Origin of the sequence: Maribacter sp. 2-571 (genome assembly GCF_050589625.1) — a bacterium.
In the GTDB taxonomy this organism is placed as follows: Bacteria; Bacteroidota; Bacteroidia; order Flavobacteriales; family Flavobacteriaceae; genus Pelagihabitans.
The window spans coordinates 1-57,671 of sequence record NZ_JBNGOP010000010.1; the positions used below are offsets into that span (position 1 = coordinate 1).

A 57,671-nucleotide genomic window follows, 5' to 3' on the forward strand; every position below is an offset into this window, starting at 1 on the left:
ACAAACTCGACGTCATGTTCACGGCCTTTATCTATATCGCCCTGATTTTCGATGCAATTAGTGTTAACACGCCCTAGAAAACATATTGTTTATGCCGCTTCTTCCAGTAAGGGTCCGGATTCTTTGGAGGTATCCGGATTTCGAAGGTTTCGTAAACCGGTTTTTATGCGGTAGGTAATGTTAAAGAGTACGGGCACCACGATTAAGGTTAAAAAAGTAGCCACGATCAGGCCGAAGATTACCGTCCAGGCCAGGGGTCCCCAGAAAATTACATTATCCCCACCCATATAAACTTTAGGGTTTCCGGTAGCGAACAACGAAAAGAAATCGATGTTCAAACCTATCGCCAAAGGAATCAGTCCCAAGACCGTGGTAATGGCGGTCAAGATTACCGGGCGAAGTCTTGCCTTCCCGGCCTTGGTAATTACTTTGGTTACCTGCTCCATGTTCAAAAGGTCCTTGTCGTCCATACCCAGCTTTACTTTTTTACGGTCGATCAATATTTGCGTATAATCGAGTAGCACCACCCCGTTGTTCACCACGATTCCTGCCAAGGAAATAATGCCCATCATAGTCATCATGATCACAAACGACCAACCGGTCAGCATTAGGCCGCCAAAAACACCGATAAAACTTAGAAAGATGGCGATCATAATGATCAATGGTTTTGAAATGCCACCGAACTGGAAGATCAAAATCAACATGATCAATCCCAATCCGGAGAAGAACGCTCCCACCAAAAATTGCTGTTGCTTGTTCTGTTCCTCGATCTGACCGGTAAAGTCTATTTTAACGTTCTCGGGCAGGCCTTTGAAATCATTCATTTCTTCTTCGATTTCGGCAACGATGGCACCCGCATCACTAAAACCGGGTTTCAGCTGGGAGTAGACCGTTACGATCCGTTTTTTGTCCTTGTGCTTGATCGCACTAAAGCCGGATGAATTTCGCTGTTTGGCGACCGCCGATACCGGAACCTCTTTTATTTGCCCGGAAGCCTGGTCCCTAAAAATGATGTTTTGGTTGAAAAGGGCGTTACGATTGTAGCGCAGGTCTTCGTTAAAGCGCACATTGATATCGTAATCTTCCCCATCGACCTTATATACTCCGGCTTTTTCCCCAAATAGCGACCGCCGTAACTGCTGTCCTACCTGGCCTACGGAAACGCCTAGTTCCCCAGCCTTTTCGCGGTCGACCACAACTTGCATGGAAGGTTTGCTCTTATTGACATCTATCTTCAATTCTTCGATGCCGGCAATGTTTTTGGTATTGATGAAATTTCGGATATCCTCGGCGGTATTGATCAACTCCGTATAGTCTTTCCCCTCCAATTCGATGTTGATGGGATATCCTGCGGGCGGACCGTTATAGTCCTTTTCAACGGAAATGGCCACACCGGGATATACGCCCGTGAGTTCCTCTTGTATTTCCTTCCGTAGTTCCTCGGTATCTCGGCCGTCGCGGTATTTGAATTCCCGCATCGACACGGTAACCTTGCCCCGATGGGGCATTTCAGCAGATGAACCACCGTCCGTTTGAGGGTTCCCGGCACCTTCCCCTACTTGGGAAACGGCCGACTCTACCAGATAGTTAAAATCCCCATCCATGTATTTGGGCCTGCGCGTTACGGCATACACCCTTTCTTCGATTTCCTTGGTCAAGGCATCGGTTTTCTCGATGGAGGTTCCCTGAGGGTATTCGATGTATGCATAAATTTCGTTCGGGGTATTGTCCGGAAAGAATTCTATTTTGGTCCGCCCACTGCCGACCGACATGCCGAAAAGCATAAACACCGCGATCAGCATAATAAACGTGATGCCAAAATACCAATAGACATTACCGCCCCTCAGCGCATGTTTGATCCTGCGTTCGTACCAGTTTTCGAAACGGACCATTGTTTTACTTTGAAAACGGATCGCCCATTTTTTAAGTGCATACTTGTAGACCCAGAACAGGATCGCCGTAATGATCATTACACTTCCCAAAGCCCTCATGCTGCCACCAAAAATGAGAATGAACAGCCCAAAACCCCCCAAAATGGAACTAATACGGATCAGCTGTTTTACGGAAAGTTCTTTTTCCCCGATTTCCATATATTGGGAAACCAACATGGAGTTCATGAAAATGGCTACAAATAGGGAGGAGCCCAAAACTACGGATAACGTAATCGGAAAATAGATCATAAACTGGCCAAATATGCCCGGCCAAAGCCCTAAGGGTACAAATGCAGCTACGGTCGTTAAGGTAGATATGATAATGGGAAATGCAATTTCGCCGATACCCTTTTTGGCGGCCTCCGTACGGCTCATGCCCTCGCTCATCAATCGGTAAACGTTTTCGACCACCACAATACCGTTATCCACCATCATACCGAGGCCCATGATCATTCCAAAAAGGATCATGGTGTTCAAGGTGTAGCCCAAATTGTTCAATATCATAAATGACATGAACATCGACATGGGTATGGCGAAGCCTACAAACAGGGCATTTCGAAATCCTAAAAAGAACATTAACACGGTAACCACCAGAATGATCCCGAAAATAATGTTGTTTACCAGATCGTCTACCTGGTTCAAGGTCCTGCCGGAAGAGTCATTGGCGATGGTGATGTTTAAACTCGCCGGATAATAGTTTTCTTGTGCCTCCTTCACCAATTCCCGAACCTTGGTAGTGGCCTCGATCATGTTTTTTCCCGAGCGTTTTTTGATATCTAGCATCACCACGCTCTTCCCAAATTCCCGGGCATAGGTGGTTTTTTCTTCCTCATCAAAGGATATTTGGGCAATATCCTTTAAATATACCGCTCCGTTTTCCGATTTTACCACAAAGTCGTTCAGCTGCCTGGGATCTTTGATCTCTCCCAATATCCGAATGGTACGGCGTTGCCCTCCCGACTGGATGTTACCGGCCGACATGGTGGTATTTCCATTGCTGATTGCCCCGATAACATCTTGAAAGCTGATTTTTGCAGCCATCATTTTATAAACGTCCACAGCAATTTCAACTTCTTTTTCCTGGGCGCCGCGAATGCTGACTTCCTTTATTTGAGGAAGGTCTTCCACCTCGTCTTGCATGTATTCCGCAAACTCCTTCAATTTTTCCACCGGATAATCTCCGGTAAAATTGACGTTCATTATCGGGAATGATTCGGAGAGGTTCAGGTCGAAAACATTTGGTTCTACCTTTGCGTTATTGAAGGTAGGCCAATCCTCGCTGGCCTTTTCTCCGTCCACTTCGTCCTTGATTTTTTGCTTGGCCTGCTCCACCGTCAGCTCTTCATCGAACTCAATGGTGATTATGGAATAATCTTCCTGAGAAGTAGAAGTTACCTTTACCACATTGCTAACGTTCTTTAAGCGATCTTCTAGGGGATCGGTAATCAAACGTTCCACATCTTCGGCGGTATTTCCGGGATAAGGCGTGCTTACGTAGATTTTGGTTTCTACGATTTCCGGAAAATCTTCCCGGGGCATCGCAAAGTACGACTTGAGACCGAACCATAGGAATAGGGCGATCATTACATAGATTACCGACGGATTGTCTATTGCCCAGGACGATAAACGAAATTCCTTATCGGCGTTTTTCTTTTGCTTACTACTGCTCATAAGACCTCATCTTTTTTGATTTCCACTTTTTGGCCGTCCTTTACGCTCCTCGCACCTTCCTTCACTAGCTGATCCCCATCGGCAATACCGGAAAGTACCTCCACCATACTTCCCTGATTTCTACCAGTGGTAATGATCGATTTGTTCACGACCGCTTTGTTGTCCTCGCCGGAAGTATCGGCAACGTATACGTATTGCTGTCCTTCGGCGTTCTCGGAAATAATGCTTTGGGGGACTACCACGGCTTTCTCATTGGTATAGTCGTTAATGTTCACCTTTGCGGTCAGGTTCGGTTTAATGGTGCCGTTTTTGTTCGGTACCGGAATTTCCACGGTAAACGCACGATTGCTAGGGTTGATGAAATTTCCGGTCTGTCTTATTTTCGTTACTACCGTATCGCCCAATACCGGAAAGTACACTTGTGCTTCCTTGCCTTTTTTGATATCGCCAAGATAACTTTCGGGCACATCTACTTCAATGTACATATCGGAAAGGTTGACGATGCGGAACACCTCGGAACTGGGACCGGGCGATACTACCGTTCCTTGATCTTTGATCACATCGTCTATAATTCCGGAAAAGGGTGCCCGTATGGCAGATTTTCCCAATTGGCTCTGTACCTGTTTTACCGAGTTTTCATTTGCCTCATAGGTGGCCTTGGCCTGAAGGTATTGAATCTCGGAACCTATTTTCTGTTCCCATAGCCGTTTCTGGCGCTCGTAGGTGGTTTTGGCAAGTTCGGCCTGGGTCTTTAATTGTGCCAATTGGCTTCCCATACCTCCATCGTCAATGGATGCCAATAATTGCCCCTTGCTCACACGCTGTCCCTCTTTTACGTATACCCGCTGTAGGGTCCCTGACATTTCGGGATAGATCAACACGTTCTGCTTGGTTTTTACATCGCCCTGAAGTTCCAAAAAGTGATCGAACTGTTGCTCTTTTACGGGAAATGTGGTTACCAAGGGTAATTTTTCATTTCCGGCAAAGGTGGCAATGGCCGAGTCTAGCTGCTGTAGCTGATCGTCCAATTTTTTCTGTTGTTCGGAAAGTTCCGTCTTTTTGGTTCTGATCGCCTCCAAGTTTCCTTGCGCGATCAAATCTTCTATCGAAACGGCATTTTGTTCGCCGCAAGAAGAGAGCAGTAGAACGGCCGAGAGTGCGTAAAGTATTTTTCTCATGGTAACTTCTTTTTATTGTTCGTTGGGTGTTGTTTATGAATTATTCGTTTAGGATTACTTCCAGTGCGGTCTTTTTATTGATGACGTCCACCATAGCCGTTAGATAGCCCTGTTGCGCATCGTAAAGTTGTGTTTGGGCCTGTCGGAGCTCAAAACTGGTTGCGATACCTTCACTGTATTTTAATTGATTTTTTCTTTCGATACGTTCCGCGAGGCCCAAATTTTCCTTTGAGGTATTGTACTGTTCAATGGCCAACGTAAAATCACTTTCGGCCCGGGCCAGCTGCAACCGTATTTGTGCTTCGGCTTCTTGTAACTGTGTCTTGGCCTTCTCCAAGGCGATTTTGGCACGTTGGGTGGTTGCACTCCTACCCAAAGAGCTAAAGATCGGGATGTTCAGGTCGACACCAAAAGTGGAAAAATCGAACCATGGTTGACCGCTATCGAAAAAATTGAACTGTTCCCCAAAAGAAGAACTTCCATAATTTACAAAAGCGTCCAAACTGGGCAATGCACGGCTCTTGGCCTGTTTCCACTCGAAATACCGTTGTTCGTTCAGGTTAATGGCCAACTTATAGTCCACGTTGTTTTCAATGTTGAACACGTCGGCGGCCATTTCCGAGGCCATTTGTTTTTGCGCGAGGTCATCAAGTTGTTCCTCCAACGTAGTGGGTGCGTCTATCGCGATACCCATTATCAGGTTCAGCATCTGGAGGGTAATGTCCTGCAGACGTATGGCGTTCTTCAACTGGTTGTCGATGTTTGAGAGGGTAATCTGTAATTGCTCTACACTCTCCTCATCTCCCAATCCGTTTTCATAAATTTTCGTTGTCTCGAACAAGTTCTTTTCGAGGTTGGCCTTGTTCTTTTCCAGAATGGCGACGCTTTCCCTTGCCAAGAGTACGTTGCCATAGGCTTCGGTAACCGCTTTCCGTACCTCCAGTTGGGTCTTCTCCTTATTGTTGGTACTGTAACTCAAAAACGACTTGGTGGCCTGAACACCTACAATATAGGTGCCATCAAATATTTTTTGCCGTAACGTGCCGGTGGCGGTCAATGTTTGGGGTACACCAAAAACAACTTCAATGAACTCTCCCGGTGCACCTCCCGCAAGTTCGGCGGGAATCAGGGATATGGGCTGCTTCAATTGGTTCTGGTAATTTACGCCGGCCGATATCTGCGGTAGACCGGATGCGATGACCTCCCATTTCTGTTTTTGGGCGTCTATAATATCCCTGTCCGCGTTTATGGCGCTGTAGTTGTTTTCCAAAGCGAACGCAATGGCTTCCTCCAAGGTAAAACTATTGGTATTCTCTTGCGAATAGCCTATAGTCAATAAAAACAGTGCTATGATTTTTATACAATAACTGCGCATTATTCTTGATTTGAATTGATGATTCCGTTTAATATCTGTCTTCCTTTAGGCGTTACGATACCCCGTAAATGGTACTCTAAAAAATAGTCTTCCAAATCGGCGGCCTTAAACTTGCTCGAGGGAAATATTTTGTGGTCTTTTATGGCAAAGGCTCCGGAATAGTAAATTCGCGATACAAAATCTACATCAATATTGCTTCGGTAAATCCCTAGTTCCAACCCCCGTTTAATGTTCTCGACCACACTATCGAACATCAGATCGTATTCCTTTTCCCTTAGATCATCATAGATTTTGGGATAGTATTTTTGTAATTGATATTGTGGGGACGACTTTTCATCCTTAAGATGGAGCATTACAAATTTTTTAATCTCGTATAGTTCTTCGATCGGATTTTTTTGAACCGCTATGATATCGTTTATGCCCGATGATATTACTAAAAACAGGTTGGAGGTGCTTTCTTCCACCAAGTGCGTTTTGTTTTCATAATGGGCATAAATCGTTTTTTTTGATATTCCCATTTCGTTGGCGATATCGTCCATCGTTACGCTCTTAAACCCTAAGTTTAGGAACATGTCGGTGGCTTTGACCAAAATTTTTTCTTTCATAACGAGGGCAAATATAGCTAGGGAAACTTAAAACACAGTAAAAGTTTCCTGAGTTTTACTTTTTTTTAACGTTTTGTTAAAACCGCTCCTTGCCTATTTAAATCCCTTTTTTATTCGAAAATAGTGTCGATATCGCTTCCTCACAATGCAAAACTTTTGAACTGTCGGTTTTGGTGGATGAGGTGTGCCAACCAAAGCTGAACCGATTTCGTATAATTTTCCTTTTAGTGCTTTCAAACATTTTCATCTTCCTCATTTTTTGGTCCTTGCATTCTACCGACATAGGCTTCGTACGCTTTCTCCCCCTCTTCTGCCCAAAAGCGATCGTACATTTCCCATTTCCCATATTCGCTGTTACATCTTTTTCCCCAACGATTCCTTTTCCGTTCGTTCCTATGCTTGCCATTCGGTTTTTTTGGGCCACGGTCAAATCCTCCAAAAAGCAACTTTGCCATGATCAATATTCCCAATGCTTGCCAGTAGGTCAGTTGTTGAAGGGCAAAAATGTCGGGCATGAGCCAGTTCCACAAGCGCATAAAAATATAGGCGAAAAGCATAATGAATGCGAAGGCCGCCAGCACATAGAAAAATACCCGAACGGCTTTCTTAACTGTGCGTTCCACCTTTCCCTTTACTTGATGTTCGATATGTTCTTTCATGTCATTACTAATTTAAATTTTTTGTCTGTAACGTTTTATATAAAATGGATAGGGCCCTATGTCTTCTGGACATCAATGTCCCCGTGGAAATGCTCGTTTCCTGCGAAAGGGCCGTATAGGTATATCCTTCAAAATCGATGGCAATAACAACATCCCTATAATGCGGCTTCAAGTTCGCAATGGCCGATTTCAAGTTCTTTTGCATTTCCCCGGAATACGAATTGGCGGAAACCCCATAGAGCACTTCGGTAAACGCCACTAATTTCATTTCCATTTCGTCCTCGAAACCCACATGTTTTTTTCGTGTTCGCATCAAGTCTACCACGGCATTGCGAATGGCATTGTATACGTAACCTGCAACATTGTCGATCGGGGAAAGGCTATCGGCCCTTGAAAAAAGTTTAAACGCGACGTCCTGTACCACATCTCCCGCATCGCGGTGGGCGGCATCTTCTATTTTTGACGTCACATACTTTTTTAAGGAATGGTACTCCTCCTTAAAAAAAGCGTTTAACCTATTATGATTTTCGTTTTTAGAAACCATTCCCGTAATTTATTCGGCCGCCTCATTTATAGAGACGAAGGTTTTTCATTGTATTGCATCTTTTTTAAAAAAAGTGCTGAAAAAATAGCCCTTTTCCGTTTATACTTCAAAACAAAAAACGACCGTAGCTACTGCTATACTTGATTTTCCTTTTTCGTCCAAGGAAAAAATGATGGCTTTTTATTTGGGTAATTATAAAGCAAAAATGGTATAACCATTTTTTGACTCCTTCCATCTCGTTTTCACCTCAGGCGCATCAAAGACGTACCGTAAATTGTGGAAGATCCGTGCATTGACCGATTCCAAAAAAAGTTCCTTGCGCTGCGGTTGGAATTAAATGGGAATCCGACACTTCGGAATTTTAAAATAGGGCGTATTTTTGAAAAAAATGCGATTATGCACGTTATTGACCAATACCGAACCACCTTTACCGACTATTTGTCCCAAAAAACGCAAACGAAAGAACCGGTTAACCTATATGAACCGATTTCCTATATTTTAGAACTGGGCGGAAAGCGGCTACGTCCTATTTTAACCTTAATGGCCGCAGCACTTTTTGGTGCCGATCATCGTAAAGCTTTGGATGCCGCTTTGGGTATTGAGGTCTTTCACAATTTTTCGTTGGTACATGACGATATTATGGATGATGCACCCTTACGCAGGGGGAAGGCCACCGTGCATGAAAAATGGGATGTCAATCGGGGCATTCTTTCCGGTGATGCGATGCTTATTAATGCTTACCAATTGTTCGAAAGTTACGATGGCCCACTTTTTAAAAATCTGGTAGCCTTGTTCAGCAAAACGGCAATAGAAGTATGTGAAGGGCAACAATATGATGTCGATTTTGAGACCCGCGACGATGTTACCATTCCGGAATACCTTAAAATGATCGAGTACAAAACTGCCGTTTTGGTGGCTGCCGCCCTTCAAATGGGTGCCATGATCGCCGAGGCCGATACTAAAGCGCAGCGGTCGATCTATCAGTTTGGACGCAATTTGGGCATTGCCTTTCAGCTCATGGACGATTATCTCGATGCTTTCGGAGATCCCAAAACCTTTGGAAAACAGGTAGGGGGGGATATTATCGAAAACAAAAAGACCTATTTGTATTTAAAAGCACTGGAATTGGGTACCGCTGTCCACCGCAAGGAACTGGTCGATCTGTTTTCCATACAACCACAGGATCCGACCGATAAAATTGCCTCGATCAAAGAGATTTTTGAAACAAGCGGCGCGGCCGATGCCACTAAAAAAGCAATAAGCGACTACACAGAGGAAGCTTTCGCCGTTTTGGAGCAATTGCAACTGTCAGAAGATAAAAAAAGTATTTTAAAAACCTTTGGCGAAAACCTGATGCGACGGAAGGTGTGAGTTTTAGCGGAAAACAAGTACAAGTTCAAGCGTCAAGTTCAAGTTCATTTCGCTTACTACTTTGCACCGAATACTTCGTACTGCCTAAAAAAACGGATTGCTTCGCTGAAAGAACAGAGAGAACAGAACAAAGAAAATAGAACAAAGGCAAGTTTAAATTCATTCCCCTTTATACTGAATACTTCGTACTACTTGAGAAAAGGACCGTTCGTTTAGCTGAAAAAACAAAGAGAACAGAATAAAGACAAGTTAAATGTAAATTCATTGCTCTCAGTACTAACTACTTCGTACTAGATACTTTTTACCTACCCCCCAACCGTTCCTTAAAAAAGTCTTCTGATTATCGCTTTTATAAACGGTCCGCTCTTTACGGAGGTCATGTACCGAACGTCTTCAAAAAAGTTGGTTTCTTCATCCAAAAACTTAAAAATGAACTGTGGAGATCGGTTTTTAAAAAGGGTTTCAAAAACGGACTGCCCAATACTGTTGTCATGGCTCAATACATCGAGCAACAGCAGATCGTAATACCAAAATTTATTGCGGTACCGTAACTTTCTTAGGTCCGCCCCGCTCTTGATATATTCGAGCAAACGGGGAATTTTTTTCGCGGTACTCAAAAAGGTATATCCGGTGCTGGGCTTTGCCCAACCCCCGGCGGTGCCGATGTAGCGCATGTTTTTGGTGTGGTGTTCGCGAAATTCGTAGGCCGTCATCGGGATACTCCCCTTTTCAACATCGGTAATTTCATATTCCCCGCTGCCCAAGTTATTTTTCAAATACGCTTGTAATGCCGTTTCATAGGCATTCAAGGGCAATCGTTTTTCCGAAAACAAGGTATACTCTACCAAGGCCTCATTTTCCGAAAATGGCAGTATGTACATAAATCGGGTATTCCCTTTTTGCGGGATGGCGAAATCCATGTAGGTTGCGGTATCCGTTCGAAAAATGGGATTTTCCGTTTTTACGTACCACCCCACAAAATGCTGTTGCAACACGGGATACTTTTGCTGGGCCGTGATCATCTTATAATCGAAAATACTATTGAATACCTTTTTTGCACTGTAGGTGCCATCTACGGTAGTAACGGTTACTTTGGTCCCGTGATCTTCCGCCCGAAGTACCTCCTCTTGTTCAAAAACAATGTTGGAATACCCCTGTAGCCGTTCCTTGTAGGTTTTATAAAAGGTGATGCCCTTTATCATTTTATAGGAATAAGGGGCAATATCATACGTTTTGGAATGTGTTTTTCCACCAAAAAAAACTTTTGGCCATATCCGGTCTACAATGGGGTCGAAAGCACCGTTGCCTTTTTCCCAGAAACACCAGGTCCTGTCGTTGGTGTTTTTGGGGTCCTTATCCAACAACAAAATGGACTTATTGGAGAAGAAAACATCTTTCCCCATGGCGTCGGCAAGCATCAACCCTGCCGCACCGGCACCAATAATGATATAATCGAACATTTTTGAGTTGGACAAGGGCCTGCTATTGGGGTGTTAAAACTGGATTAAAAATAAGGATTTCAGCCATTAGAAATCAGTGTATCCCTAACTATTACTTTAGTTAATACGATAGCGCACTCCTAAAAAGGCGCGTATGCCCTGATTTGGTCCATATACATAGGAAGGATCGAAGGTCAACGCGTTAGGGTTATCCGCGGTAGCCACTGCGGCACCGTTGTTGTCAAAAACCACATTATTGTCGAAAGGATCGTTCGCGCGGGCAATGATAAACGGATTTCCGCGGTTGGGGGTCCAATCCAACAGATTTTTAACTCCTCCATAAATCTCCAAATTTTCAAGGCCTTTGTAGGTAAACTGCACGTTCTGTATGCTCCAAACAGGCGAATAATCGCTCCTTGGGTCGGTTTCCCCCAAGGTGGGCAAACGCATGGGACCGTAAAGATTTCCGGTGTAATCGACACTCAGATCCATACTCTTGAAAGTATACCCTACATTCCACGTTCCGGTATAGCTTTCGGTCAGTATTTGACGCCTTCGAATACCGTTTTCGGTCTGGCTCACGTCTTGAAAGGTAGCTCCCAAAAGGAATTTTAAGCCCGATGGAAACACCACATCAATATTAGCGCTTACCCCTTGGGAAACCGAAGTGCCGTCCAGATTGTCGTAAATGATCTGGTTGGGATCGGTATCGTAGTCCGGTAAAATGGCGTTGCTGAAATTGGTATAAAAAACGGAGGCGTCGATATTCGCAAAAGTGCCGTTGTCCCCATAAATTTTTTTTAGAAAGTTGAGGTTAAAGTTAAAGGACCGCTCCGGCTCCAAAGCCTCGGTAACGATAACATCGCGGGCCCCGGTCAGTGCGGCATGATCTTCCGTAAATAGGTTCACTACCCGAAAACCGGTACCGGCATTGAGCCGCAAAATGGCATTATCGCTTACTTTCCAACGATAGGCCGTTCGTGGCGTGTAAATATTTCCATGGCGTTTGTCATAATCGTAGCGTAGGCCCAAAAGCAATGAATGCCTATCGGCAAGTTGAATTTCATCTTGCATGAACAAACTGGGTATCGCTACCTCGTCGGCAGCTACGGTAGCGGTGGTATTATCATCATAAAAGTTGTACCGCAAGGCACTTCCGAAAAGCAGATCGTGCCGCCCCCATTTTTTGTCCCAGGTCAATTGTCCGAAACCGATACGCTGATCTGCCAAATATGGAACATTCCCATAAACCGAATTTTGATCGTGATCGTTATACGAAAAGGAGAACAGCACCTTTTCGGTTACGGGCAATTGATAGGTGCCGAGCACCTCCCATCGGCGGGTGTAAATACTTTCGCCATATATTTCGTCACCTCCCCGAAACTCGGGTGTCCATTGCAGTTCCCCGCCCCATCGATCTTCATAAAAAAAACGACCGGCCAAGGAAAAAACACGATTTTCGGACCGTTCAAAATTCCATTTTTGAAAAACGGAAATACGGTCTTGCAGGGTGAGGTCGGTAAAATTGTCCCCATTATTGTCGATTAACTCGTCATAGTTGAAATAGTTGACCCCAAGCAGCATGTTGGCTTTTTCGCCCACTTTGATTTTTGCCCCAACATCCAGGTTGTACTCTCCCCAACCGGTGAGGAAGGTGTCCGCAAAAAAATCCGGTGCTTCAAGGGCATTTTTGGTAATAATGTTGATCAATCCGCCTACGGCTTCACTACCGTATAAACTGGAAGCGGGACCTTTTACGATCTCGATCTGTTCGATAAGGGAATTGGGTATTCCCGATAGGCCATAAACGGTGCCCAATCCACTAACTATGGGCATACCGTCGATCAGCACCAGGGTATAGGGTCCCTCTAATCCGTTAATATGAATATCCCCAGTGTTGCAAACGTTACAATTGATCTGTGGTCGCACACCATTCACGTTCTGTAGGGCTTCAAAAATGCTGGCCGTCGGGTTCTGTTTTAAAAAGGTAGGACTGTACACTTCCACCGGAACAGGACTATCGGAACGGCGTACCGCCTTTAAGGTTCCGGTAACCACCGTTTCCTCCAAAAGTTCCGCAGCTGCCGAAAGCGAAATCGAAACGTTGAGCGATTCGTTTTCCAAAATGGAAACTGTTTTTGAAAATGGACGATATCCGATTACGGTTACCTTTAGTTCATATTGCCCTACCGGCACATTTGGGAGAAGAAAGGCTCCATCCTCTTCGGTGGCGGTACCCAAAGCGGTTCCTTTTAAGTGCACATTGGCAAAAGGTACCGGCCCCTGATCATCCACGACCAAACCGCGCAAGGCTCCTTTTTGTGCGCTCAATGAAAAAGATACAAGCAATAACAATAATAAAATGCCCAAGTTATGGCGGCATCTTCTTTTTTCGAACATTAAAAATAATTTTTAGGCAAATCTAAATATTTGTTTTTACATATAAAAATGTATTTTTGTCAAAAGTAAAATTACATGACCCTTTCGGAGGAGGATTATATTAAGGCCATTTATCATTTGGGCAAAGGCGAAAATACCGCGGTATCGACCAATGCGATAGCCGAACAAATGGCCACCAAACCGTCGTCGGTAACCGATATGATCAAAAAGTTATCGGAAAAGGGCGTGGCCAATTATCGGAAGTATAAGGGGGTAAGCCTAACGGAATACGGCCAGAAAATTGCACTTACCCTAGTGCGCAAACACCGGCTTTGGGAAGTGTTTTTAGTGAACGAACTCGATTTTTCTTGGGATGAGGTCCACGAAGTGGCCGAACAACTGGAGCATATTAAAAGTGAGAAACTGGTCGATCGTTTGGACAAGCTTCTCGGTTACCCGCAAGTAGATCCCCACGGCGATCCTATCCCTTCCAAGGAAGGGGAATTTAAAAAGGCGGTCAAAAAACTATTGAACGATATCCCCATAGGTACCAGTGGTATTTGTGTCGGGGTTAAAGATTCGTCCGCACCCTTTCTCAAATTTTTGGACAAGAACAATATTGCCTTGGGGGATACCATTTCCATAGTGGACAAAGAGGAATTCGACGGCTCTTTTATGATCCGCATCAAGGACCATGATTTGCACATATCACATCAAATTGCCAATAACCTTTACCTTAAAATAACCGAATGACCATGGAAGCGATCATTTCCTATTTTGAATCCATCGACCCTATTTTAGCGGCCTTTTATGCTACTTTGTTTACCTGGGGACTTACCGCGGCAGGTGCCGCATTGGTTTTTTTGTTCAAAGGCATGAACAGGGCCTTGTTGGACGGTATGCTCGGTTTTACCGGAGGTGTTATGGTCGCGGCCAGCTTTTGGAGCCTGCTCGCTCCCGGAATTGAAATGAGTTCCGGTGAGGGTTTTGTAAAAGTGATTCCCGCGGCAGTCGGTTTTTTGTTGGGTGCCGCTTTTATTTTCGGATTGGATAAGGTACTGCCCCACTTGCACATCAATTTTAAGGAAAGTGAAAGCGAGGGGATTAAAACCCCTTGGCACCGAACAACGCTATTAACGCTCGCGATCACGCTCCACAACATTCCGGAAGGCCTTGCGGTAGGGGTGCTTTTCGGTGGCGTTGCGGCCGGGTTCGAAGGCGCCAGTATCGGGGGTGCCGTAGCGCTGGCATTGGGTATCGGTCTTCAGAATTTTCCAGAGGGTTTTGCAGTGGCCATGCCCTTGCGCAGACAGGGATTGAGCCGGACGAAAAGTTTTCTATACGGGCAAGCCTCCGCTTTGGTGGAGCCGATCGCCGCCGTTTTAGGGGCGTGGGCCGTGCTTACCTTTGAACCCATACTTCCGTACGCCCTATCTTTTGCCGCTGGGGCAATGATCTTTGTGGTAGTGGAGGAGGTCATTCCCGAAACCCAACAGGACAAATACACCGATATCGCCACCATGGGCTTTATTGCCGGCTTTATAATTATGATGATGCTGGATGTAGGACTGGGGTAGTTAACTTTACAAGTTCAAGGGACAAATTCAAACTCAAACTCAAACTCAAATATCAAATTCAAACACAGGCTCAAGAGCCAAATTCAAGCCTCTTGGTACTAACTACTTTGTACTAAATACTACTTATTTGAAAAAAGACCGCTGCGCTTAAAAAAAAAGAACAAGGACAAAGGAACCTTTCCGCCAATCCAAAAAATGGATGTCATGTCGAGCCTGTCGAGACACCTGTACCAAATTCAAACTCAAATATCACAAACACAAGCTCAAGCTCAAGAGTCAAGTTCAAGCCTCTTAATACTAACTACTTTGTACTAAATATTTATTTGAAAAAAGACCGCTGCGCTGAGAGATAAAAGAGCACAGAAAAAAGAGAATAGAAAAGAGAGGAAACACAAGTTCAAACGATACTTTTTACTAACCACTAACCACTAACCACTAACCACTAACCACTAACCACTAACCACTACCAGCAGCCAACTTCCAATTAAAACAACACTTAGTCCAATACAAACTGAATGCCCAAGGTGGCGATATACGATCCAAAGGCCGTATCGCGGTCATACATGAAGTAGTTGATGTCTATTGCTTTAAGTCCAAATTTCCACAGCTGCAGTTTGGTAAAGATATCGGTGTACGAAACCCCTAGACCATACTGATTGGCAATGTATTCCGAAAGGTCAAAATCGGAGGTGTAAAATCGATCGGTACTCATATGTTCATCATAGGGCGCAAAATAGTCGGCTGCCGTTTGTTGGTAAAAACGATAGGAGGGCCGAACGGTAAACGCATCGGAGAGCATTATCGGCAACTCCAATCTGGCCGTGTGCGATGTAATGCCCCAATCATCAAAATAGTAGCGGTAGTAGGTCCGTAGGGCAATCGTTTCCGAGGCGAACCAGTTCAGACGCCCACCAAAGGCCACTTTAAAACGGTTCTCGGGAAGTTTTTCTATGTCGTCCGCCAAATGAAAACCTTCTAAAAACGTATCGGCAACATCCGAAAAGTATACCCGCTGAAATGGGGTGGACAGTAGACCTTCCTGTCGTACCAGATCCACCGTTAGCCCTCCTTGAACCTTTTGGTGCAAGATCTGCGAAAAACCAAGTTCTAGCGCATAGGTATTTCGTTTTTCATTGTCGAATTGGGCAAATTGTGGCGCATAATCGGTATTTCCGGTAAGTTCACTTTGGCGAAACGATCCAAAACCTCCCGTTGCGAAAGGCCTCAGTTCAGAGGGATAAATAGCGTCCCAAGCATCCAAAAATACCTTGGCATTTACGCTAATACTGGTATTTTTTTGATGGAACTGTTGTACGTATCCGCCTCCGAAACCAATGGAAAAATAGTCGTATTCCGAAGATACCGATGCCATACCCGACCATACCTTGTTCCGGTCTGCCGAAGTGTGGCTGTAACTACCCGTGAAATTCGCCCAGGTATCGGCCCTGGAAGCTCCCGAACTGGCAACGAACGCGTCGGCAGGTAGGCTTCCATCGAACGGATTTACGTTACTTGAGGAAGCAGAGGTATAGGCCGATACCCCGGCATCAATGGTCAATACATCATTGTCGTTCAAAGGAATGGAAACAACGATGCTTCCCGCGGCGTCCGTCAGTTCTTCGGTGCCGATACCCCCGGACACTGCCGCGTTTTCTCCCTCTTGGGCGTAGTAGCTCGATATCAGGTCGACTTCCGTACTTTCTAAAACCCGTTTGGTATAGGTCGGCTTGTCGGCATTGGTTCCCGTTTGGGCAAGGCACCCAAAACTTCCCGACCAAAACGATAGCGTCAGCACAATGGCCAGTTGGAACGGCGATACTATTTTTGGTTTAGTTGCACCCACAGCCGCCTCCTGTTTTACCTCCATTGGCACCTACCGCACCTTCACGGTACGATTGGGCGACCAAAACATGTCGGTTGCATTTTTTATCGGTCAGTTCCATCTCGGAATCGTTCAGGTAGGCTTTTTCATATTCCTTTACTACCAAGCAACTATTTAAAAAGGCCGCTGCGCAAACCGCCAAAAGGAGTCGTTTCATCATAGTTTTGCGATTTCTATTTCTTCGGATGCAAAAAGGGTTCCCTTGTCATCGATAATAATGCAGGATACCCCGGGAATTTGGGCGATTCGATTTAGCCCTACGGTTTTGCCCATTACAAAAATCGAAGTTGCCAAGGCATCCGCCAACTCCGCCTTTGGGGCGAACACCGTTACGCTCACCAGTCCGTTCGAAGGATATCCGGTGCGGGGATCGATAATATGGGAGTAGCGTTTTCCGTTAAAAACAACGTATTTCTCATAGTTTCCAGAGGTTACCACGGCACCTTCTGTTACCGGTAAGGTTCCGTACGCCTTTTGTTTGTCCATGGGGTTGGTAATGGCTACTTTCCAAGGCGCACCGTTAGGTTGCAGGCCCCAGGCGGTAATATCGCCCGAAGCGTTGATAATGCCCGAGGAAACGCCCATATCCCGCAATAATTTTTTGGCCCTGTCGGCGGCATATCCCTTTCCGATGGCGCCAAAACCGATCTTCATCCCGGACCGCTTTAAATATACCGCACTGTTTATTTTATCCAATTCCACGTTCTTGTAGCCTACCTTGGCTACGGAAGCCTTTACTTCTTCGCTGTTGGGCATCTTTTGCATACTTCCGTCGAACTGCCAAATGTGATCCATGGAGGCGTAGGTAATGTCAAAAGCACCATCGGTAAGTTGCGAAAGTCCCAAGGCCCGCTCGATGAGTTCGAACAGTTCTCGGTCCACCAGTACCGCTTTTTTTCCGGCATTTCTATTAATTTCCGAGGTTTGCGAATCGGGGTCCCATGAGGAAATCAATTTTTCGATCCGTTCCATTTCGTTAACCGCATTGGTAATATGTTTATCGGCAGCGGCGGAATCGGGAGCGACCACCGTAATCTCAAAATCGCTCCCCATCAACATAAGGGAGCGCTTAAACGTATTTTGCGACCAGCCGTAGGTGGTGATCAACATCGAAAAAATGACAACGAGGCGTTTCAATTGCGGTATTTATACGGTTCTGCCAAAAGCACTTTAGACTAATAACGAAGATTTCCATAAAGTAATATAAACCTAGGGATTTATCGCCACAAAAGATAGGGACACCGGCCAAAACGACCTGAAAACCTGCTAGCAAAGGTGTTCCGTAGACAAGAAATCGCGTTTGGCCATTATCGCAATTATAAGGGCACATGCTATTAGTTGTTCAAAAAAACCATACTTTTCACAAAATTTAGTTTCCCCCGAAGATACCTCCTACGATTATGATCAGAGTACCCATAGTCCATTTTTTAATGATGCTGGCCCTCATCGCTACCGGTTGCGGCCGCCATAAAGGCAAAATGGCCCAAACGGTTAATGAAGACGTTACCCCCGAACAAAGGAACTACCGCAATGACATGCGTGGTTTTATAAGGCAGATCAGCGCATACGCCAAGGCAAGGGATTCCAGTTTTTACGTGATACCCCAAAATGGGATCGAATTGGTCACCGATACCGGATATGCCGACGGAAGTCCCATTCTGCACTATCTCAATGCAATCGATGGAAACGGCCAGGAAAACCTGCATTACGGATATCATTCGGACAATAGCAAAACCCCAAAACGCAGTAAGGAATATATGAAGGGATTGCTTGCGGTTTCGCAGCGCGCGGGAAATACCATTTTGGTCATCGATTACTGTAGTTCGGAAAAAAAGATAGCGGATGCCTTCGACCAATCCTATAGTGAAGGCTATGTCCCTTTTGTGGCGACGGAACGAAATTTAACGGTCATTCCCAAGTTTGGCGAACGGCGTTATCGGGAAAATACAAGAAACATCCGTTCGTTGGCCGATGCGGAGAATTTTCTGTTTTTTTTGAACTACGAACGTTTCGAAAGCAAACCGGAGGTGCTTAACGCCATAGCAAGATCGAACTATGATATTGTTTTTATCGATCTTTTTTTTCACGATGGCACCACCTTTTCAGCAGAAGAAGTACAACGGTTGAAAACCAAGGCCAACGGCTCGGAGCGCTTGGTATGCTGCTATATGTCCATAGGCGAGGCGGAGGATTATCGCTATTATTGGAAAAAAGGATGGGCTACTAACAGGCCATCATGGTTGGAAAAAGAAAACAAAAGATGGGCGGGAAACTATAAGGTCCGGTATTGGGAGAAAGACTGGCAAGGCATCATAATGGGTAGCCAAAATGCCTACTTGGACAAAATAATCGATACCGGTTTTGACGGGGTCTACTTGGATATTGTCGATGCCTTTGAGTATTTTGAATCAAAATAAGGTTTTTTATAGTTCTTACGTTTATTATCCGAAAATTCGTATTAGGCATCTTGTAGATGAAACGAACACTTACACCTAAAAAACTTTAGCATTTTAGTGCTAATGGTTTTATTTACCATTGAATCAAAGAGAAATCAAGAGGTAAACAATTACACTGACCATTGAAACCTAAAATAAAAGTCCTTCTGATTGCAGAAGGTACGTATCCGTTCAATACTGGCGGTGTCTCCACATGGGCACACGATTTATGCAATAGGGTACGCAATAGCGAATACTACCTTTATTCGATCAACGCGGAGGTAGAGCTCGAACCGAAATATACGCTCAGCGATTCGGTCCGGAAGGTTATTCAGGTACCTATGTGGTCTCCCGAAGAGCCCTTCGATTGCGTGGATTACGATATTAAGTACTCCGAAATTTTAAGGGCCCGCGAATTCACTTCCGAAGCGGTCATTGCAGCATCTTTTGTTCCAAATTTCAAAACCTTTATTACCCATATCTATTCGGAAAAACATTCACCCGTTACATTGAACGAGTGCTTTTACAAAATGTGGCTGTTTTTTCAGACCCATGATTACAAAGTGGCCATGACCAGTGAAGCGGTCTGGAACGTTTTCTGTGAAACCTTGAAAACCGCGCTGCCAGAAGCGGAATTGCGCGATATGACTTTGGAGGACGTGACCACGGCAATGCGTTGGATCTATCGTTTTCTTATACCGATCGCCATCGATGTTCCCAAGGCCGACATTTCCCATGTGACCATTTCGGGTATTGCCGTACTTCCCGCGTTATCCTTAAAATACAAGTACGATACCCCCATTTTAGTAACGGAACACGGGGTGTTCATACGCGAACGACTTATCGCCATAAGCACTGCGGATTACTCGTACTTCCTTAAAAAAATGCTGATCCGTTTTTCGGAGTGCATCACCCGTTTGGTTTACTACCACGCCTCTAAAATTACTACGGTCAGTAAATTCAACATGGCTTGGGAGCGTTTTTATGGGGCCGATACCGCTAAAATAAGCGTTATCTATAACGGTGTGGACCATACCTTTTTTAAACCGGTGCCCAAACCGGAAGCGCTCAACGGAATTCCCACCGTAGTTGCCGCTGCACGGATTTTCGACCTCAAGGATATTTTTACGATGATCCGCACGTGCGCGGAAGTAAAAAAACAGCTCCCTACAGTACGTTTTTTAGTGTACGGAAACAAAGATGCCGTTCCGGAATATACGCTGGAATGCGAGGCGTTGATCGACGAATTGGGTCTTGAGGAACACTTTTTTCTCAAAGGATTTCACAGTAGTCCGGAAAAGTTATACGCCGAGGGCGACATATCGATACTTACGTCCATATCGGAAGGTTTTCCCTATACCGTAATCGAGTCGATGAGCTGTGGAATACCTGTGGTGGCCACCGATGTAGGGGGCGTTTCCGAAGCATTGGACGATACCTGCGGTTTTATTTGTAAACCGAAAGACGTAACGGAGATCGCCGAAAAGGTGGTACAGCTCCTTAAAAACAAAAGCCTCCGTAATTGGATGGGGGAAAATGCAAGAAACAAGATCATAGCGAATTTTACCATCGAAAGTTTTACCAGCGCTTTCGAAAAAACATACCAAGACCTTCATACGGACCAAAACAAAATCCCTAAAAAATATGCCTAACACAGCACGCTGAACTCGGTCTAGCTCCCCCATGCGAGAAATTAAAGAAAATATAGCCCGTACTACCGATCAATTGATCTCAAAGATCGGAAACCCCGTAAGCCCAATGGTCGTTTTGGCCGCCTTGGAGTCATTTGGCATTCGCGAAAAAGATGTTTTTAAGGATTTTGGTTTTGTCACCCTAATGGATCTTTCCAAGCATCTTTATCAGGAACTAAAGAACAAAGATCCAAAAACACTTCAAAACGATAACGAACGGGCCAAAAAACGGCGCAAAGAAAAACAATTGCCCGTTTCAAGTTACCTCTGGGTGAAGACACGTCTTTTTGCGCAGTTTTATCCCTTGGGCATATTTCACCTGTTGCCAATTTTTTTACAGGTGGCTGCCATCATTATTTTTGGGTACTCGTTGTGGACCTTTATCGGATTTAACATTGTGCAATCCACAGCAGTGGTAGCTGGCGTTATTTTAGGGTTGATCATTTCGGGGGGGTACGTGCAGGTTATGGGAAGGCAGGCCTCCTTTTATTGGCATCATCGGGAATATGTGAAAGCGAAAATGGTCATCGATAAAATTATCGGTTCAGGTATCAAGGGCATTTTATATACCTTTTTTGCACTGGCGTTGATCAATTTTTTTCTCTCTCTTTATCCCTCCTCTTTTGTGCTCATAACACTGTTTTATGCGCTTTTGATCGGGATGCTCTTACTTGTAATGGCGCCTTTTCATACCATAAAGAAACGGTGGGCCATATCGTTGGCCGTAATGCTGGCCACGGGTATTGCCTTGGCCCTCCATTTTTATACTAGCTTAAACGTTTACGTGACCCACTGGATCGGAATAGCATCGGCAATATTGCTGTCAAAGGCCCTTCTGGAGTATTTTTTCATGGGTAAAAAAGCCCGAACGGTATCCAATACCACAGCGCCCAAACAGCTCATGGTCATCTATCAAAACTACCCGTACTTTTTTTATGGAATGTTGATTTACATTTTTGTTTTTATCGATCGCATTTTGGCCTGGTCGGCCGACATGATGCTTACGCGACAATTTCTATTGCTATACGAGAAAGACTATGAAATTGGGATGGACTTGGCAATTCTCATGTTTTTTATGCTTGCCGGAGTTATGGAGTACGCCATTGCGGCCTTTAGCAAGTTTATGGACGTTTACCAGTCCAACACCCCGTTCTCGGAAAGAAACAATTTCAATCGTCGTTTTCGGTCGATGTATCGGGGCCATATTGCCATCCTTTTCATCACTGCCCTTGGTACCGCCGGACTGATCTATTTGGTAATAACACAACCTTGGGGATATGAAGCGCAATTCGGGGAAACCCTGAACCAGCTGAGTGTTAAGGTCTGTATTTTGGGCGGTATCGGATATTTTTTTCTGACTTGGGGGATGTTGAACAGCCTGTACCTCTTTACGCTTAACAGGCCAAAGAACGCCTTGAACGCCTTGGGTATTGCCTGTCTGGTAAATTTTGGAGTGGGTTTTTTGTTGAGCAGGTTCGTTTCCTATGAATATAGTGTATGGGGAATGTTGGTAGGCGCTCTTGTTTTTGCGGGCCTTACCATAAAGGAAACGGCCCATTTTTTTAAACGTTTGGATTATCATTATTATGCGGCTTACTAGTCTTTTTTACATCCTCCTTCCCCTATTGGCCCCTGCCCGGTCAAGCGCCGATGTGCCCGAGGATAAAGGACTTTTTATCGCTTATGGAAAATTAGATCCGGAGGAAATAAAGGGATATGATCTTCTTATAGTGGAACCACAGCACTATACCGAGGCGGCCATTCGGGACTTTAAAAAGTACAACAAGCGCGTTCTGGGATATCTAAGCCTTACGGAAGTGCACCCGAGCTCGGAAAGCTTTCAAGCGCTCCGCCCATTTTTGATCGAAGAAAATGTACACTGGGGGAGTCGGTATATCAATATTTCGGATAGCAACGCACAACAAATACTGTTACAAAGGGCCGCTTCCATATTGGAGCAAGGTTTTGATGGGCTGTTCTTGGACAACCTCGACAACGTATCGGTCTGGGGGCGTTTAACGGATAAAAAAGGGGTACTACTGCAAATGGTACAAAGCCTGAACGAAAACCACCCGAATGCCTTTCTCGCGCAAAATTCCGGGTTGTTTTTGGCGGACGAGCTGCGGGAACGGACCGATGCAATCATTATGGAATCGGTAGTGACCGAATACCGCTTCGACACCAAAGCATACGGGTTTCGAAAAGCGGCCGAAAAAAAACGGTTGGTGGCCGCTATCAAAAAAGCGGTTTCCAAAGGAGATCGGCCGGTTTACCTTATAGAATATGCCGACACGGCCCAAATGCGGAACAAGGTCGAAAGGGAGTTGCAGCGGATAGGTTTTCCCTTTTTTATTGCCAATATAAGCCTACAAGATGTTCCCCAGTTTAAAAAAATAAAACGATAAATGTTGTTGTTCGATAAAATCCTTTTGGGACCCTTTAGAATTTTCCTGCTTTTTGCCGGAGTTCTTTTGGCACACCAGATTATTATAAGGCAACCCCTAACGCGTTACGGTCTTGATTATATCATGAAACGGACCATCTTTTTTGGAAGTCTTTTGATGTTGACCATTTTTAGCTTGGTACAGCTGAACATGTACGATATTTTCTCCATTCTGTCAGTATTCCTGATCGGCCTTATCGTTTGGTACTTCGGTTTTGGATCGATGAAACGGATCCCGGACGGCCTGCAAGCCAAAAAACGCCGTTTTTTATTGTCCTTCTTCCGGTTCATGGAGAAAAAAGTACGGCTCCGGACCCTGATACGGCGCAATAGAAACTTTTTCTTCACCAGGAAAGTGAGTTTTGTCCTCTTGGTCGCCACCATTACATCGCTATGTACCTTTGCATCGCGGTATCTGTTCCTAAAAAACGACCTGTATACGCTATCGAGCCTTTGGATAAAGAATTTGGAACTCGTCAAAAGTTTTAACTCCAACAGCTGGTTCGGTACTACAAACGGTCTCGTAGGCGAGCTGGCCTTGATCAATTTTTATGCGAAAATTACGGGTATCAGTGAAGAAATGGCCATGCATTCCTTTGGCCTTCTGGAAGGTTTCGGCCTGTCGATCGTACTGTATTGGATCATTTTGAAATTGACGAAAGACGCGTTCATCGCCCCTATGATCAGTGTACTTTTCTTTGCCCTATTTTACAGGTACATGCCCATAAACGTCAACCTTTTGTTAGAGCATAACTCGCTCTATCTGGCGCTGGGTTTCGCGTTGCCGGTTCTTTTGTTTTCCGCATTGCCCGAACAGGTAAAAAGCAAAAGAATGCCCTATATACTGCTTTTGACCATTGGCTATATTGCGGTGGCCTTTACCAATTTGTTCGTTGCGTTGATCTTGGTGCCGCTGTTTTTGGGCGTTGCTTTGGTGTTCAGTTCAAAAGTATTGTTGCCATACCGTTTTAAGAGCCTGATCGCATATGCCATCGGAACCGGCTTTGTGCTAGGGGTATACGGGATCGGCTGTTATGTAAACGAAAGGTCTTTTCTCGATTTTTTACGATCGTCGCTTATTTTGGTCAACTCCTATACCTATTTCCCGCAGTTGATCGTGGTACCGGAAAAACTGGTACTCTGCTATCTGGCGTTCTGTTTTGTGGTCCTCGCCATGGTCATTCCCCTATGGAACCGAAAGCGGGAACGTTGGGGGGCCGCGCAGGTGTTCCTGATTTTTACCATGCTGTTCCTTACGCTTCGGTATTTTCAGTTTACCTGGGTCGATATCGATATGTATTACGAATCGTTAAGTCCGCTGATGGTAATCGTTCTCGGAATTTTTTTGGGAGCGGGACAGCAATACTGGAATCTTAAAATACCGGAGGACAATTATCTGAAAGGGATAACCTTAGCTTTCATCTTTCTGGCGACCGTAGGCTTTGGTTATGCTACCAATGGTTTTTTTCAATACGATTATCGCGAAATAGATGAACTAAAGGCGGACATTCTTAAGGTGTACGATGATCTGTCCAGTAAAAACATGCCGTATTCCTATGCCATAGTCAACCAGCAATACGGACAGTTTTTGAGTACTAACGAGCACCATTTTATCAACTATAACGTGTTTTTGAACAATTATCCGGAACGCGACTCGGTGTATCAGATAAAAAAAGAGGACAAACGTTTTTTAGCGGAAAACCCCGATTACATTCTACCGCAGAGTGTTTTTGTTTTCATTACAAAAACAGATCCATCAGAAAGTAAATATCATTTGGCAACGCCCACAAAAACGGCTTTTAACGTGAAACGCCAATTGGACCTTTTGGAAGAAAAAGGGCGTGAGATAGCTATTTTTTATGAAGACGAATACTTGGCGGTATACGAAATCGTAAACAAAAAAAACGCCTCCAACTTAAACGACCTGATCTTTAACTTATGAGTTTAAAGCATGCCATATCGCTTCTGTTGCTCGTTCTCGGCCTGGTCGGATGCCAAAGGGATATCTATAATTTTACCCAGCAATTCAACACTCCGGAAGTGAGTCGGGAACCGGCCATTATCCAATTTATAGTTGACGAAACGTCCCCAGAAAACAGGGACGAAATGGCCAATGTGCGAAAATTGGCCGATTATACGAAACTTCCGTTCGGGACCGTTCCTCTGAAAACGTTTGCAAAGGAATTTCAGGTGGGCGGTACCACACGGGTGCTATGCGTATCGCAAACCTTGGGAATGGAGGACAAGGTGATCGACTCCCTCCAAAATTTTGTCGCAAAGGGCGGTACCCTGTTCTTTACCAAAACGATAAAGGACGAGCGCTTGGCCTTTTTGTTGGGGCTCGACCCGGCATCCAATTTTGAGACCGACAGTACCGCCTTCGGCTTCCGTTTCAACAGACCGATGCTTCCCGGCCTTCAAAATTTTAACTACGAGGGCGATAAAAGTCCACACCTCGGACTTTCACGCTACAATTTCACGGACGATACCACGGTGTTCGCCGGGGGAAGTGACAATGCTGAATACCCCTTGATCATCGAACGTCAACTGGGTAAGGGCAAAGTGGTCCAGTACAATTCCACATTGCGAATGGATAAGGCCATGCGCGGACTGTTGTTCGCCCAAGTATTGCTCGGCCTGGAAGGCGTACCGTATCCGGTAGCCAATACCGCTACCATTTTTTTGGACGATTTTCCCTCTCCGCTGTACAACATTTACAAGGAGCCCATTGCATTGGAAATGAAAAAAACGGTGGCCCAATATGTTACCGACATATGGTGGCCCGACATGAAACAGTACGCCAAGGAACAAGATATTGCGTATACGGCCTATGTGACTTTTGATTACAATACCCTGGTGACCCCTCCCTTTACCTTTAAGGAGTGGGACAAAAACAGTTTTGAAAAACAAGGGATGCTTCAGGAGAAAAGCAGTTGGCTGGGGCGCGATGTGTATGCCAGCGGGCATGAACTGGGTTTTCACGGCTATAACCATGTATCGCTGTTGGCCTCGGACTGGGAGGAACCACAGTATATGGTAACGGGGCTCCATGCCGCGGCAAAAAAGTGGAAAACCTTGGACTTTAAGGAACTTCCCGTTTCTTATGTTCCACCGTCCAATTATATCGACAGCGTCGGTTTGGCCAAACTCAAAGCGGGCATGCCGAGCATTAAATATATCCAAAGCATATACTTTGGAGAAATCGAGGAAGGAGGGGGGCGCGAGTTCGATCCCGATCCCCTGAACGATCAATTTTTTGATTTCCCACGAATCACCAGCGGTTACGAAATAGACAAAAACGGCCTATGGGCCATGGAATCCCTTTATCTTTTTACCGGAATCTGGACACATTTCGTACACCCCGATGATGTTTTCCAGATACCGGACGAATCGAACGAAGCTACCAGTGGCCATTTTGCGTATAGAAACCCCAATAGCCTCAATTGGCGTTCGAGAAATGGAACTAAGGGACTTTTCGATCGTTTTAAGGAGCATATCGCCGATTTTAAAGAACGGCATCCGCTGGTCCGCTTTCAAAATGCCACAACATCGTCGGACATGGTACGCAATTGGCGGTATGCCTATTTTACCCATACTCGGGAAAATGGGGAATACGTGGTTTCCGGGGAAAATCTTACCGGTCAAAAGGATGGCCATTATTGGTTCATGTATGGCGATCGGGAAAATGAAAACCTTATCGATAATAGCCTTGCCGAGGTATCCCATGTCGGTAAAACGCCCTTTTTGAACGGTTTTTTGTATACCATAGAAACTCCGGAGGCCTTTTTAAAAGTACCCGATCTACAGGCCAAGAAGCGTAAGCCGGGTATTTCCGATGAAAACATGGTTTTGGAGACGTGGCGCGCCAAAAAGCAGTTCGACCTGGACCGGAGCATACTTGCGCCCTTTAACCAAGAACTAACGCACCTAATCGCGGAAAACAAATTGAAGGAGGCAACGAACCTGATCGCGGTAAAACTCAACAGCGGAATCCGGCTGAACACCCGACAATGGCTGGACTATGTGCAATACCTTAGTTGGCAGGAACAGGGAAATTTGATATGGGAAATGCTGGAAAAGGCCTACCAAAAAAACGGGTCGGAGCGTTTGGCGGATATCTCATGGAAAGTATCGAAAACCGTAGACTACCCCGACGCTGTTACGCGTGAAAAATGGCTTACCCGACAGGTCATGGCGGATACCGAAAACCAAGAGGTACTCGATTCCTACGTTGCGTATTTCAATACACCGGAGCGCAAAAAGCTGGTGTTAAAAGCGTTGCGAAAATTAAAAAAGATCGCCCCGAACCAAAACAATACCAAAAACTATATCGAGCATTTAATGGGCAACGACTTTGAGCAGTTATTGCCGGAGCTGAATACCATTTCGCCCTGCGACCCTTTGTATTCGGAAATGGCCACCGCCATTGCTTGGGCCTATGCCGATAACTTTAGATATGACAAGGCATTGCAATGGGAGAAATGTAGCGGTGAAATCGACCCCGAAACCAAGAACGGTTGGTTGGTAAACACCAAGGATTTTGATCGACTGAAACGGACCGATTTTGATTTTTACCTGCAGTTATTGTTGGCCAACGATACCGAAAGGGCCATTCGGGAAATACGTAACGAACCGGTTTGTGCCCCCGAACTCAAAAAACACGCTACCGGCATTGCCTATGCCTATGCCGATTACAAATTATATAGGGAGGCCCTGGCCTGGGGCGCTTGTAGCAACGGTGAGGTTCCGATCACCTCCAAACTCTCCTGGCGCTATGAGCTGAAGGAGTATGGGGAAGTGGAAAAGATGTATGCCGACCATATGGCCATTCATCCGGAAGACTATAGTGCCCAATTGCATATGGCGACCCTACGTTTGTACCGGGGCGACGTTAACGGGGCGGCCGCTATTTCCGCCGCACTGCCAAAGAACATGGACCAGGGGAAACTCCGAAACATTATCAACGCAAAAGCGGAAGAGCTGAACAGCGTTCAAAAGAGGGGGCTGTTGCAGCGCTCCGGGGAGGTATTGTATAGCGGTGTGCGCAAAAACCTATACAGTGCCCTCAGGATGGAAGAAGGAAATTCGGTCAGTACCAACAGTTACGCCATAAACGACCAATTGGACCCCAACACCATCTCCAATACGGTGAGCTACAACCTGTACGATTCCCATTTTAACGTGCACAGCATTTCGGGAACGCAAAGTTTTATGTATCCGATCAATTTTATTCCGGAAAGCGATACCAACGGTACACGAAACCTTTACGGTCTGGAATATCGGGTGCGGCAGCACACCACCGACGGCGCTGCGTGGTCGGGTCGTGCCCGTATCGAACGTGATGATCTGAACGAACTGTACTATCAATTGGGGGTAGCGGTCAATTTTAATGCCGAAAAACGTTTTAGTTCCTTAGGATTGGAACATTTTCCCGTACGTACCGGACCGGGGCATATTTTGAATATTTATAGGACCCAACTGGCCAGTTACAACGAACTGTTGATCGCACCAAAAACCAAACAGATCCTGTCTTTGGAGGCCAACCATTATACCGATAGCGAAGCGGACCTCACCGTTTTGGGCCGTTCCGAATACGAACTGTTTCAAAACGAAGTCTTTCGCCTGTCACCATTGATAGAGCTTGCCTATACCGCAGGTACCGTTGACAGAAGGGACGGGTTCCCGTATTGGACGGCACGAAACCGAATGTACGGAGGCGGTGGGGTCGCTGTGGGCCTTGGATCGGAAAAAACGGCCTTTCAAATGAACGCCGACCTGTCCATTTTTGCGGAAAGTGGTGAACCGAATTTCGAACGCTATACCGGAACGATTTCATATAAGATAAAGGACTTTGCCCGAATTACCGGAGGATACGAATTTTACACCATCGATAATTTTAATAGCAACGTATTTCAATTGGGGCTATCCTACAACTTTCGTTGACCCTGATGCCGAACGTTTGAACGGGAGTACGTTCCGTGGTTCTTTTCTGCTTGTCGAACTGCTTGCTTATGCGTAAGTTTAGGCCACATATCCGAAGCTTTAAATCCTTTATACCCATGTTAAAGGGAAATCGGTATTAAAAGTTGAAGTGGTATCCTTTAAACCTTGCGTTCATGTATCCAAAGTATTTCCTTACCCTGTTCTGTCTCTTTTTTTTAAGCAATGCTACCGCTCAGAACCCGCATTTTTCATACCTCGATGTTTTTGACCTGCAGTACGTGTCCGACCCACAGATTTCTCCCGACGGAGTGCATATCGTGTATAGGCGTATGGGTTTTGATGTCATGAAAGATGCCGCTGTCGGTAATTTATGGATGGTCCGGACCGATGGTACCCAACATCAAAAAATGACCGATCGCGAAGTTTCGGAATTCAGCCCAAGATGGTCGCCCGACGGAAAACGGCTCGCGTTTGTCAGCAGTACGGAAGAAGGTGCGGAAATTTATATGTATTGGACGGCTTCGGGGAAAATCGCTAAAATTACGCAACTGCCGTTCAGTCCCGGTTCCATTTGTTGGTCTCCCAAGGGAGAGGAACTGGCGTTTACCATGAAAGTGGCGCGATCGGCCCCTGTTCTGGCCAAAATGCCAAAAAAACCAAAGGGCGCAAAATGGGCCGATGCCCCGAGAATAACCGATCGGCTGTATCATGAAGCGGATGGCCGGGGGTATTTGAAACCGGGTTTCCAGCATATTTTTACGGTACCGGCCATCGGGGGAGCCCCGAGGCAGATAAGTTCGGGCGATTACAACCACAATGGTCCGTTGTCCTGGTCGGCGGATGCCAAAAAAATCTATTTTTCCGGAAATCGCTCTACGGAATGGGAGTATGATTTTCGAAACAGCGAAATTTATGAGGTCACCGTAGGTGCGGGCAGCATAAAGGCACTTACCGATCGCAACGGTCCCGATACCGCTCCATTGGTGTCGCCCAATGGAAAACACATAGCCTATATTGGTTTTGAAGACAAGGTGCAGGCCTACCAAACGCGTAAACTCCAAGTAATGAACGTTGATGGTAGCAATAAAAAAACGGTTTCCAATACCTTGGATAGGAGCATCTCCAATGTGGTATGGGACGCTAAAAGTACCGGCATGTACTTCGTTTATGACGATAAGGGCAACAGTAAAATAGGGCATATTTCCCTTAGCGGAAAGGTTAGGACGCTCGCTGGCGATCTGGGCGGTACATCCATAGGGCGCCCCTATGCGGGCGGTTCGTTCAGTGTTGCCAAAAACGGACATATCGCCTATACCCGAACACGTCCGGACCATCCCTCCGAATTGGCCCTGCTCAAGGCAAAGGCCGAAAGGCCCCAAATGCTTACGGACCTTAATAAGGCGTTGTTGGACTACAGGACCATGGGGGAGGTAAAGGAAGTATGGTATACCTCTAGCGTAGATCAAAGGGACATACAGGCCTGGGTGGTGTTTCCGCCCAACTACGATGCTACAAAAAAATACCCTTTTTTAGTGGAAAACCATGGCGGTCCGATCTTGAACTACGGAGATCGGTTTTCCGCTGAAATGCAGTTGTACGCGGCTGCGGGATACATCGTTTTTTATCCGAACCCAAGGGGCAGTACCGGTTATGGAGAAGAGTTTGGCAACTTGTTGTACAACAACTACCCCGGCGAAGACTATAATGATGTAATGGACGGTGTCGATCATTGTATAGCAAAGGGTTGGGCACAAGAGGACCAGCTTTTTGTTACGGGAGGTAGTGCCGGGGGAATCATGACCGCTTGGATGATCGGAAAAAATGACCGTTTTGAAGCTGCCGTGGTCGCAAAACCGGTAATGAACTGGATCAGTAAAACTTTAGTGGCGGACAACTACTTCGGATATGCCAACAGCCGTTACCCCGGACAGCCCTGGGAGAACTTTGAAGGCTATTGGAAATTTTCGCCCCTCTCCCTAGTGGGGAATATTGAAACACCGGCCATGGTACTGGTGGGCATGAACGACCTGCGTACCCCGCCAAGTGAGGCCAAACAGTTGTACCACGCCCTAAAACTGCGTAAAATACCAACGGTATTGGTGGAGATTCCCGGGGCAAGCCACGGTATCGCCAATCGCCCCAGCAATCTTATTACTAAAATCGCCCATACGTTGGCCTGGTTCGAGACTTACGGAGGCGCTACTTTAGCACCATAGCATCAATAAATGACGGTACTTTGCGTTATACTTCTATAGGCCATCAAAAATAGGCACATGAAAAAAAAGCGGCATTGGTTATGGAACTTGTTGATCATACTTACCCTTGTGGTCTGTTGTCTCGCGTTCGCCTCCCATTCCAAAAACTGGACGAAATTGGAAAACGATCGGATCACCGTTCTATCGGGCTTTTATTATAAGGAACTCCCGTTTGCCGATTTGGATAGTGTGCAACTGGTAGAACACCTCCCACCCATGGAACGCCTGAACGGGTTTTCGGCCTTTGGCTGGGGAAAGGGCGTTTACCGCGAGTTTAAGGATTCGCTTACCGATGAAAAAGTATATGTGTACCTCGATAATTTTCCCCAAAAGAAAATAAAACTGGTGTATCAAGACTCTTTATTGTTGTTCTTAAATTTGCGGGATTCCGTCGATACCCAAAATTTGCTGGAAACGCTTCAAGAAAAGCTGCCCAAAGAAACAATCGAGTAAATTTGGCAAGCTTGTTGTAATACCGTTACCATGAGAATATCCGTTTTTAGAATCCTTTTTTTTCTGATAGCCTTTCCGTTTTTTTCTATGGCGCAGCACCAATTGACCATTTCCGTTAATGGCGTACCTTCATCCAAGGGCTCCATCAATGTGGGGGTATACAATACTGCGGACGGTTTTTTAAAACCGGAAAGTATATTTAGCGGGAAAAAAGAAAAAGCCCAAAAAGGGACGACCACCATCGTTTTGGAGCAATTGCCGACAGGTACTTACGCTTTGGCCCTTTACCACGATGAAAACGACAATGACGAATTGGACACCAATCTGTTGGGAATACCAAAAGAAGCGCTGGGTTTTTCTAAGGGAAAATTGAAAACCTTCGGGCCTCCCGATTATGACGAATGTGTTTTTAAGGTCGATTCGGACACCTCCATTTCCATACCCCTGAAATAGCAATGGTGTTGTTGCAGGAACTACTGTTGCTTGGCATTGTCCGATCTTGTAAATTGTATGTCCTAATCAATGAAGGGGGAGGGCCGTGCTAGCAATTCACAACAACACAATCTGTTAGCAATACCGTCTTTACCACTTCCTTAAAAATATCGAACATGAATACAAAAGAAGTTGCCGAAAAATTGGTGACATGGTGTAAAGCAGGCGATTTTGAATCGCCCTACCAAGAATTGTACAGCCCAAAAATTGTAAGTATCGAAAACGATGGCAAAGCGGAAGGTGCTTATGTCGAGGGTTTTGAGGGCATTCAGAAAAAAGGGGAATGGTGGCAAGAAAATTTCGAGGTCCACAATACCACCGTTTCGGAACCCATTGTTGCCGACAATTGGTTTTCGGTCAAATTTGAGATGGATACCACTCACAAGCCATCGGGGCAACGGTCCACGACTTCCGAAATCGCCGTATACGAAGTGAAGGAAGGGAAAATTGTAAAAGAACAGTTTTTTTACGACGAGCAGGGACAGTAGGCTGCGGCCGTATACAAAACACCACAGAAATCATGGCTGCTAGCGGTCATGGTTTTTTTAATGGCAGCTTGTTGGCAAACGTATCGTACGGAATCTCTAGTTTTTACATTCCACTTTTTTAAGCGTATTACCAACATCGTATGGTTACCTTTTACAAAAAAATGTTAAATCATTTTATGAAACGATCGTTTCATTATATATTTGTTCCGTATTCATAGCAAAATGGCACGTACCGCAGCATTTGAACGAAATAGTACCTTACAACAGGCAATGGACGTCTTTTGGAAAAAGGGGTTTAACGGCACCTCCATGCAGGACCTTGTCGATGCCACGGGGCTTAACCGATCTAGTATTTACAATACGTTCGGTTCCAAATTGGAACTCTACCAGGAAACGTTGGAACACTATCAAAAAGAGTCTAGAGGTGTATTCCAAAAAGCGCTGGTAAAAGCCAAGGACCCTTTGGAGGCCATTCGGTTTATTTTTGAAGGTTTTTTGCCCGAAATCATGGACGATTCCGACGGAAAAGGCTGTTTTGGCATGAATTGCAAGTCCGAAATGGGCAATCAGGACGATGGCGTAAAACAATGGCTGCTGACAAGCCAGGACGGTTTGTTGCAGTTGTTCAAAAACCTGATTATCGATGGCCAACAACAAGGGGTGATCAATACCCATAAAGATGCCGAAGCGTACACGTATCATATTTTCAATAGCTTTCAGGGGTTTAGGATGACCGGGATGCTGATCAGGGACCGGAAAGCCCTTAAGAGTATTATCGATAGCATGTTGGAGATTTTAGCATAAATTTTTTTAACTATTTTTGAAACGATTGTTTCAGAATATAATAATTATATCATGAGTAGATTTAATGACAAAGTAGTAGTGGTGTCCGGAGGAAATTCGGGAATAGGTTTAGAAACGGTCAAGCGTTTTCTTGAAGAAGGTGCCAAGGTAGTGCTCTCTGGGAGAAGACAGGAAGCCTTGGACGAGGTCTCAAAAGAACTCAGCGGAACCTTCGCGACCTTTTTGGCCGATCAGTCCAACATTGCGGACAACCGATCGTTGATCGATTTTGCCGTGGAGACCTATGGAAAGATCGACGTGCTTTTTGTGAACGCGGGGGTGGCCTATTTTATGCCGGCCGACCAGATAGACGAAGACCACTTCGATTCGCAATTCAACATCAACATCAAAGGACCGGCATTTTTGGTAAAGAGTGCCATCCCACAGCTGAACGATGGTGCCAACATTATTTTTAATACCTCTATCGTACACCAAAAAGGGTTTGATAACGCAGCGGTATACAGTGCCACGAAAGGAGCGTTAAGAGCTTACGCAAGGGTGTTGACCACTGAATTGGCCCCAAGGGGAATACGGGTAAACGCTATTGCGCCGGGCCCCATCGGAACCCCTATTTATGACAAAATGGGAATGAGTGAAGAGGCCATTAACGAAATGGGGCAAGGTTTTGCCGCTACGGTGCCGCTAAAACGCTTCGGAACTCCAAAAGAAATTGCCGATACCGTTCTCTTTTTAGCCTCTGAGGAAGCGAGTTACGTAAACGGAATCGAACTTTCCGTTGACGGTGGCTTGGCACAGATTTAAAAGCCATACCTCCCTGTAAAAAGGCCCATCTATCGAAGAATAGATGGGCCTTTTTGTTATAGGAAAAATAACGAACTCATCTTGCAAATAGGGTTATCTTTATTCCCAAATAATTGGAATGATATTGTACGCCCAAGTATTTGGTTCATTATTCGGCATGTTGGCCATCGCTTTTGGTGCTTTTGGCGCCCACGCCCTAAAAAAGACGTGTACTGCCGAACAGTTGAAGTCCTTTGAGACCGGGGTAAAGTATCAGATGTACCACGCCATTATTTTAACGGTGTTAGGGGTGAACCTTACTTTGGAGACCGCCTTGGAACGGACTATGGTATGGTCGTTCATCATAGGGACATTTTTATTTTCCTTCAGTATTTACGGATTGGTGCTCAGTGCTTCCAAAGGAAAAAAAATACGGTTCTTGGGTCCGATTACCCCATTGGGCGGGTTGTTCCTGCTTTTGGGATGGGCCTTGTTGGCGTATCGCTTCTTCACCCTATCCGGCCGCTAAGGTTACCGCACCTTATTTTTGACCATCCCTTAAATACATATTCCCGTTTACCGTGTTCAAAACCAACCTATGGGTACCGCCATCGACATTGGCCGATATTTTTTCGCCTACCCGACGATCGCTCGACTCGAATTTTACGTTTTTCGGGAGATAGATCTCCCCATGCACCGTTTCGGCCACCATTTGTACGTCGGTCAAGGGCATGTCGATAATGCCATTGATGGTCGAGAGTTCCAGGTTTCCGGAATATTTGGCGATTTCGATATCACCGTTGATCAGATCGGCCGTAAAGGTGCCGGTAATGTTTTCCGATGACAGACTGCCATTGATACTGCTTACTTCCAGTGCTGCATCCTTGGGTACGAATAAGGTATAAGTAAAGGTATACTGGTCGGAGGTGTTGTAGTAGTTCTTTCTCTTGTCCGGATTTTGTTCCCAAGCTTCCTTGAATTTTTCAAAAATGGCTTTTACGTCCGATTCGATGCGGATGGTATTGGCCGTCTCCGTAACATGCAGTTTGTAATCGTCCTGATACTGTTGCCCTTCCGTACGAATGGTCGCTTTAATGTACACTTGCGGTTTGTCCCATGTGCGTACCGTTATGCTGGATGCAAATTTCACTTCCAATGCAATCGCCCGCTCGTTATGCGCGATGGTTTTTTCAATAATTTTTTGTGCATGTGCCGTTAGGCCGATGAGGACCAAAACGGCGGTTGCGATAGTTGTTTTCATGACTGTTCGTTTTTTGTGATTGTTTTGTCCCGTTTTATATAGTAGCTGTTCTAAGGTTTAAACCGGGTTTAAGGACTCCATGTTCGCTACAAACGCTGGCATCAAAATTGGTTGGTAACCATCGCATAGCTTGTTTAAAATGCTATTGCCTTACCATGGGTGATTTATAGCGGATGCTACTCTTTTTTTCTAAGATAAATATTGCCGTTAGTAGAGTTCAGCTTGATCTTGGACCCGCCCCCGTTCAAAAGCCCTTTTACCTTTTTGCTGGAAACCGATTTAAGCCCTTCTTTTTCCGGACGCTCCAAATCAAAATTGGTATAGACTTCGCCGTTCCAAGAACTCAATTCCAGATTGGCCTTGGTATTTTCGGGAAGACTTACATCTATTGCCCCGTTGGTGGTGGTGAGCACAATAGGGTTGTCTTTTGAAACGGCATCGAAGGTTACGGTTATTCCTTGATTAAGGGAATAGGCCGTTACCGGTCCCGATAGCCCCGACATTACCAGACCGCCGTTAAGGTTCGCGTTCGCTTCCACTTCACCGCTGAACCCTTCGATGTAGATGTTACCGTTCCAAGTGTTGGTAACCGACACATTCTGTGTTTTTGGAAGAAAAATTTCGGCCTTTTGCGATTTTCTTAAATTTCTAACGATCAGATCGCTACCGGATCGTACTACCTTAAAACCAATATCGGTATTGTCCATTCCGCCATCGCCCACCAGTTTCAATCCCTTTGCACGAGAGGGCAGGGGCTTCTTTTGGGCGACCTGGATGAGCAGGGTCGCTTTATCGTGCGTCTTCAATACAATCGCCGATTTTGTTTCGATCTTTACCCATGCTACCCCATCCAAGGACTGGGAAAAGTCGGACTGTGCCGTTGCCGCGAACATACTGCATATTCCGACGAGACATATCATAATTTTTTTCATGATTTTTGTTTTTTGATTATAATAATTGTGGCAACCCTTTCTTGATCTGTTCTTTTATAAAGGGCTGTGTTTCTTCTTTCTTTAATAGGGCCTTCATGGGCGCAATGGCCTTCTTCTCCTGTAGCTGTACCAAATGTTGGATCAGCGCAATTTGAATGGTCGGGTTTTTTTCCATGGCCAACGCATCAATATATGCGGTCTTTACCAAGGGCATTTTTCCAAAATGCGACAGAGCCTCAAGTGCGGTCAGCCGTACGTTCGTATTTTCATCCTGTTGCATCCGCAGGATCAACGCCCGAACAATATCGGCATCAGGTTTTTCAAAGGCCTCGATATACGCTACACCTTGTATTCTTTTGCTTGCAGAGGTGTTTTCCATCAAGGATAACATGGCCGACTGTTTTGCTTGTAACTCCTCCTGTTTCAACAGCGCAATTTCCCGTGCCGCGCTTGTTCGTTGTTGGTAACTTCCGATCCCGTACGCTCCCAAAAGCAAAAGGACACTTGCCGCTACTTTCCATATCCTATTTCCCCACGCTTTCGGTTTTTGCCGGGGCATCGGTAAAATTGAAACGGTTCCCTCGGTCTCTTTCTCGGCGGCCAATTGGGCAAAAAAGGTGTTTCGCAGTGTTGGGGTAGGTACCGGATCCGTGTCTTCGTCAATAGCATTAAAGAGCGAGCGATAGGCCTGTAACTCCTTCATACAGCTTTCACAAGTTTGAAGGTGCCGCTCCAGCCGTTCCGCTTCCTTTGGGGACAATTGCCCGTCCAAATAAGCGGGAATGGCATCCACAGTATGGTTTTCATCTGTCATAACGCTTCAAAATAAAATCCTTTTAATTTTTTTAAGGCCCGGCTCACTTTGGTTTTTACGGCCCCTTCCGTACTCCCGACGATCAGGGCCAGTTCCGCATATCGAATTTCCTGGAATCGGTTTAAAATGATGAGCTCCTTATCGGAGGGCGCCAAACGATCCAATGCCCGTTGCAAATGGCTATAGTCCTCCTCATGCGCCGCCGATGCCGCCAAACGGTAACCAACGGTATCGATATCTTCGGTAGGGGCACCGTTCTTTTTAAAATGGCTGTGCAAGCTGTTTCGGGCAATGGCGAACAACCAAGAAACAAAGTTGCCGTTGTTGTACGAACCGCGATACTTCATCACTTTATAAAACACCTCCTGCGCCAGATCTTCGCTCAGCATTTTGTCTCGGCACATCTTGTACAAAAACCGATACACATGGGCATGGTGTCTTTCGAACAGCACTTTTAGCTGATCGAGCGCGCCATTGGCCACTTGCCGCATGAGGTCTTCATTGGTAGGTTCTTTCAAGAGCTTTCCGTTGGTGTTCAAAAGTATATAGTGCAGAAATTACAAAAGGTTACATCAAGGACGAAAAAAATATAAGGAGCGGGAAGAGGGAAACGGTCGGCAACCGCTAATTGGAACTAAACGACGGGCTGCCCTCGGTTACCGTAATCGCTTTAAAGATTGTCCTTGAATCTTGTGGTCCGGAATGGTATGTAATACCATTTTAACTTTGAAATAGCACTAATAAATCGTTTCTTTTTCAGCTGTTCTTCGTTAAAAAATATAACCGTAGCTAAGGCTATGCTTAGATCCCTGGTCAAGCCGGGGACAGGCTTTTTGCCTCGAACAACTAAAAAATAATTCAATTTCTATACGCGCGATTTCAAAGTTGAAATGGTATAACACATGCCGCAACTGTTGGAAAACCCGACAAATGGATGGGCGCCACGAAAAGCAAACGTTTTTCTTGTTATTTTTAAGGTGTTACGAAACGTACGGTGGAGGCGTCGGGCGACCTTAACCTAGGAACGGTCAAAGAAAGGACTCGGCCACATGGATCTTAAATGCAACGGCGCACCATTGGCAACGCCCGGTGTCGCCCTTGCCAGAAATTACCGCCGGCCATGGGCTACCAGCGACCTGTTGAACCGCTGTATCCCCGAACACTATAGGAAAGGGAAAGGATCAAACCGTATCGTTTCGATTAAAAACCATAACCAATGAGTAACGCACCAAAAAACAATGTATTGATACAATTGATATGCCTGGTGGTGCTCATATGGGCGCTATCGGCGGTGTTGATCATGGTTTTTTTATCGGACTGGTCGGACCGGGGCACCTTTGGAGACTTGTTCGGAGCTGTAAATGCGCTGTTTTCCGCATTGGCTTTTGCGGTATTGATCTATACGATTATCCTGCAAAGAGCCGAAATCAAGCAAAATAGGGAAGAAATTGTGCTGAACAGAAAAGAATTGGTAAAAAGCACCAAACTGCAGGAAAAAGCACAGCATGTATTGATGCAACAGGTGGAACAAACGCACTTAAGCGCGAAAATGAACGCGATGCGCACCCTTGTGGATTATTACAACAATCAAATTTCCAACGCAAACAGCACCACCGATACCATTGAAAGGGCAAAACAAAAACGGAAGCAGATCATTGTTCAGATCGACGAGTTGATCGATGGCCTGAACGACTCCGGGGTGGATTGAAACCAAGAACCATTTGTTTGGTGCCGGGCATAGGTACCCCTTTCGTAACATTATACCGAATTCCCATGAAAAATAAAACGTGCTTCTTGTTGATGCCTACCATCGCTAGCGTTGGCATCGCATTTGCTCAAGGAAAATTTATTGCACTTTTAAGCAAACGGGACGATCACTACCGCCCAGACATCACCTCAACATACATTTTATGAGCGTTCAACCCATACAGTACGTTGAATTGCTGTTAGGCAGTATCGGCGTGATATTGGGTGTCTTTTTTGCTACGTTTCTACTGTTTAATTACAGAAAGCAAAATCGTGCCAACCTTTTTTTGGCCATTTATTTATGTGCGTTTAGCCTTCGGATCGGGAAATCCCTTTTTCACAATTCCTTTGAAATAGATGCAACACTGCGCACTTTTTTTCTCTCCACCCTTCTATGTGTGGGTCCTTCAATATGGTTGTACACCCGATACTTGTTGAACCCTGGTACAAAACCGAGAACGCCGACCCTTATCCACTATGTGGTTTTTTTCATTTTAGCTGGCAGTTGTTGGGCCATACCAAACGATGGTTCATGGGTTTTTGGCATTTTCTATAACATTCTAATTATCCATATGTTCGGGTATATTGTGTACTCGCTATTCTGGTTAAAGCAACAAAAGGATATCAATTCCCTTCATGAAGGGCACAAAATTAAGCGTTGGCTCTATTATTTTTTGGGTCTGAACCTATTGCTCGTGGTAATGTACTTCCTAATATCGGAATTGATCGTTACCCTATACATCGGAATATCTTTTTTGTTTTCAACAGTAATTATTTTACTCTCGTTTCGGGCCATGAAAAACCCGTTTCTTTTTAGGAGTGCCTTAAAAAAGTACAAAAACTCGATTCTCGATAGTTCCGATTCAGTGCGTTTGATGAAAAAATTAAAACTAATGATGGAGGAGGAAAAGCCCTATCTCGATCCTACGCTGAACTTATCCCAACTAAGTTCGAAATTGGGTGTTTCCACAAAAGTACTTTCACAGGCCATTAACCAGGTGACTACCCTTAACTATTCGCAATACATCGCACAATATCGTGTTGAAGAGGTGAAGCGTTTAATGATTATGGCCCCTTACACCAAAATGACCATTGCCGCTATCGCATATGATTGTGGTTTTAACAGCATTTCAACATTCAATACCGCATTCAAGACATTTGTTGGGGTAACCGCTACGGAGTACCGAAAGTCGTTATAGCGGATTTTTTTCGATTTTGTTTGCCAACATCATGATTTCGATAGTTTTTACGTTAGCGGGCACCCATCTTTGCCTACGAATCCTTAAACAAATTGAAACATGAGAAAATGTATTATTATCCCGATTATCCTCGTATCCTTTTGGGCCTGTAGCCAAAATGTACATCAAGATCCCACCCATAATTTCACTGTTCAGCGTTTGCTTATCGTGAATGGGAACAATGAGCTGTTAATGTGCCGAGAGCAGTCGGTTTGGGCACCACCTTCCTTGATATACGACCAGCGACAGTTTTTAAAAGAAGGCCTTGACAGTTTATCCAATGCCTATGGAATCCGGATAGGGGAACTACAATTGCGCGGAAAGTTTAGCTACAAGTATGACTACCACCCCCACGCTACATCGCGTGACTATTTTGTGGCCCGTTATGTAAGTGGCGATTTAAAGGTCCCTAAAGGTATGGACGAGGCTAAATGGATTCCCCTGCCCCAGGCGATTGAAAAAAACTCGGTAACCGCCATAATGGAAATTACACGTCAAATTATGATGTTTCCGCATACGGTTTGGGGAGGGTCCTTCGTGGTGAGTAGGACCGAAAGCGGTCACCCCACAAAAATCGTGGAGGATTTTTATCCTTTATTTGAAATCGCCACCGATGGCAGATAGTCAACGCGTTTAAACTTTTTCTTTACCTACGAAAATCATATTTTACACCCTTATTTTACCATCTTGGAAACCATATCCCCAGCTATGTTCGTTAAAAATGACTTCATAGCGGTACGAAAGCGGTGCTCTCGGTTCCAAAAGTTTAAACGAGTTTAGTGCTATAAGATGCGTATTTTAGTATTGCGTAAAAACTCCCCCGAAGTTTTATCCATTAAGCGTTTTTGTGACTTTTTATATTGTATCAAATAAAGGAGCATTCCTAAGGCATACGTTCTTGCCGGAACCCTTGATTTGAAATGTGTGCCAAACCGTTACCGAAGCGAAAGATCAAAAAAAGATGCCTTTTTATCGACTTTAACAATGAAAACGTCTCTTTTTAAAGACATCATATGAAACCCTGATAAAACCCATAACAAAATGAAAGCACTTACTATCCTCTCCTTGCTCCTGATTTCTTTTCTATCGCTACCTGTGGTTCAAGCTCAGATTGACAAAGGAGCGCTCGTAAAAGGGACCACGGTAACCTCGGAAATACGTCCCTCAGAAGTACATCGCTATAAGCTTTCACTGGAAAAAGATCAGTTTGTCTATTTAAAGTTAGTACAGCAAGGGGTCGATGTTAGGGTGGTGACCTATGACCCCAAGGGAGCTAAAATGGAAGCGTTCGATAGTCCCAATGGGAAATATGGAAATGAACTGTTCAGCTTGACTTCCGATAAAAAGGGGACCTATACGGTAGCAGTTTTGCCCTTTGATGATAAAGAACCGGTAGGCACTTACGAGTTGGGGATAGAAATCATGAGGCCCCGGGCAACCTCCGTTATCGGACAAATAGATGAAACCTTTGCCTTTTGGGACGCCAAGGACAGTCCCGGTGCGGCGGTAGCGGTCGTCAAGGACGGGGAAATCGTATTAAAAAAGGGGTATGGTTCCGCCAATTTGGAATATGACATCCCCGTGCGTTCCAATACGGTTTTTCATATTGCCTCGGTCTCCAAACAGTTTACCGTTTTTTCCATTTTATTGTTGGAAAAGCAGGGAAAGTTGACGTTGGACGATGATATACGAAACTATATTCCGGAGGTGCCCGATTTTGGAAAGACCATTACGTTACGCCACTTGGCGTCCCATACCAGTGGGCTTAGAGATCAATGGAACCTGCTGTCCATGGCCGGCTGGCGAATGGATGATGTGATTACCAAGGAGCATGTACTAAAACTGGTAAGCAAGCAAAAGGAATTGAATTTTGGGCCCGGGGAAGAATATGCCTATAGCAATACGGGGTTTACGCTCTTGGCAGAAGTAGTTTCCAGGGTATCGGGAATGTCTTTCGAGGCGTTCACAAAATCCTCCATTTTTGACCCCTTGGGAATGGAGAACACGCTGTTTTATGAAAATCATGAACAAGTGGTGCAGAATAGGGCATATTCCTATCATTCTGATGGTCCCGGCTATAAAAAAAGCGTTTTGAGTTATGCCGTTGCGGGAGCGACAAGCCTTTTTACCACCGTTGAGGATTTGGCCCTTTGGTCCATTAATTTTTCCGAACCCAAGGTAGGGGATGCCTCCATTTTTAAAAAAATGAATACCCCGGCCACACTGAACAACGGAAAAACCTTTGGCGGCGGCCTTGGGCAATTTATAGGCACCTATAAGGGCTTGAACGAAATTCAACACGGAGGGGCCGATGCCGGGTATCGCTCCTATCTGACGCGTTTCCCCGATGAAAATCTTTCCGTAATGGTATTTAGTAATGCCGCGGAATTTAATGCCGAAAAAATGGCACATGAGGTGGTCGACATTTACTTGAAGGATACCATTGCCGCAGCAAAATCAAAAGAGGAAGAGAAAGAGAAAGGTACTTCGGAAACCGTTAGGGTAGATGCGTCCATCTTACGCACCTATGTCGGCGATTTTGAAATACAGCCCGGCTTTAATGTTACCATAGGCTTGGCCGAAGGCAATTTATCGGCTACCGCAACGGGCCAGCCTAGCATGGCGTTAACGCCGCTATCCGAAACGGAATTTAAGATGGAAGGTGCACCGGCCAAAATTGAATTCATTCCCAATGGCGGAGAAAACGTAGCGCTTTTAAAACTATATCAAGGAGGCATCGTAATGGATGCCCCAAGGGTAATCCCGTTTGATGCGGACACAGTGGAACTGTCCGACTTTTCCGGCGCATTTTTTAGTGAGGAACTATCCACTACCTACCATTTTGAGGTGGTGGAGGGAAAACTGATGGCAAAGCACAGCAGATTGAGCGATTTTGATTTAAGCCCGGTACAAGAAGACGTATTTGCCGGAAATGCATGGTTTTTCGGAAAAATCGAGTTTGTCCGGGATGCCAATTCCGCCATTACCGGTTTTAAAGTTTCCAATGGCAGGGTAAAAAATCTCCGATTCGAAAAAGTACTGTAATACCCTATTGGCGATAGCCGGAAACGAACAAAATTCTTTTTGGGAAATGGGAAAGGATACCAACGCTATTCCTCGATTTCCGTTTCGGAAACAAACGCTTTGATCGCTTGGTTGGGCTCTATAATATCGTATCCGCTCCAAAAGTTAGGGTCGTAATTCGGCATGTATTTGGGCAGAACGTCATTGTTTTCCTTAAAGGAACCATATTCCGATGGTTTTAGCACCGTTTCGTCAAAAACCACCAGTTCATAACGGTTACGGTTGCCAAAAGCGGCATCCACTTTCATGGAAAGTTCATTCTGTTTTCGTCTTCCCTTAACGTTCTTGTTCTTTTCGATGATTTTTAAGGGCCTTCGAAAACCTGCGCGGATACCTTTGTTGACATCGTAGTAGCTTAAATGGTATTTGGCGTCGTCGCCCTTTGAAAAAATGATGCGTCCCTTTGCCAAATATTCGTTTATGGTCACACCCAGCAAACTAAAATCCCGTAAGGGTTTTACATTCTCAAAATCCATTCGGATAAGTGCAAAATCATCGGAGTTAATGTACAATTTCCCTTTATAATCCTCGCCCCTTTTTGGGGTAAAGTTGATGACGTATACCGCGGCGTCGCCCAAATAGGTAAAATTTTCCAAAACCAGGTCGTACCGGCCCGGTTTAAACAATACATTGTAATCCGTATCATCGAATATGGGCAGATTTTGGTATAAATTCCCCAGGGTTTCCCGTTTGTATTTGGCAAAGAACTTTTTGCGGTCCGCTTTGTTCTTCTTTTCCTCTTCCAACTTTTTGTTGAGGGCCGCAACATCGGTGGAATCGACCTCGGTATCGAACATTTCATCGGCATCTACCTTGGTGCCGAAAAGCCCCGATTTGATCTTAAAATAGGAATCCGTTTTTACGTTCTCCTGCATGATGGTATTGAATTTTTTTTCAAGAACTTCAAAATCGAGTTCCAGGCTCTTATCGTAAAGCTCGGAAGCTTTGATCAGGTCCAGTTTCTGTTCATCCGCATCGCTCCCCCCATACAGATCTCCGAGCGATTCGTTGTATACCGTATTGGTTTTTGGCACTTGATCGATGAGGTTGTCTATAAAAGCCTTGTCCAGGTCCTTTATGGTCGATTTTTTAAGGGTATAGTCGCTCTTTAAAATCCGGTTTCCATAGGTTTCCCTTAGAAAGATCCGCTTTTTGGTCAAGCCGAGGTTGTAGTTTTTTGCAATCTGCGCTTCTACCAAGTCTACGATCTCATCGGGCGAATAGTTTTTATTGGTGACGATGACGGGATTCAGGTCGATCGCCTTTGGCGCCATAACGATTTGTTTGGTATCGAACTGTTCAATGGGCTTCCCGATGGAGGCATACCCGATACAGGAAATCAAAAGGGAATCCTGGGGTGTTATGGAACCGTTCAATTGAAAGGTAAAGCGGCCCTCCTCATTGGTAATCACCCCTTTGTTTTTCAATTGCACCGTAACATAGGGAATGGGTTTTTGTGTTGCCGAGTCTATAATTACTGCGGTAAGCGTTTGCGAACGCCCAAAAAATGAATACAACAGGAGTAAAAACAGGGGTAAAAGTCTCAACATAAAATGCCGTAATTGGTAGTTTGAAGACAAAAAAAGCGATAGCAAATGAACCTCACCGCTCTTTTTTGATTTTGTTAGGATGCATTTATCCTTTTTTTAACGAATAAGGGCGTGGTAGCAAGCGGTTTTGCAAGAACGATACGGCATTAAATTATAGCGCGGTCCTCAAAAAAGTGTGTTACGTTCAACTACACCCACATTGGTCGTGTCCACAACCTTTTGTGCCGGACTTCGCTTTTTTTGTGGAAAAAAGGGATTTTGGCAAAAAGAACTTTCTTACCAGATAACCGACGGCCACTGCTAAGGTGATGTACATGAGTAGGGGTTGTAAGAGGCTCATAGTTCAGTTCGATTTCATTGTTATGAAAGTAGTTGATACGCTGCCAATGCCACAAGATACGCAAAAACGCTCATAAAGACGAGCTGTAGCGCGGGCCACTTCCAGGAGTTGGTTTCCCTTTTCACCACTGCCAAGGTGCTCATACACTGCATGGCAAAGGCATAGAAGAGCAGCAGGGAAACACCGGAAGCCAGGTTAAAGACCGGTTTTTTGGTTATGGGATCTATTTCGGCACCCATTCGTTGGGTTATGGTATCGGTATTTTCCTCATCACTGCCCACACTGTAAATGGTAGCCAGCGTACCTACAAAAACCTCCCTGGCGGCAAAAGAGGTCAATACCGCAATACCGATTTTCCAATCATAGCCCAAGGGACGTACCACGGGAGCGATCACTTTTCCCAAATGCCCCATATAGGAGTTCTCCAATCTATAGCTGGCAATTTCCTGGTTCGTTGCCTGTCGGGTCAGCTCGTTCGTCTTGAACTTTATGGAGTCGTTGATTGCGGTATCGCCGATGCGATATACCTTCTTCTGAACGCTATCCTTTAACGCCTTTTTATAGACCGCTAAACTATCGGCCATTGCCAGGGCATTGAATTCGGAAAGACCGTTGGTTGCGATTCGTTTTCGTACGATGTTCTCCGCATTTTCAAAATCGTCCGAAAATCCGTTCGACCCCAAAAACCATAGGATTATGGCGATCGCGAGGATAATTTTGCCCGCTCCCACAACAAAGCTCTTTGTTTTTTCCCAAACGGTATAGGCCACGTTTTTTAACAGGGGTGCCTTGTATCCCGGCATTTCTATAACGAAAAAGGAACGACTTTTGATCTTTAGCACCTTGTTCAAGAGCATTGCCGATACTATGGCGGCGCCAAAACCCAACAGGTATAGGAGCATTAGCGTTAACGCCTGATAGCTGAGGCCCAAAAAACGTCCTTCGGGAATTACCAAGGCCACGATGATCAAATACACCGGTAGCCGTGCCGAACAGGTGGTAAAAGGGGTCACCAAAATAGTGATCAAGCGCTCTTTCCAGTTTTCAATGGTCCGCGTGGCCATTACCGCCGGTATGGCGCAGGCGGTCCCGGAAATCAGGGGAACCACACTTTTTCCGCTCAGACCAAAGGGGCGCATGAGCTTGTCCATTAAAAAGACTACCCGGCTCATGTACCCTGTTTCCTCCAACAGCGCGATGAAAAGAAATAGAAATGCTATTTGGGGCACAAAAACTACAATTCCCCCGATACCGGATAAAATGCCCTCTGCCAACAGTTCGGTGAACACCCCTGGCGGTAAGGTGGTTCTCACCCATTCGCTGGCCATTGCAAAAAAGTCTTCTATAATGCCCTGTGGGTACTTGCTCCAACCATAAATGGCCTGAAAAATGGCCAGTAAGATCAGGAAAAAAATAAGGTACCCGAATATTTTGTGGGTGAACACCTTGTCCAAACCGGCCCTGAACCCCTTGGCAGCATTACGGTCCACATGATAGGTTTCCTTGAGCAGTCCGTTAATGAACTGATAGCGTAAAATGGTCTCTTTTTGTTGGAGCCGTTTCAGTTCCGACTTACTTTTGGTAGCGAACGAAGACCGGTCTTTGATCAGCTGTTTTTCGATCGGCATAAAATTCACGTCCTGCGTGATCACCAACCACAACTTGTACCGTTCCTGTTCGGGAAAGGTTTCCTCCAATTTTTTAAAGTAGTCCGGGGCGATTACCGAGGGGTCGATATTGGGATCGGCCGATAAGGTTTGATAACCGATGATCAGTTCTTTCAAACGGTCGATACCCGTTGCGTTCCGTGTGCTGACCAATGCAATTTTTGTGTCGAGTTTCTCCTCCAGCAAGGGAATATCCAACGAAATACCGCTGCGCGACATCCTATCGGCCATGTTGATGACCAATATGGTGGGAATGCGAAGGTCCTTTATTTGTGTAAATAGCAGCAGGTTCCTTTTTAGGTTCTCTACATCGCATACCACAACGGCAACATCGGGATGGTTTTTATCCTTTTTGTTCAGCAGAATTTCCACTGCAACACTCTCGTCCAAAGAAGTGGTGTTAAGGCTGTAGGTGCCGGGAAGGTCGAGAATGTGGGCCTTAATGCCCCTATCAAGTTTACAGACCCCTTCTTTTTTTTCTACCGTAATGCCCGGGTAGTTGCCTACCTTTTGCTTGAGTCCGGTCAGTTGGTTGAACACGGAGGTCTTTCCGGTGTTCGGGTTTCCGATTAACGCTACATTGATCTGTTTGCTCATTGTTCGGTCTGCGCTTCTTCGGTAAGGGTTACCTGGATCAACGCTGCCATGGCACGCCGAATGGCAATATGAGAACCGTTAACGTTTATATAGATGGGGTCGTTAAGGGGGGCTACCTGTACCAACTCCACCGAATTGCCGGGAAGACACCCCAATTCCAATAACTTAATGGGAAGTGCCCCATCGGCTATCTCTTTGATGATTGCTTTTTGTCCCCTTTTTAAATGTGCGACCGTACCGTCCAATATCTTATTTAGATTGATTTTAAGTAAGGGCAAAAGTAAGGGAAAAAAGGCAAACTATTTCCTTTCTATTGCAAAAAGAGCGGTTGTTGTCCAAGGCGGGCTTCAACCGGTACATATGGTATCATTTGAAAGCTAGGGCGCGGTGTTGCGCAACAGCTCCAGGTCTTCCATCAAGCGGCGGACCTCTTTTTCATCGGTACCGTCGTAAAAACCGCGTACCTGTCTTTGTTTGTCCACCAAAATAAAATTTTCGGTATGGATCATATCGAAGGGTCCGCCGTCGCCATCGGTCTTTACCGCCATGTACGATTTTCTTGCCAGCTCGTAGATCTGTTTTTTGTCGCCGGTGACCAAATTCCAAAGCGAATCGTCGACCCCTTTTTCCAGGGCATATTTTTTTAACTGTGCTACGGAATCGATCTCGGGGGTTACGGAATGCGAGAGCAACAGTACATCATCATATTGCCGAATGTGCTCCTGAATGTCGGCCATGTTCTTGGTCATGATCGGGCATATGCCCGGGCAGGTGGTAAAAAAGAAATCGGCAATGTAGAACTTGTTGCCATAGTCCTTTTCGGTTATGGTGGTCCCATTTTGGTTGATCAGGGTAAAATCGGCGATCCGATGGTATTTTCTTTTGTATTGCAATGTAGTGTCCACCAATTCCGGGTTCACCATGCTCGGTTGGTAAACGGGTAGTTTTTTTGGGGGCTGTAGCGCGTTATAAAACAGATATACGATTACCGTGGACAGCAAAAAAAGAACGATTCCAAAAAATTTGTATTTGCCAAAGAAAGACCGCATACGCTTTTTTACAAAGATACGTTAAGGCTTTAGCGTGTTCAAAAGATTAGCTTCCCTACGATGCTAAAAGTTTCTTAAATAGGATGGTAGGGTACTACTTTCTTTTTTAAGAGGGGGTAAAAGTGTACTTTTGTGCGTTTAAATTTAGAAATCATACATGGGATTACTTATACAGATACTCACTTTTGTGCTCATTATATCCATTCTCGTCATATTGCACGAGTTTGGGCACTATTTGCCCGCTAAATGGTTTAAGACACGGGTGGAGAAGTTTTACCTTTTCTTCGATTGGAAGTTTTCTCTTTACAAAAAGAAAATAGGGGAAACCGAATGGGGTATCGGATGGTTGCCCTTGGGCGGCTATGTGAAGATCGCGGGCATGATCGATGAGAGTATGGATACCGACCAGATGAAGCAGGAACCGCAACCCTGGGAGTTTCGCAGCAAGCCGGCCTGGCAACGTTTGATCATTATGCTGGGTGGTGTAACGGTAAACTTTTTATTGGCCTGGATCATTTATACCGGGCTGTTGATCTCGAACGGCGATACCTACATTCCCGCGGACAATTTAAAGTATGGGATCTTGGTCGACTCCGTAGGGCAAAAGTTGGGATTGCGCAATGGTGATAAAATCGTGTCTATCGACGGTAAAAAATCCACCAAGTTTAGCGAGGCTTCCCTCGATATTTTGCTAGGGGACGAGATTACGGTAAAACGCGATGATAAAACGGTCAATATCCTTATTGCGGACGAGGGAAAGAAGGATCTGTTGAGTAGGGGAAAAAACTTTTTATCGTACCGCATGCGCCCGATTGTGGACCGTACCCAAAAAGGCTCCGGTGCCGAGAAGGCCGGTATAACCACCGGCGACCTCATTACGGCGGTCAACGGAAAGCCGGTTACCTATTTTAGCGAATTTTTAGAGGAAATGACGGCCTTCGGGGCAAATGAGAACATTTCCATTTCAATTGACCGTAACGGAAGTCCAAAAACGTTCGAGGTTACCTTGTCGGACCAAAAAAAGGCGGGTATTTACCCGAGTATCGACGACCTTAGCGTAACCGACACCTATGGTTTTTTTGAAGCGATTCCCGCTGGTTTTAACCGTACCATAAAGGTACTCACGGATCAGGTGCGGCAGTTCAAGATCATTTTTAACCGTAAAACGGAAGGGTACAAACAGGTAAAAGGGCCTATCGGTATCGTAGAAATGATGCCCGCCAGTTGGAACTGGGGTTTCTTTTGGGGCTTTTTGGCCATGTTTTCGGTTTGGTTGGCATTTGTAAACCTCTTGCCCATACCGGCATTGGACGGTGGCCATGTGATGTTTTTATTGTACGAGATCATTTCGGGCAGGCCGCCCAGTGAAAAGGTATTGGAACGTGGTCAGATTATCGGTTTTGTGATTGTTGTAGGCCTTATGGCGGTCATTTTCGGGAACGATATCTGGAATATCGTCAAACGCCTGATGGACTAGCGCAGGTTGTTTCTGTTTACGCATCCGAAAACAGATCGATATTTGTTTGGGATAATTGAAAAAACGATTATATTTGCACCCTCTTTTACGCACCTTTTGGTGAAAAGAGTAGAACATTTTCCTCCTTAGCTCAGTTGGTTAGAGCATCTGACTGTTAATCAGAGGGTCCTTGGTTCGAGCCCAAGAGGGGGAGCTATCAATAACGAAATCCTTGTTGGAAACAACAGGGATTTTTTTGTTTCGGGAACTATGGGGCGAGCCCCGAAGCGTCGGGGTATCCTGAGCGAAGACGAAGTAAGGGGGAGTAGCAACAGTAAGGCTTCAGTGCGTTTTACGCCTGAAGCTTTTTTGTTTGCTTAAAGTTGAGGTTGCTTGAAATACTGGGCACTCCCTTTTTTGCTTTTCTTTTACAACATCCATGTTGCCAAAGGCACGTATGCAAGGAACACCGTAATATGCAACACCGTATTTGTCCAGAAGTAATTGCGCTTTTGAAATGGGGTTATCGTTTGAGATCCCTTATCCAGAGCATGCCGTTTTTGGTTAGTCTATAATCTTCAAGTGTTTTGACCGTTGTTCTCATCCAAAGGGTATCCCCCTCAAAAATTCCCTTATAAGTACCTATTTTCGGTTTAATAAAGTCGTAAGTAAGTGTAAAGGACTTTGAAGAATCGCTGTACATTTTAGTCAGGTTAATTTCTTTTGCCAGGGTATCCGCGGTGAATTTGTAACGCGCCCTTGTTTTTGTCGGTTTTTGTTATCAATAGCGTTTCGGGTAGGTAGGAAAGCCCTTTGATGCTCATTTTATCCCACCGGTTACCCTTGGTATCATCAGTTGGAATGGTATCCCCGTTCTTTACAAAAAGTTCAATATCGTGTAGTCCGGTCAAATTTTTATACCTATTGGTATGTTGGGTGGCTATTCGTTCGCTCATGTCATTGCCAAATGAGAGGATCACATAACATAGTACTATGGCCTTCAAAATCAATCCGGTTTTCTTTCCTTTTTTTCCGGTAAAAAGTGGTAAAAAGTTAGCAGAAGTAGTTGCCCTGGTTTTCAGGAAAAAATGAGTTAATCGTTTTAAATCGTTCCATAACAAGAGTATGGTCATTAGCAGTAAGTGAATTGCGAACATTTTTACGGTAACATCGAATCCGATATCTATCAATACAACGTTGAGCATTGCTATCAGCAGAAGGAAAGCTCCTAATGAAGTGGTTTTTCGAAACAATACTAAAATGCCACCAGCTACTTCGATAAGTCCTGCCGATATGCCATAAAACTTGGAATAGCTCATAAAGGCCCATAGGTAGCCCATTCCATTGTAATCGCCAATTTTTGTCTCTAAACTATCAATGTCCATCATCCCGAATTGCAGTAAAAAAACTTTCGAGAGCCCGTACAATAGTAAGGTGAGCCCTATATGGTAGCGAAGAACGGTCTGCAATAGAATTTTAAGCTTTTCGTTGTACTCCGATTTAACTTTGGAATCAATGAACAACCATATTGCTGCGCCTACAACGGAAATAAAGGCCACAAGCGCAAACCGGGCAAAATCGTATTTGGAATCGAAGCCGTTGAGCAATCGATCTTCGTCGAATTCCCAGCCAAAAAAGACTTCTCCGAACCAAATTACGGGTGGTTTCCAAAAGGAAAAATCATCGGTATTCATTTCCGTTATGTACTCAAAACCATAAGGGTAGATGTAAAGTAGCACATATAGAAACACGAACCTCAGTACAAATTTGTTGGGTAGGGATAATGGTTTTAGGTTGCGCGCAGTCATTTTGTCTTTTAATGTAATGGTTGATTGTACTCAGTGCTTCGGATAGTGATACCGCCGCAAGGCCGTAACCCCGGTGCCGACCACGAATCTTTTGAACGCTGGTTGTTGGTGATGCCGTTTCGGCTACCCCTAGGCGTCGACGTATGGAATTTTGCGACCTTATAAAAATACAAAGACCATCGGTTTTAGCCTTAGATCCGGGTTGCATTCAGGTTTTGATAGCAAAAGGTTTTTATGCGTTCCACTACCAACTCCCTTTCTCGAATAAATCTAAAAATGCGGGTGTCGATAAACTCAAAAAATCCACTAAAAAATGTGAAAACACAAGCCATCTTACGCTTTTGGTTTTCTTATAGATTATGGCCCAAACAAGGCCCATTATGAGCGTGGAAATCACCAATTCAAATCCATTGTTCACTACGGAATTGATTCCAAATGCAGCATGGTTTGCCGCAAAAAGTACGCTGGTAAACAAAATGGAAGTCCAACTGGGCCAATTTTTTGTGTAGTCCAAAAGAAGTCCACGCCAATAGAACTCTTCAAACCAGGGATTGATAATTGCCAACAACAGCCATGGGATTACAATTTCCCAACTGGATAAGGTGCCATTATGAAGCAAAAATAAAGGCAACGGAATTAGCCCGACGGTCAATGCCAGAACACCCCAACCAAATCCTCCTTTTGTTTTTTGTAACCATTTTTTGATGGAGTCCGGTCCGCCATATTTTAAAATAAAAAATAGCCAAAGGGCCCAGCCAATCAATACCATCGGCATAAATGCCCACTTTCCGATAAGTGCTCCGAACAAAAATGCTACTCCAAAATTTGTGGCAATTATTAAAAATGGCGATGCTATTACAATGTTCCTTTTTGTCATTTCGGATGGGATTGGTCGGTCTTTTCACAAATTTGCCAACCCTAAGATAATCAAACCTTTTTTTGAATAGGGAAAGAGGTGTCCCTATACTATCGGCAGGAAAACGGAAACTGGATAGGAGATATTTCTAAAAAATAGTATATTTACGTAACCGGTTACGTTTATGGAAAAGGAAGATTTTTTAGTAGCATTAGGGTTCAAGGGATTTACCGCCAGGATTAAGCGGCTGAGCGATACATTGATGTATGACGCGAAGCATGTTTATCGCTATTCCGGCATTGCCATAGCACCGAACTGGCATCTTGTCTTTCTTCTTTTACAGGATGAAAAGCGGTTGACGGTAACTGAAATTTCCAAAAAACTTGACCTTTCCCACCCGGCCGTCATCAAGATTACGGGCAAAATGCGCGAAAAGGGTTTTTTGACCGGTATGCCCCACGAAACGGACTCGCGCAAAACGTATTTGCAGTTGACCGAAAAAAGCCGGCGATACCTGCCAGAACTGCAAGAACAATGGGACTTGATTACCACAATTATAGAAACCCTTATAAACGAGGAGTTTTTATCCAAATTGGGGGATCTGGAGAACGATCTTAGGAACAAGAGCCTTTTGGATAGGTTCAAAGAAAAATACGATGCACAATGAAAAACGCTAACGTAAGGATTGTCGGGTACGAAGAAGTTTATGCGGACGCCTTTGCACGCTTAAACATCGAATGGTTGGAACGTTATTTCTACGTTGAGGATTACGATCGAAACGTACTTGAAAACCCGAAAGAACATATTCTAGAGCCGGGAGGGTACATTTTCTTCGCGCTCGCCGGTACGGAAGTCGTAGGGACGGTAGCCCTGATCCATCGCGGAAACCTGGGCTTCGAACTTTCCAAAATGGCGGTGACCGACACATTTCAGGGCTTACGAATAGGGCAGAAATTGATGTACCATTGTATCGACTTTGCCGGAAAAAACAATCTGAAAAGGCTGTTTCTCGACTCGAATACCTTGCTAAAGCCTGCAATAAAGCTCTATCAAAAAGTGGGTTTTAAAGAGATCGCGATACCCGAGAAGTTGCAGTACGCACGGTGTAACATACGTATGGAGCTGAACGTTTGAAAAGGCAAAAAGGGGGTTTTCGCCACGGAATAAAATAAGGAGCTTGTACAACGCTTATCGTTGTTGTGCATGGCTATCTATTTTCTATTACGAACCACTCCGCCATGCTGATTTCGCCACCTAAATAGTAGGACGGCACGTTTCCTTTAATTCCCAAGCGATACATTCCAATTCCTGATAAGCCTTTTTTAGTTTTTTTAAATCTTGAGAAGTATGGTTTGTCTGACTTAACATATTCTCTTTGAATTCCAAAACATTCCTTCATTAGCTCTTGACCCGAAAATGAACTATTCAAACTTTCCAGTAAAATAGGCTTTTTGTTTGACTGTTATTGGCTATTAGGAATTACAATAACTTTTGAACTGGCCAAACCTTCAAGTTGCTCTTTCCTTATTCCGACCGACTTTAAAAAACTATAGAAATCAGTTTCTTTTTCGAGGAATTTTGTTGACCAAAAGAATCCAGTAAAGCAATTCAATCTTAATGGTAAATCTGGTCTATGAATTTCTAATTCCTTCTCGGTAAGTTCTGAAGGTCCAATAAAACTTGAGTTTTTGTCAAAATAGTCTCTTGAAGTTCTGTAATAATTTATGGTTTTATACTTGGCGTAAACAAATGTATTTTCGTCATCCATCGTTCCGTAAAAAACCTCTTTATCATCGAACATTAATATTAGTATTCGATTTTCTGAGAAGTTAAACACATCTCTAATGTTCATTTTTTTGGACGGTTTTATAACGGTTTGGCTCATGATTTGTGGTGGCGTTAGAAATCGTTAGATTTCCAGCTATAGCACATCCGACCGTTGGTAGTTTCTAAGTCTCAATTTAACGAATTGCAGCTATAAATTATAGCCTTGAATAGGCTCAGTTATTTTAGTTCTAGTCGGGTAAATCATCGAAACTCCCATCCATTTTGGCTTCGCAGGTTTCAAACTCTAAGATATTTTCTTTTTCCAATTCATCTAGTCTATCAAATACTGCTTGGTAATTTCCATCTGGTTGCATATCCAGTGAGAAAAAGATATCGTTCGCTCTTTCGTAGGAAATAGTCAAAATCTGCATTGAGTTTAAAACATCTTCCTGTTTTTTTCGGTTTATGCTTTTTTCAAAAAATACCCTAAAAGTCCTATGTCCACTTAATTCCACAAGCTCTCTTACTTCAGGAATTAATTCGTCAGATTCGGGGATTGCTTTAACAACATCATGAAAATTTAATCCGTAAGCATAAAAAGGAACATTTTCAATTCTGAACAAGTCATTCCCTAGTGGAGTTGCCCAAAGGGATTCTCCTCCAATTGCCCAATGATTTGGTAAGTCAATATGTATGTTCACTAAACCTTCTTCGTTCATTTTTAATGGAGCCTAACGATTTGTATATGAAACCTAGCGTATAAAAACACACTATATTTCGTTTTAGCACTTACTAGCTATGTTTTTAAGATGGCAATCTTTTTATAACAAACTTCATTTGTCCTCGATGATTGGACTCATGCTCGCAAACATGAAACCATTTACAATAATTATTGGTTGGACCCCATGGCCAATCCTGATCAATCTCCATAAGCCACTTATCTCCTCTTTTTGCAAATTCCTTTTTTGTGTGCGCTCTTACTTCTTTAAGTTTTTCTAGGTAGTAACCAACTTCATTTCCAATTATTTGTTCTCTACCACGTTTCCCTAGTCCTGAGGGAACATCCCATTCGGACTTAATGTCTTCACTCCATTTTCCCCATTCAAGACCGTCAAAAGTATGCAGTTGATAATATTTCTCTGTTGCGGCTAAATGTAGTAACATAGCTCCAATAGAATTTGATTGTTCATCGACTTGAAAGTCAAGTTGCTCAACCGTTAAATCTTTCACACTATTGATAACCCAAGCTCTCATCATGTTCATAGTTGATAGTAAAGTTCCAACTTGCGGGTCAAATCCGTCTCTCGGCCCAATAATATAGAGACTATCTTCAGTTTGATTGGGTAATTCATTAGCAATTCCAGCGAATGGAATAGAAACTAATCCGCAAGTTAAAAGGGTAGAATTTTTTAAGAAATTTCTTCTGTTGTTATGCTCTGGTTGATTCTTCATGTTCTGAGTAACGTTTTGTAATTATTTAAAAATCATCATCTTTTAATTCTCGGGGATGCTCGTGGCGGTATGCGCTAAAACCCTCCTTTATGACCTATTGGGCCGCTCCACATAGCACCGGAAATCATAACTGTACATCCAATTGTCAAGAAAAAAGCACCGTAAAGGAGCTTAAATACGATTCATGTTCTGCAAAATCATGGACTTGTGCAACGGGTGCCATTGTTATACATCATATTTATTTCATTAATTCTATTTGATATTTCGTAGCATCAAAAGTCATCTGTAAACCTCTCAAATTTGATTCAGATTTATTTTGTTCAAATAATTCAGTCAAGTGTTCAGTTTGGATAGTGACATTATCATTCTTTTTTCTAAAGATTAGATATTTTAAGAGAATTAAATTAGCCATAATTTTATCCGAAGCGGTTAAATCATTTTGGTTTAGATATTCCGCTATTGTGCTTTCTATCTCGGAATCGTTTTCAGATAGTTCATCGAATAAGTATGCATTGGCCAGGTCAGATTTATTCATATGCGAGTAATCATTCTGGTCAGACATATCTTTTCGATAAGTCATTTTGTTTCCATTTAGAAAATACCATCTCGTGTAGGAATCATTTTCCATTTTTATTTCTTTTTCAAATTCCTTTTTCTTTACACTCCAATTTGTGAAAGCAATTAAAAGTTCAGTTCTGTCATCTTTCTTTAAAATTGCAAATCGAATCAAGTAATTTCTTTTTCCAGGCTTTTCAATTTCAATGTCTAATTTGTTTTCTACAGAAACATACTTTTTAAGCGCTTTTAGAATAGAAGAAACATCTTCAGGACTCGCTTCGGGAAATAGATTTTCTCTTAGAAACAGGTCAGTGTATAAATAATGAGTCAAATAAAAATCATCCATTTGCAGATAATTCGCTTTCGTCAAATGTTTAGTTTTAATATTGATTTTGTTAGATTGAGCATACCCAGAATTCGTGAATATTGCTAAAAGTAAAAGTGTGATTATTTTTCTGTTCATTCTGTTGGTTTATATTGTCTACAAGGGTTTAGCTATGAGCAGTAAAGGAGGAAGTTAGCACATGCTTTCCGTCATGCAATTAGCCAAACCGTTTTGTTTTGCTTTTTCTTTTGTCCAAAGCTACCCCGAAGGGTCGGGACATAAGATTTAGCGACTTCATAAGTATACACAGGCCTTTCGGTTTTGTCCTAAAGCCCTATGTTTTCTTAGCCATTGTTAGCAGCTGTCTTTTCTTCATTCCGCTAACATTATTTCGTTAAAATTTATATTAAATTCCTTTTCTAAGAATTCTATTGTTTTCGGTTGTCCTTGTAAGGAAGCCTTAATTAATTGTGATGAAAAAAGACCATTTTTAGATTTCCATTTCGCATTTTCTCTGTCAACACTTTTTATCCATTCAATTTGAACAGGAAATTCCGAATTTTCATTATCGCAATTATTATAATATCCGAGAGCGTTTAATTCCAATGTGTTCAATAATTTTCCTCCAATTTTAAAATCATTAACTCTAACAGCTTGTTTTTTCACACGTCCAATTCCGACATAGCCAAATCCTTTCAAGTATGCAGCAATAATATCTCCTTTGACTAAAGTTCTAATTGGGTCACTATACTTTCTATGTTGTCCAGCAGTGAGAA

General features: G+C 44.4%; 49 protein-coding genes and 1 tRNA gene (1 of these 50 running past the window's edge). 24 read left to right on the plus strand and 26 right to left on the minus strand.

Translation table 11 applies throughout. The features are described from left to right. Positions 1-89 precede the first annotated feature (89 nt). The 6 genes from ACRD7P_RS08800 to ACRD7P_RS08825 form a co-directional block, all read right to left on the minus strand. The gene (locus ACRD7P_RS08800; RefSeq protein ID WP_430907180.1) at positions 90-3,602 is read right to left on the minus strand and encodes an efflux RND transporter permease subunit; all 3,513 of its coding nucleotides are present in this window, start codon (positions 3,600-3,602) and stop codon (positions 90-92) included. Then, positions 3,599-4,780 (minus strand): efflux RND transporter periplasmic adaptor subunit, encoded by a 1,182-nt coding sequence (locus ACRD7P_RS08805; RefSeq protein ID WP_430907181.1) that lies wholly within the window; start codon positions 4,778-4,780, stop codon positions 3,599-3,601. Before ACRD7P_RS08805 ends, ACRD7P_RS08800 begins: the two co-directional genes overlap by 4 nt. 40 nt (positions 4,781-4,820) lie before the next feature. Continuing rightward, positions 4,821-6,155 carry a TolC family protein gene (locus ACRD7P_RS08810; protein WP_430907182.1) on the minus strand — a complete coding sequence of 445 codons (1,335 nt, stop codon included), beginning with the start codon at positions 6,153-6,155 and terminating at the stop codon, positions 4,821-4,823. After that, positions 6,155-6,760, minus strand: a complete 606-nt coding sequence (locus ACRD7P_RS08815; RefSeq protein WP_430907183.1) for a TetR/AcrR family transcriptional regulator — start codon at positions 6,758-6,760, stop codon at positions 6,155-6,157. The genes ACRD7P_RS08810 and ACRD7P_RS08815 overlap by 1 nt, the downstream gene beginning before the upstream one ends. A gap of 233 nt (positions 6,761-6,993) precedes the next feature. After that, complete coding sequence (locus ACRD7P_RS08820) at positions 6,994-7,419, minus strand: hypothetical protein (RefSeq protein WP_430907184.1); 426 nt, start codon at positions 7,417-7,419, stop codon at positions 6,994-6,996. Between the two features lie 7 nt (positions 7,420-7,426). After that, positions 7,427-7,963, minus strand: a complete 537-nt coding sequence (locus ACRD7P_RS08825) for an RNA polymerase sigma factor (RefSeq protein WP_430907185.1) — start codon at positions 7,961-7,963, stop codon at positions 7,427-7,429. Between the two features lie 396 nt (positions 7,964-8,359). Between ACRD7P_RS08825 and ACRD7P_RS08830 the strand changes: the two genes are divergently transcribed. After that, positions 8,360-9,334: a polyprenyl synthetase family protein gene (locus ACRD7P_RS08830; protein WP_430907186.1), complete on the plus strand. Its 975-nt coding sequence runs from the start codon at positions 8,360-8,362 to the stop codon at positions 9,332-9,334. Between the two features lie 323 nt (positions 9,335-9,657). Here the strand turns inward: ACRD7P_RS08830 and ACRD7P_RS08835 are convergent, their stop codons facing one another. Together ACRD7P_RS08835 and ACRD7P_RS08840 are read right to left on the minus strand one after the other, a co-directional pair. Then, positions 9,658-10,809: a lycopene cyclase family protein gene (locus ACRD7P_RS08835; protein WP_430907187.1), complete on the minus strand. Its 1,152-nt coding sequence runs from the start codon at positions 10,807-10,809 to the stop codon at positions 9,658-9,660. An 81-nt stretch (positions 10,810-10,890) separates the two neighbouring features. After that, positions 10,891-13,173 (minus strand): TonB-dependent receptor, encoded by a 2,283-nt coding sequence (locus ACRD7P_RS08840; protein WP_430907188.1) that lies wholly within the window; start codon positions 13,171-13,173, stop codon positions 10,891-10,893. 75 nt (positions 13,174-13,248) lie between these two features. On the opposite strand from ACRD7P_RS08840, the gene ACRD7P_RS08845 reads away from it, so the two are divergent. After that, positions 13,249-13,905: a metal-dependent transcriptional regulator gene (locus ACRD7P_RS08845; RefSeq protein ID WP_430907189.1), complete on the plus strand. Its 657-nt coding sequence runs from the start codon at positions 13,249-13,251 to the stop codon at positions 13,903-13,905. A gap of 2 nt (positions 13,906-13,907) precedes the next feature. After that, positions 13,908-14,729, plus strand: coding sequence for a ZIP family metal transporter (locus tag ACRD7P_RS08850; RefSeq protein WP_430907190.1), 822 nt, complete (start codon positions 13,908-13,910; stop codon positions 14,727-14,729). A 496-nt stretch (positions 14,730-15,225) separates the two neighbouring features. Here the strand turns inward: ACRD7P_RS08850 and ACRD7P_RS08855 are convergent, their stop codons facing one another. The 3 genes from ACRD7P_RS08855 to ACRD7P_RS08865 are packed head-to-tail and all read right to left on the minus strand — an operon-like array spanning position 15,226 to position 17,748. After that, entirely contained in the window at positions 15,226-16,572 is a 1,347-nt protein-coding gene (locus tag ACRD7P_RS08855; RefSeq protein WP_430907191.1) for a DUF3570 domain-containing protein, read from the minus strand. Continuing rightward, entirely contained in the window at positions 16,559-16,768 is a 210-nt protein-coding gene (locus ACRD7P_RS08860; protein WP_430907311.1) for a DUF4266 domain-containing protein, read from the minus strand. The genes ACRD7P_RS08855 and ACRD7P_RS08860 overlap by 14 nt, the downstream gene beginning before the upstream one ends. Continuing rightward, positions 16,768-17,748, minus strand: coding sequence for an FAD:protein FMN transferase (locus tag ACRD7P_RS08865; protein ID WP_430907192.1), 981 nt, complete (start codon positions 17,746-17,748; stop codon positions 16,768-16,770). Before ACRD7P_RS08865 ends, ACRD7P_RS08860 begins: the two co-directional genes overlap by 1 nt. 263 nt (positions 17,749-18,011) lie before the next feature. Here ACRD7P_RS08865 and ACRD7P_RS08870 point away from each other — a divergent pair, with 263 nt between their 5' ends. From ACRD7P_RS08870 to ACRD7P_RS08930, 13 genes are all read left to right on the plus strand, one after another. After that, complete coding sequence (locus ACRD7P_RS08870) at positions 18,012-19,028, plus strand: endo alpha-1,4 polygalactosaminidase (RefSeq protein ID WP_430907193.1); 1,017 nt, start codon at positions 18,012-18,014, stop codon at positions 19,026-19,028. Positions 19,029-19,189: 161 nt separating this feature from the next. Beyond that, the gene (gene pelF / locus ACRD7P_RS08875) at positions 19,190-20,698 is read left to right on the plus strand and encodes a GT4 family glycosyltransferase PelF (RefSeq protein ID WP_430907194.1); all 1,509 of its coding nucleotides are present in this window, start codon (positions 19,190-19,192) and stop codon (positions 20,696-20,698) included. 31 nt (positions 20,699-20,729) lie between these two features. Then, positions 20,730-22,337, plus strand: coding sequence for a hypothetical protein (locus ACRD7P_RS08880; RefSeq protein ID WP_430907195.1), 1,608 nt, complete (start codon positions 20,730-20,732; stop codon positions 22,335-22,337). After that, positions 22,324-23,142, plus strand: coding sequence for an endo alpha-1,4 polygalactosaminidase (locus ACRD7P_RS08885; protein WP_430907196.1), 819 nt, complete (start codon positions 22,324-22,326; stop codon positions 23,140-23,142). The genes ACRD7P_RS08880 and ACRD7P_RS08885 overlap by 14 nt, the downstream gene beginning before the upstream one ends. 6 nt (positions 23,143-23,148) lie before the next feature. Continuing rightward, on the plus strand, positions 23,149-25,122 hold the full coding sequence (locus ACRD7P_RS08890; RefSeq protein WP_430907197.1) for a hypothetical protein: 1,974 nt from the start codon (positions 23,149-23,151) through the stop codon (positions 25,120-25,122). Beyond that, positions 25,119-29,123, plus strand: coding sequence for a DUF2194 domain-containing protein (locus ACRD7P_RS08895; protein ID WP_430907198.1), 4,005 nt, complete (start codon positions 25,119-25,121; stop codon positions 29,121-29,123). Before ACRD7P_RS08890 ends, ACRD7P_RS08895 begins: the two co-directional genes overlap by 4 nt. Positions 29,124-29,296: 173 nt before the next feature. Continuing rightward, on the plus strand, positions 29,297-31,339 hold the full coding sequence (locus ACRD7P_RS08900; RefSeq protein WP_430907199.1) for a prolyl oligopeptidase family serine peptidase: 2,043 nt from the start codon (positions 29,297-29,299) through the stop codon (positions 31,337-31,339). A gap of 57 nt (positions 31,340-31,396) precedes the next feature. Then, a complete protein-coding gene (locus tag ACRD7P_RS08905) occupies positions 31,397-31,831 on the plus strand; it encodes a hypothetical protein (protein WP_430907200.1) in 435 nt (144 codons plus the stop codon). Positions 31,832-31,861: 30 nt separating this feature from the next. After that, the gene (locus ACRD7P_RS08910; RefSeq protein WP_430907201.1) at positions 31,862-32,284 is read left to right on the plus strand and encodes a DUF2141 domain-containing protein; all 423 of its coding nucleotides are present in this window, start codon (positions 31,862-31,864) and stop codon (positions 32,282-32,284) included. Positions 32,285-32,439: 155 nt separating this feature from the next. Then, on the plus strand, positions 32,440-32,811 hold the full coding sequence (locus ACRD7P_RS08915) for a SnoaL-like domain-containing protein (RefSeq protein WP_430907202.1): 372 nt from the start codon (positions 32,440-32,442) through the stop codon (positions 32,809-32,811). A gap of 222 nt (positions 32,812-33,033) precedes the next feature. Next, entirely contained in the window at positions 33,034-33,615 is a 582-nt protein-coding gene (locus ACRD7P_RS08920) for a TetR/AcrR family transcriptional regulator (protein WP_430907203.1), read from the plus strand. Positions 33,616-33,666: 51 nt separating this feature from the next. After that, on the plus strand, positions 33,667-34,416 hold the full coding sequence (locus ACRD7P_RS08925; RefSeq protein WP_430907204.1) for an SDR family oxidoreductase: 750 nt from the start codon (positions 33,667-33,669) through the stop codon (positions 34,414-34,416). Positions 34,417-34,534: 118 nt separating this feature from the next. Further along, positions 34,535-34,924 (plus strand): DUF423 domain-containing protein, encoded by a 390-nt coding sequence (locus ACRD7P_RS08930; protein ID WP_430907205.1) that lies wholly within the window; start codon positions 34,535-34,537, stop codon positions 34,922-34,924. Positions 34,925-34,936: 12 nt separating this feature from the next. Here ACRD7P_RS08930 and ACRD7P_RS08935 read toward each other — a convergent pair whose 3' ends face one another. The 4 genes from ACRD7P_RS08935 to ACRD7P_RS08950 form a co-directional block, all read right to left on the minus strand. Continuing rightward, the gene (locus tag ACRD7P_RS08935; RefSeq protein ID WP_430907206.1) at positions 34,937-35,656 is read right to left on the minus strand and encodes a hypothetical protein; all 720 of its coding nucleotides are present in this window, start codon (positions 35,654-35,656) and stop codon (positions 34,937-34,939) included. 176 nt (positions 35,657-35,832) lie between these two features. Continuing rightward, positions 35,833-36,588, minus strand: coding sequence for a DUF4097 family beta strand repeat-containing protein (locus ACRD7P_RS08940; protein WP_430907207.1), 756 nt, complete (start codon positions 36,586-36,588; stop codon positions 35,833-35,835). A gap of 16 nt (positions 36,589-36,604) precedes the next feature. Then, complete coding sequence (locus ACRD7P_RS08945) at positions 36,605-37,402, minus strand: zf-HC2 domain-containing protein (RefSeq protein ID WP_430907208.1); 798 nt, start codon at positions 37,400-37,402, stop codon at positions 36,605-36,607. Further along, positions 37,399-37,920 (minus strand): RNA polymerase sigma factor, encoded by a 522-nt coding sequence (locus ACRD7P_RS08950; protein ID WP_430907209.1) that lies wholly within the window; start codon positions 37,918-37,920, stop codon positions 37,399-37,401. The genes ACRD7P_RS08945 and ACRD7P_RS08950 overlap by 4 nt, the downstream gene beginning before the upstream one ends. 698 nt (positions 37,921-38,618) lie before the next feature. On the opposite strand from ACRD7P_RS08950, the gene ACRD7P_RS08955 reads away from it, so the two are divergent. From ACRD7P_RS08955 to ACRD7P_RS08970, 4 genes are all read left to right on the plus strand, one after another. Continuing rightward, on the plus strand, positions 38,619-39,110 hold the full coding sequence (locus ACRD7P_RS08955) for a hypothetical protein (protein ID WP_430907210.1): 492 nt from the start codon (positions 38,619-38,621) through the stop codon (positions 39,108-39,110). 202 nt (positions 39,111-39,312) lie between these two features. Then, positions 39,313-40,347, plus strand: coding sequence for a helix-turn-helix domain-containing protein (locus ACRD7P_RS08960; protein WP_430907211.1), 1,035 nt, complete (start codon positions 39,313-39,315; stop codon positions 40,345-40,347). Positions 40,348-40,446: 99 nt separating this feature from the next. Further along, entirely contained in the window at positions 40,447-41,010 is a 564-nt protein-coding gene (locus ACRD7P_RS08965) for a hypothetical protein (protein WP_430907212.1), read from the plus strand. Between the two features lie 417 nt (positions 41,011-41,427). Further along, positions 41,428-43,431: a serine hydrolase domain-containing protein gene (locus tag ACRD7P_RS08970; protein WP_430907213.1), complete on the plus strand. Its 2,004-nt coding sequence runs from the start codon at positions 41,428-41,430 to the stop codon at positions 43,429-43,431. A gap of 65 nt (positions 43,432-43,496) precedes the next feature. Here the strand turns inward: ACRD7P_RS08970 and ACRD7P_RS08975 are convergent, their stop codons facing one another. The 4 genes from ACRD7P_RS08975 to ACRD7P_RS08990 form a co-directional block, all read right to left on the minus strand. Further along, positions 43,497-45,020, minus strand: a complete 1,524-nt coding sequence (locus ACRD7P_RS08975; protein ID WP_430907214.1) for a carboxypeptidase-like regulatory domain-containing protein — start codon at positions 45,018-45,020, stop codon at positions 43,497-43,499. A 360-nt stretch (positions 45,021-45,380) separates the two neighbouring features. Continuing rightward, a complete protein-coding gene (feoB, locus tag ACRD7P_RS08980) occupies positions 45,381-47,624 on the minus strand; it encodes a ferrous iron transport protein B (protein ID WP_430907215.1) in 2,244 nt (747 codons plus the stop codon). After that, positions 47,621-47,902 carry a FeoA family protein gene (locus ACRD7P_RS08985; RefSeq protein WP_430907216.1) on the minus strand — a complete coding sequence of 94 codons (282 nt, stop codon included), beginning with the start codon at positions 47,900-47,902 and terminating at the stop codon, positions 47,621-47,623. The genes feoB and ACRD7P_RS08985 overlap by 4 nt, the downstream gene beginning before the upstream one ends. Before the next feature lie 99 nt (positions 47,903-48,001). After that, positions 48,002-48,673: an SCO family protein gene (locus ACRD7P_RS08990; RefSeq protein ID WP_430907217.1), complete on the minus strand. Its 672-nt coding sequence runs from the start codon at positions 48,671-48,673 to the stop codon at positions 48,002-48,004. A gap of 157 nt (positions 48,674-48,830) precedes the next feature. Between ACRD7P_RS08990 and rseP the strand changes: the two genes are divergently transcribed. Next, the gene (rseP, locus tag ACRD7P_RS08995; protein WP_430907218.1) at positions 48,831-50,150 is read left to right on the plus strand and encodes an RIP metalloprotease RseP; all 1,320 of its coding nucleotides are present in this window, start codon (positions 48,831-48,833) and stop codon (positions 50,148-50,150) included. Between the two features lie 119 nt (positions 50,151-50,269). Beyond that, positions 50,270-50,343, plus strand: a tRNA-Asn gene (locus ACRD7P_RS09000). A gap of 499 nt (positions 50,344-50,842) precedes the next feature. Here ACRD7P_RS09000 and ACRD7P_RS09005 read toward each other — a convergent pair. After that, positions 50,843-51,937, minus strand: coding sequence for a hypothetical protein (locus ACRD7P_RS09005; RefSeq protein ID WP_430907219.1), 1,095 nt, complete (start codon positions 51,935-51,937; stop codon positions 50,843-50,845). A gap of 244 nt (positions 51,938-52,181) precedes the next feature. Next, entirely contained in the window at positions 52,182-52,814 is a 633-nt protein-coding gene (locus ACRD7P_RS09010) for a CPBP family intramembrane glutamic endopeptidase (protein ID WP_430907220.1), read from the minus strand. Between the two features lie 163 nt (positions 52,815-52,977). On the opposite strand from ACRD7P_RS09010, the gene ACRD7P_RS09015 reads away from it, so the two are divergent. Both ACRD7P_RS09015 and ACRD7P_RS09020 read left to right on the plus strand, forming a co-directional pair. Next, positions 52,978-53,460 carry a MarR family transcriptional regulator gene (locus ACRD7P_RS09015; protein ID WP_430907221.1) on the plus strand — a complete coding sequence of 161 codons (483 nt, stop codon included), beginning with the start codon at positions 52,978-52,980 and terminating at the stop codon, positions 53,458-53,460. After that, a complete protein-coding gene (locus ACRD7P_RS09020; protein WP_430907222.1) occupies positions 53,457-53,927 on the plus strand; it encodes a GNAT family N-acetyltransferase in 471 nt (156 codons plus the stop codon). Before ACRD7P_RS09015 ends, ACRD7P_RS09020 begins: the two co-directional genes overlap by 4 nt. Positions 53,928-54,255: 328 nt before the next feature. Here ACRD7P_RS09020 and ACRD7P_RS09025 read toward each other — a convergent pair whose 3' ends face one another. From ACRD7P_RS09025 to ACRD7P_RS09045, 5 genes are all read right to left on the minus strand, one after another. Further along, the gene (locus ACRD7P_RS09025; RefSeq protein ID WP_430907223.1) at positions 54,256-54,645 is read right to left on the minus strand and encodes a hypothetical protein; all 390 of its coding nucleotides are present in this window, start codon (positions 54,643-54,645) and stop codon (positions 54,256-54,258) included. Positions 54,646-54,808: 163 nt separating this feature from the next. Next, positions 54,809-55,279, minus strand: a complete 471-nt coding sequence (locus ACRD7P_RS09030) for a DUF4265 domain-containing protein (protein WP_430907224.1) — start codon at positions 55,277-55,279, stop codon at positions 54,809-54,811. Positions 55,280-55,364: 85 nt separating this feature from the next. Then, on the minus strand, positions 55,365-56,012 hold the full coding sequence (locus tag ACRD7P_RS09035) for a DinB family protein (RefSeq protein WP_430907225.1): 648 nt from the start codon (positions 56,010-56,012) through the stop codon (positions 55,365-55,367). 238 nt (positions 56,013-56,250) lie between these two features. Continuing rightward, positions 56,251-57,033 carry a hypothetical protein gene (locus tag ACRD7P_RS09040; protein WP_430907226.1) on the minus strand — a complete coding sequence of 261 codons (783 nt, stop codon included), beginning with the start codon at positions 57,031-57,033 and terminating at the stop codon, positions 56,251-56,253. A 234-nt stretch (positions 57,034-57,267) separates the two neighbouring features. Continuing rightward, positions 57,268-57,671 carry the final stretch of an LEM-3-like GIY-YIG domain-containing protein gene (locus ACRD7P_RS09045; protein WP_430907227.1) on the minus strand. It continues 415 nt past the right edge of the window, so the window shows 404 of its 819 coding nt (coding positions 416-819); its start codon lies off the right edge, out of view — the gene reads right to left on this strand; its stop codon occupies positions 57,268-57,270.

Coding starts and splice junctions, on each gene's coding strand:
- ACRD7P_RS08870 (WP_430907193.1), top strand. CDS start 18,012: ATGATCAGAGTACCCATAGTCCATTTTTTAATGATGCTGGCCCTCATC.
- ACRD7P_RS08810 (WP_430907182.1), bottom strand. CDS start 6,155: ATGCGCAGTTATTGTATAAAAATCATAGCACTGTTTTTATTGACTATA.
- feoB (WP_430907215.1), bottom strand. CDS start 47,624: ATGAGCAAACAGATCAATGTAGCGTTAATCGGAAACCCGAACACCGGA.
- ACRD7P_RS08820 (WP_430907184.1), bottom strand. CDS start 7,419: ATGAAAGAACATATCGAACATCAAGTAAAGGGAAAGGTGGAACGCACA.
- ACRD7P_RS09005 (WP_430907219.1), bottom strand. CDS start 51,937: ATGACTGCGCGCAACCTAAAACCATTATCCCTACCCAACAAATTTGTA.
- ACRD7P_RS08900 (WP_430907199.1), top strand. CDS start 29,297: ATGTATCCAAAGTATTTCCTTACCCTGTTCTGTCTCTTTTTTTTAAGC.
- ACRD7P_RS08975 (WP_430907214.1), bottom strand. CDS start 45,020: ATGTTGAGACTTTTACCCCTGTTTTTACTCCTGTTGTATTCATTTTTT.
- ACRD7P_RS08840 (WP_430907188.1), bottom strand. CDS start 13,173: ATGTTCGAAAAAAGAAGATGCCGCCATAACTTGGGCATTTTATTATTG.
- ACRD7P_RS08920 (WP_430907203.1), top strand. CDS start 33,034: ATGGCACGTACCGCAGCATTTGAACGAAATAGTACCTTACAACAGGCA.
- ACRD7P_RS08930 (WP_430907205.1), top strand. CDS start 34,535: ATGATATTGTACGCCCAAGTATTTGGTTCATTATTCGGCATGTTGGCC.
- ACRD7P_RS08970 (WP_430907213.1), top strand. CDS start 41,428: ATGAAAGCACTTACTATCCTCTCCTTGCTCCTGATTTCTTTTCTATCG.
- ACRD7P_RS08990 (WP_430907217.1), bottom strand. CDS start 48,673: ATGCGGTCTTTCTTTGGCAAATACAAATTTTTTGGAATCGTTCTTTTT.
- ACRD7P_RS08935 (WP_430907206.1), bottom strand. CDS start 35,656: ATGAAAACAACTATCGCAACCGCCGTTTTGGTCCTCATCGGCCTAACG.
- ACRD7P_RS08845 (WP_430907189.1), top strand. CDS start 13,249: ATGACCCTTTCGGAGGAGGATTATATTAAGGCCATTTATCATTTGGGC.
- rseP (WP_430907218.1), top strand. CDS start 48,831: ATGGGATTACTTATACAGATACTCACTTTTGTGCTCATTATATCCATT.
- ACRD7P_RS08905 (WP_430907200.1), top strand. CDS start 31,397: ATGAAAAAAAAGCGGCATTGGTTATGGAACTTGTTGATCATACTTACC.
- ACRD7P_RS08800 (WP_430907180.1), bottom strand. CDS start 3,602: ATGAGCAGTAGTAAGCAAAAGAAAAACGCCGATAAGGAATTTCGTTTA.
- ACRD7P_RS09015 (WP_430907221.1), top strand. CDS start 52,978: ATGGAAAAGGAAGATTTTTTAGTAGCATTAGGGTTCAAGGGATTTACC.
- ACRD7P_RS09020 (WP_430907222.1), top strand. CDS start 53,457: ATGAAAAACGCTAACGTAAGGATTGTCGGGTACGAAGAAGTTTATGCG.
- ACRD7P_RS08805 (WP_430907181.1), bottom strand. CDS start 4,780: ATGAGAAAAATACTTTACGCACTCTCGGCCGTTCTACTGCTCTCTTCT.
- ACRD7P_RS09010 (WP_430907220.1), bottom strand. CDS start 52,814: ATGACAAAAAGGAACATTGTAATAGCATCGCCATTTTTAATAATTGCC.
- ACRD7P_RS08830 (WP_430907186.1), top strand. CDS start 8,360: ATGCACGTTATTGACCAATACCGAACCACCTTTACCGACTATTTGTCC.
- ACRD7P_RS08910 (WP_430907201.1), top strand. CDS start 31,862: ATGAGAATATCCGTTTTTAGAATCCTTTTTTTTCTGATAGCCTTTCCG.
- ACRD7P_RS08940 (WP_430907207.1), bottom strand. CDS start 36,588: ATGAAAAAAATTATGATATGTCTCGTCGGAATATGCAGTATGTTCGCG.
- ACRD7P_RS08885 (WP_430907196.1), top strand. CDS start 22,324: ATGCGGCTTACTAGTCTTTTTTACATCCTCCTTCCCCTATTGGCCCCT.
- ACRD7P_RS08825 (WP_430907185.1), bottom strand. CDS start 7,963: ATGGTTTCTAAAAACGAAAATCATAATAGGTTAAACGCTTTTTTTAAG.
- ACRD7P_RS08880 (WP_430907195.1), top strand. CDS start 20,730: ATGCGAGAAATTAAAGAAAATATAGCCCGTACTACCGATCAATTGATC.
- ACRD7P_RS09035 (WP_430907225.1), bottom strand. CDS start 56,012: ATGAAGAATCAACCAGAGCATAACAACAGAAGAAATTTCTTAAAAAAT.
- ACRD7P_RS08960 (WP_430907211.1), top strand. CDS start 39,313: ATGAGCGTTCAACCCATACAGTACGTTGAATTGCTGTTAGGCAGTATC.
- ACRD7P_RS09025 (WP_430907223.1), bottom strand. CDS start 54,645: ATGAACATTAGAGATGTGTTTAACTTCTCAGAAAATCGAATACTAATA.
- ACRD7P_RS08860 (WP_430907311.1), bottom strand. CDS start 16,768: ATGAAACGACTCCTTTTGGCGGTTTGCGCAGCGGCCTTTTTAAATAGT.
- ACRD7P_RS08850 (WP_430907190.1), top strand. CDS start 13,908: ATGGAAGCGATCATTTCCTATTTTGAATCCATCGACCCTATTTTAGCG.
- ACRD7P_RS08915 (WP_430907202.1), top strand. CDS start 32,440: ATGAATACAAAAGAAGTTGCCGAAAAATTGGTGACATGGTGTAAAGCA.
- ACRD7P_RS09040 (WP_430907226.1), bottom strand. CDS start 57,033: ATGAACAGAAAAATAATCACACTTTTACTTTTAGCAATATTCACGAAT.
- ACRD7P_RS08815 (WP_430907183.1), bottom strand. CDS start 6,760: ATGAAAGAAAAAATTTTGGTCAAAGCCACCGACATGTTCCTAAACTTA.
- ACRD7P_RS09030 (WP_430907224.1), bottom strand. CDS start 55,279: ATGAACGAAGAAGGTTTAGTGAACATACATATTGACTTACCAAATCAT.
- ACRD7P_RS08945 (WP_430907208.1), bottom strand. CDS start 37,402: ATGACAGATGAAAACCATACTGTGGATGCCATTCCCGCTTATTTGGAC.
- ACRD7P_RS08965 (WP_430907212.1), top strand. CDS start 40,447: ATGAGAAAATGTATTATTATCCCGATTATCCTCGTATCCTTTTGGGCC.
- ACRD7P_RS08925 (WP_430907204.1), top strand. CDS start 33,667: ATGAGTAGATTTAATGACAAAGTAGTAGTGGTGTCCGGAGGAAATTCG.
- ACRD7P_RS08895 (WP_430907198.1), top strand. CDS start 25,119: ATGAGTTTAAAGCATGCCATATCGCTTCTGTTGCTCGTTCTCGGCCTG.
- ACRD7P_RS08955 (WP_430907210.1), top strand. CDS start 38,619: ATGAGTAACGCACCAAAAAACAATGTATTGATACAATTGATATGCCTG.